Origin of the sequence: Acidovorax sp. Root219, assembly GCF_001428665.1 — a bacterium.
Classification (GTDB): Bacteria; Pseudomonadota; Gammaproteobacteria; order Burkholderiales; family Burkholderiaceae_C; genus Acidovorax.
Genome location: NZ_LMIJ01000005.1, coordinates 85,253 through 131,609 on the forward strand (window position 1 = coordinate 85,253; position 46,357 = coordinate 131,609).

At 65.1% G+C, this 46,357-nt stretch carries 48 protein-coding genes and 4 pseudogenes; 27 read left to right on the forward strand and 25 right to left on the reverse strand.

The annotated features are described in order from the left end of the window. Positions 1-302: 302 nt before the first annotated feature. Together ASE28_RS05900 and ASE28_RS05905 are read right to left on the reverse strand one after the other, a co-directional pair. Entirely contained in the window at positions 303-1,109 is an 807-nt protein-coding gene (locus ASE28_RS05900; RefSeq protein WP_057265531.1) for a class I SAM-dependent methyltransferase, read from the reverse strand. A gap of 313 nt (positions 1,110-1,422) precedes the next feature. Further along, positions 1,423-2,406 carry a LysR substrate-binding domain-containing protein gene (locus ASE28_RS05905; RefSeq protein WP_235516051.1) on the reverse strand — a complete coding sequence of 328 codons (984 nt, stop codon included), beginning with the start codon at positions 2,404-2,406 and terminating at the stop codon, positions 1,423-1,425. A gap of 89 nt (positions 2,407-2,495) precedes the next feature. On the opposite strand from ASE28_RS05905, the gene argH reads away from it, so the two are divergent. From argH to ASE28_RS05925, 4 genes and pseudogenes are all read left to right on the forward strand, one after another. Further along, the gene (gene argH / locus ASE28_RS05910) at positions 2,496-4,034 is read left to right on the forward strand and encodes an argininosuccinate lyase (protein ID WP_057265457.1); all 1,539 of its coding nucleotides are present in this window, start codon (positions 2,496-2,498) and stop codon (positions 4,032-4,034) included. A gap of 2 nt (positions 4,035-4,036) precedes the next feature. Continuing rightward, positions 4,037-5,011 (forward strand): annotated as a pseudogene (locus ASE28_RS05915) (Bug family tripartite tricarboxylate transporter substrate binding protein). Positions 5,012-5,144: 133 nt separating this feature from the next. Further along, entirely contained in the window at positions 5,145-6,218 is a 1,074-nt protein-coding gene (locus ASE28_RS05920; protein WP_057265458.1) for a porin, read from the forward strand. A 68-nt stretch (positions 6,219-6,286) separates the two neighbouring features. Next, positions 6,287-6,835 (forward strand): hypothetical protein, encoded by a 549-nt coding sequence (locus ASE28_RS05925; RefSeq protein WP_057265460.1) that lies wholly within the window; start codon positions 6,287-6,289, stop codon positions 6,833-6,835. A 51-nt stretch (positions 6,836-6,886) separates the two neighbouring features. On the opposite strand, the gene ASE28_RS05930 is transcribed toward ASE28_RS05925, so the two are convergent. Then, positions 6,887-7,342: a hypothetical protein gene (locus ASE28_RS05930; RefSeq protein WP_057265461.1), complete on the reverse strand. Its 456-nt coding sequence runs from the start codon at positions 7,340-7,342 to the stop codon at positions 6,887-6,889. Between the two features lie 368 nt (positions 7,343-7,710). Beyond that, positions 7,711-8,088 carry a hypothetical protein gene (locus ASE28_RS05935; RefSeq protein ID WP_157421888.1) on the reverse strand — a complete coding sequence of 126 codons (378 nt, stop codon included), beginning with the start codon at positions 8,086-8,088 and terminating at the stop codon, positions 7,711-7,713. A gap of 264 nt (positions 8,089-8,352) precedes the next feature. On the opposite strand from ASE28_RS05935, the gene ASE28_RS05940 reads away from it, so the two are divergent. The 4 genes and pseudogenes from ASE28_RS05940 (at position 8,353) to ASE28_RS05955 (ending at position 11,535) form a co-directional block, all read left to right on the forward strand. Next, the gene (locus tag ASE28_RS05940) at positions 8,353-9,474 is read left to right on the forward strand and encodes an endonuclease/exonuclease/phosphatase family protein (RefSeq protein ID WP_057265464.1); all 1,122 of its coding nucleotides are present in this window, start codon (positions 8,353-8,355) and stop codon (positions 9,472-9,474) included. A gap of 221 nt (positions 9,475-9,695) precedes the next feature. Next, positions 9,696-9,755: pseudogene (locus tag ASE28_RS33500) on the forward strand (hypothetical protein); the annotation flags it as partial. A gap of 301 nt (positions 9,756-10,056) precedes the next feature. Then, entirely contained in the window at positions 10,057-10,869 is an 813-nt protein-coding gene (locus ASE28_RS05950) for a lectin (protein ID WP_057265468.1), read from the forward strand. A 162-nt stretch (positions 10,870-11,031) separates the two neighbouring features. After that, entirely contained in the window at positions 11,032-11,535 is a 504-nt protein-coding gene (locus ASE28_RS05955; RefSeq protein ID WP_057265470.1) for an EF-hand domain-containing protein, read from the forward strand. Between the two features lie 102 nt (positions 11,536-11,637). Here ASE28_RS05955 and ASE28_RS05960 read toward each other — a convergent pair whose 3' ends face one another. From ASE28_RS05960 to ASE28_RS05985, 6 genes are all read right to left on the reverse strand, one after another. Then, on the reverse strand, positions 11,638-12,141 hold the full coding sequence (locus tag ASE28_RS05960) for a hypothetical protein (protein ID WP_057265472.1): 504 nt from the start codon (positions 12,139-12,141) through the stop codon (positions 11,638-11,640). Positions 12,142-12,156: 15 nt separating this feature from the next. Next, complete coding sequence (locus ASE28_RS05965; RefSeq protein ID WP_057265473.1) at positions 12,157-12,762, reverse strand: hypothetical protein; 606 nt, start codon at positions 12,760-12,762, stop codon at positions 12,157-12,159. 104 nt (positions 12,763-12,866) lie between these two features. Continuing rightward, positions 12,867-13,430, reverse strand: a complete 564-nt coding sequence (locus ASE28_RS05970; RefSeq protein WP_057199614.1) for a hypothetical protein — start codon at positions 13,428-13,430, stop codon at positions 12,867-12,869. Positions 13,431-13,497: 67 nt separating this feature from the next. Beyond that, positions 13,498-15,318: a S8 family serine peptidase gene (locus tag ASE28_RS05975; protein ID WP_057265475.1), complete on the reverse strand. Its 1,821-nt coding sequence runs from the start codon at positions 15,316-15,318 to the stop codon at positions 13,498-13,500. Between the two features lie 231 nt (positions 15,319-15,549). Continuing rightward, the gene (locus ASE28_RS05980; RefSeq protein WP_157421889.1) at positions 15,550-16,032 is read right to left on the reverse strand and encodes a hypothetical protein; all 483 of its coding nucleotides are present in this window, start codon (positions 16,030-16,032) and stop codon (positions 15,550-15,552) included. Positions 16,033-16,154: 122 nt separating this feature from the next. Next, the gene (locus ASE28_RS05985; protein WP_057199617.1) at positions 16,155-16,775 is read right to left on the reverse strand and encodes a LysE family translocator; all 621 of its coding nucleotides are present in this window, start codon (positions 16,773-16,775) and stop codon (positions 16,155-16,157) included. A gap of 112 nt (positions 16,776-16,887) precedes the next feature. On the opposite strand from ASE28_RS05985, the gene ASE28_RS05990 reads away from it, so the two are divergent. The 4 genes from ASE28_RS05990 to ASE28_RS06005 all read left to right on the forward strand — a co-directional run bounded on the left by ASE28_RS05990 (position 16,888) and on the right by ASE28_RS06005 (position 19,626). Beyond that, on the forward strand, positions 16,888-17,373 hold the full coding sequence (locus tag ASE28_RS05990; RefSeq protein ID WP_057265480.1) for an Lrp/AsnC family transcriptional regulator: 486 nt from the start codon (positions 16,888-16,890) through the stop codon (positions 17,371-17,373). Between the two features lie 74 nt (positions 17,374-17,447). Next, positions 17,448-18,149, forward strand: coding sequence for a glutathione S-transferase family protein (locus ASE28_RS05995; protein WP_057265482.1), 702 nt, complete (start codon positions 17,448-17,450; stop codon positions 18,147-18,149). A 14-nt stretch (positions 18,150-18,163) separates the two neighbouring features. Then, positions 18,164-18,472: a hypothetical protein gene (locus tag ASE28_RS06000; protein WP_057265484.1), complete on the forward strand. Its 309-nt coding sequence runs from the start codon at positions 18,164-18,166 to the stop codon at positions 18,470-18,472. Further along, positions 18,469-19,626 carry a serine hydrolase gene (locus ASE28_RS06005; protein ID WP_057265486.1) on the forward strand — a complete coding sequence of 386 codons (1,158 nt, stop codon included), beginning with the start codon at positions 18,469-18,471 and terminating at the stop codon, positions 19,624-19,626. Before ASE28_RS06000 ends, ASE28_RS06005 begins: the two co-directional genes overlap by 4 nt. 24 nt (positions 19,627-19,650) lie before the next feature. Here ASE28_RS06005 and ASE28_RS06010 read toward each other — a convergent pair whose 3' ends face one another. The 6 genes and pseudogenes from ASE28_RS06010 to yidD form a co-directional block, all read right to left on the reverse strand. Further along, a complete protein-coding gene (locus ASE28_RS06010; RefSeq protein ID WP_057265488.1) occupies positions 19,651-19,977 on the reverse strand; it encodes a hypothetical protein in 327 nt (108 codons plus the stop codon). A gap of 13 nt (positions 19,978-19,990) precedes the next feature. Beyond that, on the reverse strand, positions 19,991-20,575 hold the full coding sequence (locus tag ASE28_RS06015; protein ID WP_057265490.1) for a hypothetical protein: 585 nt from the start codon (positions 20,573-20,575) through the stop codon (positions 19,991-19,993). Positions 20,576-20,611: 36 nt separating this feature from the next. Then, on the reverse strand, positions 20,612-21,214 hold the full coding sequence (locus ASE28_RS06020; protein ID WP_200963908.1) for a hypothetical protein: 603 nt from the start codon (positions 21,212-21,214) through the stop codon (positions 20,612-20,614). A gap of 66 nt (positions 21,215-21,280) precedes the next feature. After that, the gene (locus tag ASE28_RS06025; protein ID WP_057265492.1) at positions 21,281-21,559 is read right to left on the reverse strand and encodes a hypothetical protein; all 279 of its coding nucleotides are present in this window, start codon (positions 21,557-21,559) and stop codon (positions 21,281-21,283) included. Between the two features lie 165 nt (positions 21,560-21,724). Then, positions 21,725-22,384: pseudogene (locus tag ASE28_RS06030) on the reverse strand (gamma-glutamylcyclotransferase); the annotation flags it as partial. Between the two features lie 103 nt (positions 22,385-22,487). Beyond that, positions 22,488-22,793: a membrane protein insertion efficiency factor YidD gene (gene yidD / locus ASE28_RS06035; RefSeq protein ID WP_369818124.1), complete on the reverse strand. Its 306-nt coding sequence runs from the start codon at positions 22,791-22,793 to the stop codon at positions 22,488-22,490. A 247-nt stretch (positions 22,794-23,040) separates the two neighbouring features. Here yidD and ASE28_RS06040 point away from each other — a divergent pair, with 247 nt between their 5' ends. Beyond that, positions 23,041-24,456 carry a TAXI family TRAP transporter solute-binding subunit gene (locus ASE28_RS06040; protein ID WP_057265496.1) on the forward strand — a complete coding sequence of 472 codons (1,416 nt, stop codon included), beginning with the start codon at positions 23,041-23,043 and terminating at the stop codon, positions 24,454-24,456. Between the two features lie 468 nt (positions 24,457-24,924). On the opposite strand, the gene ASE28_RS31895 is transcribed toward ASE28_RS06040, so the two are convergent. From ASE28_RS31895 to ASE28_RS33510, 5 genes and pseudogenes are all read right to left on the reverse strand, one after another. Next, positions 24,925-25,161 carry a hypothetical protein gene (locus tag ASE28_RS31895; RefSeq protein WP_157421890.1) on the reverse strand — a complete coding sequence of 79 codons (237 nt, stop codon included), beginning with the start codon at positions 25,159-25,161 and terminating at the stop codon, positions 24,925-24,927. Positions 25,162-26,045: 884 nt separating this feature from the next. Beyond that, the gene (locus tag ASE28_RS06045; RefSeq protein ID WP_057265497.1) at positions 26,046-26,447 is read right to left on the reverse strand and encodes a hypothetical protein; all 402 of its coding nucleotides are present in this window, start codon (positions 26,445-26,447) and stop codon (positions 26,046-26,048) included. A 362-nt stretch (positions 26,448-26,809) separates the two neighbouring features. After that, positions 26,810-27,259 (reverse strand): hypothetical protein, encoded by a 450-nt coding sequence (locus ASE28_RS31900; RefSeq protein ID WP_157421891.1) that lies wholly within the window; start codon positions 27,257-27,259, stop codon positions 26,810-26,812. 11 nt (positions 27,260-27,270) lie between these two features. Next, complete coding sequence (locus ASE28_RS33505; protein ID WP_369818125.1) at positions 27,271-27,744, reverse strand: RHS repeat-associated core domain-containing protein; 474 nt, start codon at positions 27,742-27,744, stop codon at positions 27,271-27,273. An 81-nt stretch (positions 27,745-27,825) separates the two neighbouring features. Next, a pseudogene (locus ASE28_RS33510) lies at positions 27,826-31,210 on the reverse strand (DUF6531 domain-containing protein); the annotation flags it as partial. 59 nt (positions 31,211-31,269) lie between these two features. On the opposite strand from ASE28_RS33510, the gene ASE28_RS32835 reads away from it, so the two are divergent. Beyond that, entirely contained in the window at positions 31,270-31,428 is a 159-nt protein-coding gene (locus ASE28_RS32835) for a hypothetical protein (protein ID WP_235516053.1), read from the forward strand. Positions 31,429-32,153: 725 nt separating this feature from the next. On the opposite strand, the gene ASE28_RS06060 is transcribed toward ASE28_RS32835, so the two are convergent. Beyond that, on the reverse strand, positions 32,154-32,903 hold the full coding sequence (locus tag ASE28_RS06060; RefSeq protein ID WP_057265503.1) for a hypothetical protein: 750 nt from the start codon (positions 32,901-32,903) through the stop codon (positions 32,154-32,156). 70 nt (positions 32,904-32,973) lie between these two features. Here ASE28_RS06060 and ASE28_RS06065 point away from each other — a divergent pair, with 70 nt between their 5' ends. Continuing rightward, on the forward strand, positions 32,974-33,465 hold the full coding sequence (locus tag ASE28_RS06065) for a hypothetical protein (protein WP_057265505.1): 492 nt from the start codon (positions 32,974-32,976) through the stop codon (positions 33,463-33,465). Positions 33,466-33,492: 27 nt separating this feature from the next. Here the strand turns inward: ASE28_RS06065 and ASE28_RS33515 are convergent, their stop codons facing one another. Genes ASE28_RS33515 through ASE28_RS06075 form a run of 3 tightly spaced genes read right to left on the reverse strand, consistent with a single transcriptional unit; the run spans position 33,493 to position 34,917 of the window. Beyond that, entirely contained in the window at positions 33,493-33,732 is a 240-nt protein-coding gene (locus ASE28_RS33515; RefSeq protein ID WP_369818122.1) for a hypothetical protein, read from the reverse strand. Then, entirely contained in the window at positions 33,729-33,974 is a 246-nt protein-coding gene (locus ASE28_RS33520) for a hypothetical protein (RefSeq protein ID WP_369818123.1), read from the reverse strand. Before ASE28_RS33520 ends, ASE28_RS33515 begins: the two co-directional genes overlap by 4 nt. Before the next feature lie 46 nt (positions 33,975-34,020). Beyond that, positions 34,021-34,917, reverse strand: coding sequence for a LysR substrate-binding domain-containing protein (locus tag ASE28_RS06075; protein ID WP_057265507.1), 897 nt, complete (start codon positions 34,915-34,917; stop codon positions 34,021-34,023). A 110-nt stretch (positions 34,918-35,027) separates the two neighbouring features. Here ASE28_RS06075 and ASE28_RS06080 point away from each other — a divergent pair, with 110 nt between their 5' ends. The 12 genes from ASE28_RS06080 (at position 35,028) to ASE28_RS06135 (ending at position 46,233) form a co-directional block, all read left to right on the forward strand. Then, positions 35,028-35,612 carry a DUF4865 family protein gene (locus ASE28_RS06080; RefSeq protein WP_057265509.1) on the forward strand — a complete coding sequence of 195 codons (585 nt, stop codon included), beginning with the start codon at positions 35,028-35,030 and terminating at the stop codon, positions 35,610-35,612. A gap of 443 nt (positions 35,613-36,055) precedes the next feature. Beyond that, positions 36,056-36,739: an RraA family protein gene (locus ASE28_RS06085; protein WP_057265511.1), complete on the forward strand. Its 684-nt coding sequence runs from the start codon at positions 36,056-36,058 to the stop codon at positions 36,737-36,739. Beyond that, on the forward strand, positions 36,736-37,974 hold the full coding sequence (locus ASE28_RS06090; protein WP_235516054.1) for an aminotransferase class I/II-fold pyridoxal phosphate-dependent enzyme: 1,239 nt from the start codon (positions 36,736-36,738) through the stop codon (positions 37,972-37,974). Before ASE28_RS06085 ends, ASE28_RS06090 begins: the two co-directional genes overlap by 4 nt. A gap of 36 nt (positions 37,975-38,010) precedes the next feature. Then, complete coding sequence (locus ASE28_RS06095) at positions 38,011-38,835, forward strand: ABC transporter substrate-binding protein (RefSeq protein WP_057203292.1); 825 nt, start codon at positions 38,011-38,013, stop codon at positions 38,833-38,835. A gap of 66 nt (positions 38,836-38,901) precedes the next feature. Beyond that, positions 38,902-39,594: an amino acid ABC transporter permease gene (locus tag ASE28_RS06100; protein WP_057265513.1), complete on the forward strand. Its 693-nt coding sequence runs from the start codon at positions 38,902-38,904 to the stop codon at positions 39,592-39,594. After that, positions 39,587-40,276, forward strand: a complete 690-nt coding sequence (locus ASE28_RS06105; RefSeq protein ID WP_057265515.1) for an amino acid ABC transporter permease — start codon at positions 39,587-39,589, stop codon at positions 40,274-40,276. The genes ASE28_RS06100 and ASE28_RS06105 overlap by 8 nt, the downstream gene beginning before the upstream one ends. Positions 40,277-40,297: 21 nt before the next feature. Continuing rightward, positions 40,298-41,032, forward strand: coding sequence for an amino acid ABC transporter ATP-binding protein (locus tag ASE28_RS06110; protein ID WP_057265517.1), 735 nt, complete (start codon positions 40,298-40,300; stop codon positions 41,030-41,032). A 41-nt stretch (positions 41,033-41,073) separates the two neighbouring features. Further along, positions 41,074-42,093, forward strand: a complete 1,020-nt coding sequence (locus ASE28_RS06115) for a LysR family transcriptional regulator (RefSeq protein ID WP_082607947.1) — start codon at positions 41,074-41,076, stop codon at positions 42,091-42,093. A gap of 172 nt (positions 42,094-42,265) precedes the next feature. Beyond that, positions 42,266-43,279: a glycosyltransferase family 2 protein gene (locus ASE28_RS06120; RefSeq protein ID WP_157421892.1), complete on the forward strand. Its 1,014-nt coding sequence runs from the start codon at positions 42,266-42,268 to the stop codon at positions 43,277-43,279. After that, positions 43,269-44,006 carry a bifunctional 2-polyprenyl-6-hydroxyphenol methylase/3-demethylubiquinol 3-O-methyltransferase UbiG gene (locus ASE28_RS06125; protein ID WP_057265519.1) on the forward strand — a complete coding sequence of 246 codons (738 nt, stop codon included), beginning with the start codon at positions 43,269-43,271 and terminating at the stop codon, positions 44,004-44,006. Before ASE28_RS06120 ends, ASE28_RS06125 begins: the two co-directional genes overlap by 11 nt. A 5-nt stretch (positions 44,007-44,011) precedes the next feature. Then, on the forward strand, positions 44,012-44,374 hold the full coding sequence (locus ASE28_RS06130; protein ID WP_057265522.1) for a GtrA family protein: 363 nt from the start codon (positions 44,012-44,014) through the stop codon (positions 44,372-44,374). Then, positions 44,371-46,233 carry a glycosyltransferase family 39 protein gene (locus ASE28_RS06135; protein ID WP_057265524.1) on the forward strand — a complete coding sequence of 621 codons (1,863 nt, stop codon included), beginning with the start codon at positions 44,371-44,373 and terminating at the stop codon, positions 46,231-46,233. Before ASE28_RS06130 ends, ASE28_RS06135 begins: the two co-directional genes overlap by 4 nt. Positions 46,234-46,357: the final 124 nt, after the last annotated feature.

Sequence of the window (46,357 nt, forward strand, 5' to 3'; positions counted from 1 at the left end):
TGCCGAGAAGCGCAGGAGCTGGGGTGGGCGTGTGTGCCGAAGGACACACACGCTTCGTGATCTGGCTTGCCGCAGCTGTTTGAGCGGAGTTCGTAGAACGCAGCGAGTTCAGCGACGCCCACCCCAGATCCGAGCATCGCAGGTTGCCCCATCGCCCACCGGGCGATGGGGGGACGCAGACTGGGGGTCATCTTCTCTTTGGTGACTTTCTCAGACTCAAGAGAAAGTTACTGCGCCGCAGGGCGCACACCCCGGCCTCCGCCCTTGAGCACGAGCATGCCGCCAGCAAAGGCAGCAAAAACTCAACGGGCCACTACCAACCGAAGCGACCCTTCATAAACCGCCTGCCTGCGCAAGGCCCCATACCGCGGATCCCAGACACCACTGACCAGATCAGCACGCAACGCCGCCACACTCGCCGCAGCCGACTCGGCCGACACGAAACCCCATGCCGAACAAGCCGTCCGCGCAGCCGGCACCAACAGCATCTCCGGCCGCCCGTAATACGCCTCGTTGAACCCATCCCTGCAATCCCAGGGAATCGGCACCGGCAACACCTCCACCCGCCCACCGAGCGCCGTCGCAATCCGGTCCATGGCTGGATAGCGCCGCGCCTCGGTGGCCAGCACCTCGGGTGCATAGTCGACCAGCCAGAAGTCCTGCACCGCGCCCGGGTCGCAGGTGAGGATCACCACCGGCCCGCGCGTCACCCGCCGCATCTCGCGCAGGCCAGCCTCCACGTCGCTCCACTGGTGGATGGAGAAGGTGGCCATGCTCGCGTCGAATGCGCCATCGGCAAACGGCAGTTGCTCGGCCACACCATCGACGGCGCGCGGCAGGTGCGCTGGCCGCTGGTCGCGCATGGACTGCGAGGGCTCGAGCGCCGTCACCCTGCGACCTGTGGGTTCGTACGATCCGGCACCCGCGCCCACATTGAGCACGGTGGTGGCCGCGTCGCCCAGGGCCTGCTCGATCAACGCTGCAATGCGCGGATCGGGCTGGCGGTACGACGAATAAGTGCTGCCCACGGCGCCGTAGTCGACATCGCCTGCACTGCCGTCAGCGGCCCGGGTGGTGCAGGTTTTAGTGGTGCTGGTCGTTTTCGGCATGGTGCCCTCCCCCTGGTTGGTTAAGGGCCCTATGGTCCCTGCCGACCCCCATGCGGACAAACGAGATTTGCGATGTGCATGCGTGAGAAAAACGCACATGGTCCACTGAAACCGAGAAATCGGCTGTGCGTGAGGGTCTGGCAGGGCCCCAATCCAGGCGGCGGGCGCAGCCGGGTTGCACACCCGGCGAGCACGACAACGACGAGTGCGGCCCTGCCAGACCCTCACCCTGAGGGCCGGGGTGGCAGCGGGCGCACCGCAGTGTTGCAGGCTTTGCCAAGGCGGCAAGCATCTGAGAAGGCCAGTACCGGCATCAGCCTCGGCGGCTGGTCGTTGCCGTGGCCTGGAAAGACGAGCGCATGCACGACGCGAAATGGCCGGCGTGCGTGTCGCGCGCAGCGAGCTGGGGGCGCAGCATGTAGCTGCGAAACGGGATGTCCGGCCGGAAGGCGACCGCCACCACGCCGGGCAGGCGCATGGTGCGCACGACGATGGGGTTGACCAGCCCCACGCCCAGGCCCTCGCTGGCCATGCGGCAGATGGTGGCCGCGTGCGAGGTCTCCAGCACCATGGTGCGGCCGTCGTCCACAAAGGCCGCGTCCACGGCGCGGCGCGAGGCGCTGCCGCTGGGCAGTGAGATGAAGCGCTCTGCGTTCAAATCCTGCGGCTGCACGAAGCGCTTGCGCGCCAGCCGGTGGCCCGAGGGCATGACGCAGACCGCGCTCTCGGTGTGGATGACCGAGGCCTTCACGCCCGGCTTGTCGGGTACGTAGCTGACAAAGCCCACATCGCAGTTCTGCGTGGCGATCCAGTTGGCGATGATCGACGACTCGCTGGTGGCGACGACGATGCGCACGCGCGGGTAGCGCTCGCTGAACAGGCGGATGGCCAGCGGCAGCACGCTCATCGATATCGATGCCGCCGCCGCCACGCGCAAGGTGCCGGCGCCCAGGTCGCGGATCGCCCGCGCGGATTCGGACACGCTGTCGAGGCCGATGAAGGCGCGCTCCACGTCCTTGAACAGCGCCTCCGCCGCCTTGGTCGGGACGACCCGCCCGGGCGTTCTGTCGAACAGCTCGAAGCCTACCTCGGCCTCCAGCTTGCCGACGATGCGGCTGACGTTGGGCTGCGAGGTGTGCAGCTGCTGCGCCGCCACGGTCATGGAGCCCGTGAGCATGACGGCACGGAAGGTTTCGAGCTGCTTGAAGTTCATGGCAATGGTGGAGGTGGGTGCGCCGCGCAGCATACGCTGCGCACGGCGCCCGGGCAATGCGCTCTCGGCGCATTGCGGGGGCATATCAATTCGGTATGCGCAGGGGAAAAACTGTCATTTGCCAGCATCGGCGCGGCTTTTGATACTTCGTCCACCCCAACCAGGACGGATGTATGGAATCAAAAATCAGCCGCCGGCTCAAGGAGCCGCTTGCCCCCGAAATCTGCGAGCACATCTATGGCCCGCGCCTTGCACGCGACTTCGAGCGCGTGTTCCCCAGCCTCGGCGAGGTGAACCAGGCGCATCTGCTGATGCTGCACAAGACCGGCATCATTGCACCCGAAGTGGCCAGTGCGCTGGCCCGGGGGTTGCTGCAGATGGAGGATGAGGGCCCTGCGGCGGTGGAGCTCGACCCCGCCAAGGAAGACCCCTACTTCAACTACGAGGCCCGGCTCATGGAAATCACCGGCCGCGACGTGGGCGGGCGGCTGCACACCGCGCGCAGCCGCAACGACCTGGCGGTGACTATGGACCGCATGCGGGCCCGTGCCGTGGTGCTGGACGTGATCGAGGCGCTGGGCCGCGTGCGCCGCAGCGCGCTGCGCCGGGCCGTTGAATGCGCGGACGCCGTGATGCCTGGCTACACCCACCTGCAGCCGGCGCAGCCCATCACCTTCGGCTTTTACCTCAGCGGCGTGGCGCAGGCGCTGGGGCGCGATATGGAGCGCCTGCAAGGCGCGCTGGAACGCATCGACGCCTCGCCCCTGGGGGCCGGCGCACTGGCGGGCACGCGCTTTCCCATCGACCGCGAGATGACGGCGGCGGCGCTGGGCTTTGGCGCGGTGCTGCCCAACACGCTCGACGCCGTGGCATCGCGGGACTTTGCGTGGGAGGCCATGTCCGCCATGGCCATCGTCGCGCTGACCTGGGGCCGCGTGGCACAGGACCTGCACATCTGGTCCACGCCCGAGTTCGGCCTGGTGGCCTTTCCCGACCGGGTGGCCAGCACGTCGAGCATCATGCCGCAGAAGAAGAACCCGGTGGTGCTGGAGTACCTGCGCGGCAAGAGCAGCCACATCATCGGCCTGCTCACGGCCTCTCTGGTGGCGGTGAAGGGCACGAACTTCAGCCACGCTGGCGACAGCAGCCGCGAGAGCATGCGTAGCTTCTGGGAATGCACCGAGGAGACGCTGCGCTCGCTCGCGCTGTTCGGGCTGGTCATCGACAGCGTGGAGCCGCGCACCCGCACCATGCTCGAACGGGTGCGCTCGGACTTTTCGGTGGCGACCGACCTGGCCGATGGCCTGGTGGCGGAAGGCGGTCTGTCGTTCCGCGACGCCCACCACGTGGTAGGCGGCCTGGTGCGCATCGCACTGGATGCGGGCCAGCGTGCCGACGAACTCACGCCCGCCATGCTGGACCGTGCCGCCGTCGATGTGATCGGGGTTACGCTGGGCTGGAGCGAAGAGAAGCTGCGCAAGTACCTGGACCCCATCGAGAGCGTCCATGCACGGCGCAACGGCGGCCCCGCAGCAGCGGAGGTGGCCCAGGCCACGGCGGCGCAGTCGCGCCACCTCGATGCCATCGTGGCCGAGGCTGGCGCGGTGCGCGAGCGCCTGGCCGCGGTGCGCCGCCGGCTGGCGCATGACGTGGCGGTGCTCGCGGGCGTTTCGGCGCACACTGTTGCCAACCCTCAAGGGGCCACACCATGATGATGAAGAACCTTGCCAAGGCGCTGATCGCCTGCGCCGCACTGGCCGGTGCCTGCCATGCCGGCGGAGCCGCAGCCGCCACCTACCCGGAGCGTCCGGTGCGGCTCGTCGTGCCCTTCGCCTCGGGTGGCACCGTGGACATCGTGGCGCGCATCTTGGCCGAGCGGCTGTCGCGCACGCTGGGCCAGCAGGTCATCGTGGAGAACAAGCCGGGCGCGGGCGGAACCCTGGGCGCGGACTTCGTGGCCAAGGCGCCGCCCGATGGCCACACCCTGCTGCTGGCGGCTTCGTCGCACCAGTCGTTCCACCCCCTGCTCTACAAGCGCCTGCCTTATGACCCCAACAAGGCCTTCACGCAGGTGGCCCTGTTTGCCACGGTGCCCAATGTGCTGGTGGTGTCCAACAAGATGCCGGCGCGCAGCGTCAAGGAACTGATCGCGCAGGCCCAGTCGGGCAAGCGGTTCTTCATGGGCTCGTCGGGCACGGGGGGCGTGAACCACCTGCTCGGCGAGATGTTCGAACTGCGCACCCATGTCGAATTCGAGCACGTGCCCTACAAGGGCGCCGGCCCGGCCAACAACGACCTGCTGGGCGGGCAGATCGACCTGATGTTTGTGAACCTGCCCACGGTGCTGCCACACATCCAGGGCGGCAAGCTCCGGGCGCTGGCCATCGCCGGGGCGGAGCGCTCGCCCTCGCTGCCCGGGGTGCCCACCATGGCCGAAGCGGGCGTGCCCGATTTCGTGGTCGACTCCTGATCGGGGGTGCTGGCACCGGCCGCCACACCGCGGGCCATCGTGGACAAGCTATCGGCCGAGATCAACCGCATCGCCCGGGACAAGGCGACGGCCGACCTACTGGCCGCGCAGGGTGCCGTGCCCCGGCCCGGCACCAGTGACGAATATGCGGCCCTGGTCCGCTTAGAGACGCAGCGCTGGGCCGAGGTGATCCGCAAGGCCAACGTCACCATGGACTGACCCCACGGTCCTCGCCCCCTCCCGTTCCCCACAATCCGCACGGCGCGCAGCGCCACCCACGCCGGGCTTTCGCAAGGAGGGCCGGCGGTCGCAGCCCTGCGGCAGCTCTTTTTGCCACCACCCAGAGACCACCATGAAGAAGAAACACGCACTCACCCCGCTGGCACTGCTGGCCACCTGCAGCCTGGCGGCAGCCCAGTCCTCCGTCACCCTGTTCGGCATTGCCGATGCGGCCCTGCAGTACGGCGCGGGCAGCACCGCCAACCGCACGCAACTGGGCTCGGGCGGCAACTCCTCATCGCGCATCGGCGTGCGCGGCACGGAGGACCTGGGTGGCGGGCTGTCGGCCGGCTTCTGGCTGGAGGCCGGGCTGACGCTGGACAGCGGCACCTTCGGCACCACCAACACCAGCAACCAGGCGGCGGGCACCAGCGGCGGCGCGGGCCTGGTGTTCGGGCGCCGCTCCACCGTAAGCCTGGCGGGCACCTGGGGCGAAGTCCGCCTGGGGCGCGACTATGCCGTGCAGTACTACAACCGTTTCGAATTCGACCCGTTCGGCAACAACGGCGTGGGTTCGTCGCAGACCAATGTGGGCTCGCTGGGCGGGCCGGTGTCCTCACGGGTGTCCAACGCCATCATGTACTTCCTGCCATCGGGCCTGGGCGGCTTTTACGGACAGGCCCAGCACTACCGGGGCGAGAATCCGGGCAATGCCGGCGCCACCGCGGACGATGGCACCGGCAGCGGCGTGCGCCTGGGCTACCGCGCAGGGCCGCTGAACCTGTCGGCCGCACATGCGCGCACCGGATATGCGCGCACCGCGACCACCGGGGACATCACCTCCAGCAACCTGGGCGCACGCTACGACGCCGGCCCCTTCACGGCCATGGGGGGCATCTACCGCGACCGGGTGGAGACGCTGGGTGGGCTGGTGGGCCGCGGCGCGCAGGTGGGCGGCGTGTACCGCGTGGGCACCGGGGAGGTGAAGGCGCAGTGGTCCCAGTACCAGACCACGGCCAGCGGCACGCCGCAGACGAAGAAGCTGTCGGTCGGCTACGTACACAACCTCTCCAAGCGGACGGCGCTGTACGCGACCTATGCCCGTGTGCGCAACAGCGGCGGGGCCACCACCGCGCTCAATAGTGCCACCACGGCGGCCAACCAGGCATCGTCGGGCGTGGACCTGGGGGTGCGGCACACGTTCTGAGTAGTACATCCTGTTCGCCTCGCGCGGACAGCTGCACAATGCGACACCACCGCATTCCGCACCAGACCATGGCACGCTCCACGATTCCACCCAAGGCAAGGCGGCTGCTCGCAATCGCTGCGCTGGCCCTTCCCGCAAGCAGCGCCTTCGCCGCCGATATGCCCGCAGACATCCTGGAGCTGCAAACCCGCTGCGTGGCCGGCACGGCCGGCATCGACCTGGTGTTCGGGCTGCGCAATCGCAGTGAACGCACGGTCTGGGTGTCGGCCGATACGGCGCCGTGGACGCCCTCCTCTCGCAGCCTGCGCATCACGGCGGAACGCCAGGGCGCGAATGCACAGCCGCTGCAAGGGCCAACGGCGGCCGGGCCATCGGCAGCTTCCAGCGCGGTCAGGGTGATGCCCTCCGGCACTGCCGAAGGAGCGATCTCGCTGTCGCGCGCCTTCCCCGAACTGGCGCAGGCGGCACAGCAAGCCCCGGTGCGCATCCGGTGGACATGGCAAGGCTTGATGGGGGAATCGGCAATGGCCGGGGCATGGGGGCCTACCGCCAGGTTCGAGGGGGACGTGACGGTACAGGGAGCAGCCTGCTCTCTAGTGAGTGCTCGGCGGGTTTGACGGGTTGGGCAGTGGCCGACCTTGGCAGGAGGTTGCCTCTGCTTCGGTGGCTCAGGCGGATGGCAAAATCATCTCTCTGGCAATGCCCAACACAAGCCCTTGATTGAGGCGACCCATGCGGTAGGCCTCGATGATTGCCTGCTCGGTCCCCAGAGCGCGCAGCCCTGCGCCGATATCGCCAGCCAGTAGTTCGAGCAGTAGCGGATAAGCCCCAGGCTGCCTCGGGTCTTCGAGCGCACCAGCATCCAGGATGAGCACCTGATGCTCTGGAAACAGCCGTTCCAGCCGGAAGTACATGTGCGCTTTCTCGACGCGATCAGCCGGTTCGGATGCAAGTCGATGCAGGCAAAAGCCTGCATTGATGAACCACTGGTCGCCGAACCCCTTATGCGCATCCACCAGCGTTGTCGCTCCGTCGCCTGGCACCTGGAGCGCATAGCCCTGCTTTGCGAATCCCGCGCGCTCGAAAGCTCTGTAGATCCCGCGTTTGAATTCAGCGCCCGTCATCACACGCCCTTGAAATCAGATCAGAACTGCAGTGCAGGTCATACCTGCTACAGGCTGGCGAACACCTATGGTCAAGTTGATTCATCGTTAATATTGGTGCGCGACCACACTGAGAAAACGTCTGCCCGCTCGGCCTCCCAGCCCGGAGCAAGATCCAACTGATCTACAAGGCCACGATCCCGATTCAGCACGTGTCCCAAGCCCACCACGCGGTAGGAATCAGCACTGTTTTCGTGATCATTGCCCCCACACAGAAAGCACCAATCTCTATCCGGCCTGCTCACCAGCAAAACGGGGCGACTGCCTTCAAAAACGTGGGTACAAACGTAGGACTTTTGGTACGAGGGCGGCATGCTGGCTGAACTCGGCTACAGATCTTCTATTTCGGACAGAACTCTATCCGCCGCATCTATGTACTGGTCGCTGGAAAAGTCAGCGTCTGTCTCGGCGAATGGAGTCTCTTTCGCGATGGAAATTATTTGCTCGCACTTTTCCTTCGCAGCTCCATGCCTTCCCATCTTGGCAAGGAACTTCGCATGGTCCAGCTTTGCCAGCAATGAACCCGTGTCGATGAACTCAGAGAATTCATGCAGCGCAATCGCGGCTGCCTCATCGCCCTGCGCGAAGAGGATTTCTCCCAGCCGCTGGGCGCACCCCGCCAACATGGGCCGTGAGTCCATTTGCCTCGCATGGGACGTCATGGTCAGAAGATGCTTTTTTGCATCCTCATAGCGCTTGTCGCCCATGGACAGAACGTAGTCCAACTCACCCGGGTATCCAGCCATCCTGATCTCTCCAATAGTTCTTCAAACCAACAGATGGCCGTGCTTCCCGCTCCTGGGCCAATTCTTCCGCATTCTGCCCGGACCAGGTGGAAATGGAGCGTCTGGCCCGACAACGCCCGCCCGCACTGATTGGAAGCCATGGCAATTTGAAGATTGCATGGTCAGACATCCGTCCGCATACTGAGCGCCAATCCTGTCGCTCTGCAACCCACGGAGAAACTTCCCATGTCCAACATGTACGCCGGCCTGCGCCGCGATATCGAAGACGAGGACGCGCGCAAACGCTGTGCCGACCGGCTGCTCGCACTGCGGCAGCGGCTGGCGCCCCTCAAGGGGCGCAGGAACGACAGCAACCTGCTGCTGGCGACCTGGAACATCCGGGATTTCGACTCCAACAAATTCGGCTTCGGCCCCAGGCTTGCCGAGACCTTCTACTACCTGGCAGAAGTCATCTCATGCTTTGACCTGGTGGCCCTGCAGGAGGTGAACCGCGACCTGGGCCCGCTGGAGAAGCTGGTTCGCATTCTGGGGCGCGAATGGGATTACATCGTGACCGACACCACCGAGGGCACGGGTGGCAATGGCGAGCGCATGGCGTTTCTCTACAACCGCGAAAAAGTGTGGTTTCGCAAGATCGCCGGAGAAATCGTACTGCCAGACGGGCAGTTGGTCGTGTCCCCCAAGACGGTCAAGGTCGACGGGGAAACCGTCAACACCGAAGCCAAGCAGCAGTTCGCCCGCAGCCCCTTTCTGGTGGCATTTCAGTCCGGCTGGTTCCGTTTCAGCCTGTGCACGGTGCATATCTACTATGGCAAGGAATCGGGCGCGCAGTTGCAGCGGCGCATCGACGAGATCCAGAGCCTGGCAAAGTTCTTTGCACAGCGGCAGGACCAGGCCAGCAAGCAGGAGAAGGACAGTCGGGGCGCCGTGGAAAACTATGTGCTGCTGGGCGACTTCAATGTGGTGAGCCCCGAGCACGAGACCATGGCCGCACTCAAGAGCCACGGGTTTGCAGTACCGGCGGCCATTGATGGCGACAAGGTCCGCAAGAAGGGCATGCATTTCTACGACCAGATTGCGGTGCGGGTCAAGGACGAGCGCTTTCAGGTGCGCAGCGGCGGTATCGTGGACATCTTCGAGGACGTGTTCCGCGATGAGGACCTGCCGGTCTACCAGGCCCACATGCCTGCCAAGGACCCGGAGAAGGGAGCCACCGCCGCCAAGACACCCGAGAAGCTGTACCAGAAATGGCGCACCTGGCAGATGTCGGACCATAGCCCCCTGTGGATCGAGGTGCAGACGGACTTTGCGGACACCTACCTCAAGGCCCTGGCGGACAAGGGCTGAGCCACGCAACGAGGTGATGCGCAGCAATGGCGGGCGGACTCACCCCGGCCCGCGCGCCGCAAGCACCAGCCCGCCCACCAGCAAGAAAACCAGCCACGACAGATGCCTGCCCCGCGTGAAGACCTGCGGGAACACGGCAGACACCAGCGATGCGGTGCCGATGACCAACAGCAGCTCGTTCCGGCCTACAGTGCCATGGCCCAGCGCAAACACCAGGTACGCCAGGGCCCACCAGGCCAACGTGGTCAGGTGCCAGGCAAAGCGCAGCGTGCCGGCCGTGAAGGCCGTGCTGCCCAGCACCTTGGGCAGGCTGTCCTCGCGCCGCAGCAGGCGCACGAGGATGTAGCGCTCGCCCAGGATGGAATGGGCCAGGCCGGTCAGCCAGATCAGGGCGGCAGCGAAAGCAAGCATGGGTGAACGACCTCGGGTGTGCGTTGAACAATGATAGTTACCAAGTGGTGGCCCGGCCTGCGCCGGCGCGACACGGCAAGCATCCATAATGCCGACGAAGAGATGCCGGCCTGCCCAGGGGCGAGCCAGCGCGATTGCAGTAACCCAATGCAACAAGGAGGAAAGAAACCTATGAACACACAACCCGTGATCCGTCTGCGGCACGCCTGGCTGCTTTGCGTGCCGCTGATGCTGGCCACTCAGGCCGCGCAGGCGCAGGAGCAGTTCGTGGACCTGCGCTCCAACGGCGGCTACACCTCGGCACGCCTGGCAGACGATGTGACCCAGGTGGACCTGGCCGAGCAGACCCAGGGCGCCTGTCGCTTCAACCGCACCTGGGGCTACGACCTGACCAACCGCGAGCTGTGGACCAATGGCGGCTGCGGCGGGCGCTTCAAGGTCACGCGCAGCTATGCCCAGGGCAATGGCAACAACAACTCCAACAATGCAGGCGCAGCCGTCGCGGCCGTGGCCGCCATTGCCGGCATTGCGCTGCTGGCCAACCACAACAAGCATGACAACGACCGCCGGCCGGACTACCCCGACTACGGCAACGGTGGCGGCGGCGGCCGGGGCGGCGAGATCCGCGTCAACGGGAACCTGTGCCTGGACGTGAGCAAGGGCAATTTCCGCCCTGGCAACGCGCTGCAGGTGTTTGCCTGCAACGGCACGGATTCGCAGCGCTTTCGCGTAGGCCGTGGTGGCGAGATCCGCGTGCGCGACTTCTGCCTGGACGTGGAGCGCGGCGACCCGCGCGATGGGGCCCGCGTGGTGCTGTGGTCGTGCTCGGGCGCCCCCAGCCAAAGCTGGACGACGCGCGGCGGACAGATCGTGAGCCAGCTGTCCGGCAAGTGCCTGGACGTGGTGGACGGCCAGATTCGCCAGGGGCAGCCGGCCATGGTGTGGCAATGCAATCGCAGCCCCAGCCAACGCTGGTGGTGGTAGGCGCGTCTTAAAAAACTCTTCTGGCGTTGTTGCTGTGTCTTGTCGTACTACTCGTACTGCCTGCGACACAGCGCCTAGCCAGAACCGCTTCGCTGAGTTTTTTCAGCCACTCCAAAACGGCACATTCACGATCCCAGCAGAAACAGCCAAGAGGACTACCTCATGACAATATTGAACCGAGCCATCCCCCTGCTCTGCGCGGTCTCCTGCAGCTTGCTGCTGGCGACGGCAGCCACCGCACAGACCGCTGAGGCACCCGCTGCCGCCAAGCCCGCCACAGCAGCACCCCACGCCCACAAGAAGGGCGCCGGCCGCTCCCCTGGCGAGCGCCTGCAGGCCATCTGCACGGCGGCCGACCTGGACCACGATGGCAACGTGTCGCTCGACGAGTTCCACCAGGACATCGTGCAGAGCTGGCACAGCCTGGGGCCCGATGCCAGCGGCCACGTCGTACTGCTCGAACTGGCCCAGGTGCCGCGCATGGGCAAGGGCCGCATCAAGCGCCTGGCCGCCGCCGACAAGGATGGCGACGGCAAGCTGTCGTTCAAGGAAGTGGTGGAGGCACGCATGGCCTATTTCGAGGCGGCCGATGCGGACAACAACGACCTGCTGTCGGTGCAGGAGTGCGTGGCGTTTGAGAAGAAGCGGCGCGCCAGCAAACCGTAAGCAGCGCACAACCCTTGCGATGACCAACGGGGCCTTATGGCCCCGTTGTCTTGTGGCAAACCCCGCGCTGCCCTGCCGCAAGTGAACGCAACGCGCTTTGCTTCACCCCCGCTCCGTCATCTCCACCAGCACCCGCAGTAGCCCAACCCCGGACAACAATGCGCAGGCCGCAAAGGCCATGTAAGCCCATGGCACAGGGCGCCGCAATCCCCATGCCCAAAGCATCCCGACAGCGAACGATGCCGCAACCAGGACTGCAGCACCCGCCCAGAGCGAGCCCATCCACATGCCGAGCAAGCCGCCCCAGACCATGCCGATCAGGCACAGGCCCAGCGCCGCAACAGGCGTGGAGATGAGCATCCCTTGAGGCTGCGCTTCGCCAATGGCCGCAGAAGCGGCAGGTGCAGCGCCTGCAGAGGCATCGCCCTCCCACAACATGCCGACGCCGCATGCAAAAAGCACCAACCAAAGACCCATCCCCCCAGTGAACCAGGGAAGCAACTGGGCAAGCACCACTGCAGCCAGCAGCCCAGCCGCCAGCGAAACCACCAGACGCCAGTGGCACAGGGCAGCAAAGGCAGCGAAACAATTGACCAGGATGTCCATGGGTCGGTTCTTCCTTCAAGGGGTGAGCGTGGGCTGTACGGCACCCCTTACCAGCGTCACCGCCTCCCCCTGGCTCCGCCAGAACCCCGCATCCCGCACCGGCGCGCCCCAGGCCTCCATGTAGCGCAGCACGCCCTCGCGTTGCAGCCGGTCGCGCACACGGCGGGCGGTGTAGGCATGCACCGACTCGAAGGGCAAGGGGTCGCCGTGCTGATAAAAATCCCAGCGCGGCGAGTCCTTCATCGCGCGCACGGCGCGCTGCATGCGGTTGCCGGTGTAGGTGACAAATTCGTTGATGGGCTCTGCGTCCGACGCAGCGCTGCTGCGCACTGCCGCACCGTCGTGCCCGAATCGCTTGCATGCGTACTCCAACACAAAATAGTCGCCCGAACTGACGTGAGGCATGACTGCCGTGAGCCCCGGGCTGCACGCAGGCGACCACAGCAGCAGCGGCAAGGCGCCAGGGGCTGCGGTGTAAGGCTGGTCTGGAAAAGCCAGCGCCACCCTTTCAGCGCGCGCAGCCACCAGGGGCGGCAGGCTGGCGAACTGGCCGATCAGCGCTTGCAGCGGGGCCCGGACCACGGACAGGTTGAAAAACGGGCGCTCAAGGACGTGGGACATGGGTAGTGCGTGAGTGCGTGCGCGTGCGGCGCGGTCAGCAGGGCCGCGCGCACCATGGCACAGCCACGCCCCTTGCGAGAGGCGTGGCTGGCCTGGCGGGCGGTTCAACGTGCTGCGGTTTGCTTCCACCAATTGGGCATGGCCGCCAGCACTTCGCCGCCCGCCTTGAGGCTGTTGGCCAGCTCCAGCGCAGCGCTGCCGGGGGCCGTGGCGATCAGGTACCAGTTGCTGGTGGTGCCCAGCCGCTGGGTGACCGCCAGGCCCTTGGCCTGGGCCCACGCGCGCACCTGGGCGTCGCTCCAGTCGGTGTTGAACTTGACGACCACGCCGCCGGGCAGTGCCATCAGCCGGCCCGCGGGGGAGTTGCCCTCGCGGTACACGGGTGAGGTGTGCGTGCCGGCGCCCTTGGCCACGCTCTGGTTGGCGGGCTGCAGCTGCACCAGGGGTGCGGGGCTGGCGCCCTCGCCCACGCTGCGCGCCTGGGTATTGCTGCCCGCTTCGGGGATCGGGGTGATGACGGCGACCAGGCTGGTGTCGAGCGTGATGCTGCGCTGGGTGTCGCCGTCAAAGTAATGCGCCGTGGTGGCGGCCAGGGCGCCGCTGGCGATGGCACCGGCAGCGACGGCTACTGCGGCAAGGCGCAGAAGGGAGAGAGTGGGGAGCTTCATGGTGTGAGGCCTCAGCAGGTATTCAGTGAAATGGCGTGGTGTGCGGTGGAGCAGGCGGCGCGGCTACTCAGTAGCCATAGGCCTTGATGCTCCAGGCCGAGACGCTGCCGGTCTCGCCCGTGCGGCCGTCGCGCACGGACAGGGTCCAGTTGCCGTCGGCGGCCTCACCCATCAGGCGCGCGATGCCGAAGGTGAAGCCCCCTTCCAGCGCGGCGCCGCAGGTGACGGCGTTGGCCGCTGTGTCCTTGCACTCGCGCACCACCGATACCGTGCTGCGCGTGCCGGCGGGGCTGGTGAGCGTGATCTCCAGGTCGCCCACGTTGGTGTGGTTGGAGGTGATGGCCAGGTCCACGAATTCGAGCTTGCCGATGCCGCTGCCCTGCAGGGTGAGGCTGCTGGTGGTGGCGGGGCCGTCGTCGGCAATGGCCAGGGGGCTGCCCAGCGTGGCGGCCTGGGTGGCGGTTTTCTGCGCGGGCAGCAGGGCCCAGCCCGGGGCTGCGCGCACGGCGGCCAGCGCGTCGATGGCGCCGTAGCCGTACTCATGGTTCACGTGCAGGCCGCCGCCGTTGGTCACCCAGCCGGCGTTGGCAGGGTCGGTCTTGCGCGCGGTGCGGGCCAGGATGGCGCGCACGTCGCGCCAGCTGAGCGCGGGGTTGGTCTCCAGCAGCAGCGCGGCCACACCGGCCGCCTGCGGCGTGGCGGCCGAGGTGCCGTTCATGCAGCGCGTGTAGTTGGGGCTGCCGGTGATGTCCTGCGGCTTGTTGCCGTCGTTGTAGCCGCCCGCGCCCGATACGTCGGTGGTGGTGGTCGTCTGCGTGGAGCAGAACTCGCCGCCATAGGCCGTGACCAGCAGGTTGGAGCCGGGCTCGGAGTAGGAGGAGCGCTGGCCCTGGTCGTTGAGCGCGCCGATGGCCAGCACGCCCTGGAAGTTGGCCTGGCCGTCGTAGTCCGAGCGGTCCTCGGGCGCACCGTTGCCCGCGGCCCAGGTGTAGACGGCGCCCTTGCCGCCGCGCCCGGTGCTGATGCCGGTGCGGATGGCGTCGCGCCACAGCTCGTCGGCCGGGGCCAGCAGGCCGTTGCTGTCGGCCGCGCCGTAGCTGTTGGTGTAGATGTGGTTGCTGGCCAGGTCCTTGGTCACCGCGTCGGCACCGAAGGCACCGGTGGTGGCCGACAGCAGGTTGTAGCCCACCAGGCGCGCGTTGAAGGCCACGCCCGTCACGCCCAGGTTGTTGTCGCCGATGGCCGCCGCCAGGCCGCCGCAGCTGGTGCCGTGCGAGCTGGTGGACGACGATGGGTCGCCATAGGCATTGGTGCGGTAGTCCCAGCTCTTGCCGGCCACCACGCGCAGGTCTTCGTGAAAGATGTCCAGGCCATCGTCGATCACCGCGATCTGCACACCCGTGCCGGTGGCCAACTGCCAGGCCTTGCCGATGTTGAGGTCTTCGCCCGCCAGGGCGGCCGGGCCGCCCGCGCCGCTCTGGCCCGTGTTCTTGAGGTGCCATTGGCGGCTGAACAGCGGGTCGTTGGGCACCAGGGCCGGCAGCGCGCCGCCCCCGCCCACGCTGACCAGCCCGCCCACCGTCACCACCACATCATAGAAGGACTGGCTGCCCACCGTCAGCGTGGCGATGGTGACCTGCCCGTTGGCCGGGTTGAAGCTGTCGTAGGTGCGGTTGGGCCCCGTGGCGCTGAAGCCCAGCACGTTGCCCACGGTGATGACGACGTTGTCGTACTTGGTGTCCCCCACCACCAGGCTGCCGATGCGCACCTCGGTGGGGCGGTCGGGCGACCAGGTAGTGGCCGCATCGGCCAGCCCGCAGGCGGCCAGCAGGGCGGTGGCGAGCGCCAGGCGCGCAGGCCTGCGGATGGTGGATCGTGGAAGACGCATGGAAGACACCCCTGTTGGTTTTGGATTTGACGGCGACGGCACCCAAGCCTGGCACCGCCACACGATTATCGAAACCGCCCGGGGTTTGCGCCAGCGAAATATGGCGGCGCGGCCTGATACCGCGCGGCAGCACGCCCTTGGCTGCACCGTTCTCTGGCCGCAGTGCACGCAGCAGTCTTCCGGGGCACCTGCTTCGGCTGCGCTTCGGCGGCTCCCGTCAACCATCACCCATCACCCATCAATGACGTTGGCGCTGAGCCCCTGCACCCGCCGCAGGATGAAATAGACCCCGTAGGCCGCCATGCACAGGCAGCACGAGATGATCGCGTGCAGCCAGAACATTGCCTGGAAGCCACCCCATCCCATGAAGTCCCGGGTCAGGCCCATTTCTCCTGCCATCCAATGGACGGAGGCCTGGGCCAGCGGAAACAGCACCAGCCCGCCCCGCATCCACGCCAGCGGGTTCAGCGTGCGAAAGCCAAACCAGATGCACAGGAATGCCATCCACTGCAGCAGCCACCCCATGGTCGCCAGCCCTTCGGGCTTGGGATACGGCGTTGCATACCACTGCACCGAACAGGCCACGCTCGCCGTCGCCAGGGCCGCGAGCAGCAGGCAACGGGCGATCAGGCCCACGATGAATCCCACGGACATGTGCATGCGCATTCTCCCGGTCAAGATGGTGGCGCCCAGCGTAATGGCGGTGGCCTGCACCGTGAGGAAGGCACTGCAGAAGAAGCCTGTACGGCTACTCCACGGAGCACCTGGCGATACCTGCGGCGCTCCCCCCGCAGGCATGCGTCAGCGCAAAAAGGCAAGCCGCTGCCAGGAGGCATTCAGCGAATGCCAGCTGCCAGCCGCCCTCCCAGCCCAACCAGGGCCACACCCGCAATCCGTATGGCCAGGCGCCGGGCGCCGGGAAACGCCTTCAGACGCACCGCCACCAGGTTGCCCACCAGCACCAGGGCGGCCTGGTAGGCGAGGCTCAGCACGGTGACGTGCAGCATCATCAGCGCCAGCGTGGTGCCGGAGGCACCGGGCTTGAGGAACAGCGGAAAGAACGCGACGAAGAACAGGATGACCTTGGGGTTGGTCAGGCTCACCATGAAGGCACGGCGAAAATACACCCCTGCCGTCTGCGCGCGTGCGGGCTCTGCGCCCGCGCCGCCGGGCTGGCTGCGCAGCAGTTGCACGCCCAGCCAGCACAGGTAGGCGGCACCAAACCACTGCAGCCCCTGAAACGCCAGGGGCTGCGCCTGCAGCAGCGCGGCCAGGCCGGCCGCAGCCGCCAGCATGAACAGGCAATCCCCCGCGAGGGTGCCCAACACAGCAGCCATGCCCGCGCTGCGGCCGTCGCGTGCCGTGGCGTCGAGGATGGCGATGGTGCCAGCGCCTGGAACGGCCTGGAACACCAGGATGGCGGCGATGAAGCTGGCGTAATTCTGTATGTCGAACATGGTGCAAATAGGCATGGGTTGGAGATACACGATCATCTGCCGCCAGACCCCCGGTGGTACAGTGGATTGCTACGGCCCATCGGGCCCGGACCCCGCTTTTTTCTGGTGAAACATGGCTGTGACAAGAACCCAGGCACACGAGCTGGATGATGCTGCCTGGCGCCTGCTGGGCGCACTGCAGCGCGACGCGCGGGCACCGCTGAAGGTACTGGCCGAGGCGGCCGGCCTGTCCGTGGCCGCCACGGCGGAGCGGCTCAAGCGGTTGCTGGATGCGGGCATTGCTCAGGGCTTCACGACCCAGTTGGATGCCGCCAAGGCGGGCTACCCGGTGCAGGCCACCATCGGCATCACCGTGGCCCAGCCCGCCAAAAAGCCCCTGCTGGACCGATTGCGCGCGGCCCCCGAGGTGCTGGAGTGCCACCACGTGGCGGGCGCTGATTCGTACGTGATGACCGTGGTGGCCACCAGTCTGGCCGACCTGGAGCGCTTCATCGGCACCATCAACAAGTACGGCGAAACCCGCACCTCCATCGTGTTTTCCACCCCCATCGCGCGGCGCGGCCTGGTGCCGCCGGGCACGGCCAGGCGCGCGCCGTAGAGGCAAGAAAACCGCCCGCTCCCGCGTGGTACCGTGCGCCTTCGATCCACCTTCACCCCCAGGAAGAGACCCGGATGAACCAGCCCGCCCCACATGAACCCCAGGCCCCCGCAGCAGCGCCGCTCGTGCTCTACGGCCACCCCTTCTCGTCGTACACGCAGAAGGTGCTGATCGCGCTGTACGAAAACGCCACGCCTTTCGGGTTTCGCGTGCTGGGGCCCGATGCGCCGGAGCATGCGGCCGCATGGCTGGCGAAGTGGCCGCTGCGCCAGTTTCCGCTGCTGGTGGATGGGGCGCGCGACGTGGTGGAGACCAGCATCATCATCGAGTACCTGCAGATCGCCCACCCCGGCCCGGTGCGCCTGATACCGAGCGACCCGGTGGAGGCGCTGGACGTGCGCTTCATGGACCGGTTTTTCGACCTGCACGTGATGAACGCCATGCAGCTGGCCGTGAACGGCGCGCTCACGGGCGACCCGGTCAAGCGCCAGGACGGCATGGCCCTGGCCGTGGAAAAGCTCGACCGCGCCTACGCCTGGCTCGACACCCGCCTGGCCGGCCGCACCTGGGCCACGGGCGAGCACTTCACGCTGGCCGACTGCGCGGCGGCGCCCTCGCTGTTCTATGCGGACTGGACGCACCCGATTCCCGAGACCTGCCCCGTGCTGCGTGCCTACCGTGCGCGGCTGCTGGCACGGCCCTCGTTCGCACACGCGGTGGACGAGGCGCGGTACTTTCGGCCGTACTTTCCGCTGGGCGCGCCGGACCGGGATTAAGGTTCAGCGACCCCATGCAAGTCATCGACCACGAACCCGCCAGCTGGTTCCTCGTGCAGCATGGGCCCTCGCTGCTGCTCGACGTGAACTGCAGCCACAGCTTTGTGTCGTACAGCTTTCTCCTGCAGCTGAACGAGGCCGAGGCCGCGCTCTACGCCGAGCAGGGCCGGGACTACCTGCACGAACTGGCGCACGCCATCCACCATTCGGCGCCCGGTGTCGCAGCGAGCCGGTCGCCCTACAAGGCACGCAATGTGGACCGGGAGTTCGGCATACAGGTGTTGGCCGCAATCCAGGCGCACCGGGCGGCGCAGGGCGCATGAAGCCAACCCGGACATCACGCATCACAACCCTCATGGGCGCGGGCATGCTGCTGGTGCTTGCCAGCGGCTGCGCCATCCCGCCACCCGCAGTCACTGCAGCACCCGCCTCGCATGCGGCCTCCGTCGCCGCCCCCACCTTTCCCGCCGCCACGTGGCAGGCCTGGCCCGCACCCGGGGTTGGCAGCACCTGCCAGCGCGAGCTGCAGGCCGCGCGCGACTACGTGCACACGCTGGACACCACGGCCCTGATGGCTGTGCGGGATGGCCGCGTGCTGTTCAGCGAAGGCCCGGTGGAGCGGGTCAGCATCGTGTTCTCGGTGCGTAAAAGTATTCTCTCGATGATGTACGGCAAGTACGTGGCCAGCGGCGCCATTGACCTCGACCGCACGCTGGCCGATGTGGGCATGGACGACGCTGTGGGCGGCCTGCTGCCCATCGAACGCCAGGCCCGGCTGCGCGACCTGCTGGCCGCGCGCTCGGGTGTGTACCACGCGGCGGCCAATGGCGGCGACGATGCGGCTGCGGCCCCCGCGCGCGGATCGCAGGCGCCGGGCAGCTACTTTCTGTACAACAACTGGGACTTCAACGCCGCCGGCACCGCCTTCGAGCGCCTGACCGGGCGCAGCATCTACCAGGCCTTCGCCGACGACCTGGCCACGCCCCTGCAGCTTCAAGACTTTGCGCCTGTGCGCCATGCCCGCAGCGGCGATGCCCGCAAATCCGAGCACCTGGCCTACCCCTTCTACCTATCGACGCGGGACATGGCCCGGCTGGGCCTGCTGGCGCTGAACCAGGGCCAATGGCACGGCCAACCGCTGCTGCCGCCCGGCTGGGTGGCGCAGATGACGGCGCAGACCACGCCTGCCGCGCATATGCACCCGGCACGCACCGCCCGGCGCGGGTTTGGGTATGGCACCCTGTGGTGGCTGCTGGAGAAGGAGCCCGCAGGCTCACCGCTGCACGGCGCCTACATGGCCTGGGGCGTGCACGGCCAGTACATCCTGGTGGCGCCTGCACGGTCGATGGTGATCGCGCACAAGCGCGAGGTGCCGGTGGCCGGCAACTGGAATGTCAGCTGGGTGGGGCCCACAGAGTTTTTGCGCGCGGCGCGCATGCTGGTTACTGCGCGGTGTGGTGCCGAAGAAGCGGGCTGAACCAGCCCAGCCAGCCCATCGCCTTCAACGCCCCCGCCCCAGCCACAGCGCCACGGGCAATGCCAGCAACTGGGCCATGAAGCCCACCGGCGCCCAGTAGGTCTGCCAGCCCAGGATACGAATGTCGCGCAGGCCCAGGGACCGGGCCGTCCCCGCTGGGGCATACACCAGGATCAGCGCTGCAAAGGCGATGCCGAACACCACCAGCAGGCTGGCAGCCCGCCAGGGGCGCAGGCCCATGCGCTGGCCAAAGCGCGCATGCACGGCATACAGCACCAGCAGGCCCAGCAACAGCGCAGGCGCCACCAGCCACAGGCCGAGCACCATGAGTTCGGTGGGGTAGATGGTCATTGAACCAAGGATCTCACAAACGCCCCGCCTCGGCCCACAGCCGGTCAGCCCCCACCCGCCCATACCAGGCATCGAATTCGCGCCGGTGGCCCTCCCACGGCTCCGCCAGCGGTGCGCGCGGGTCTTCGCTCAAGGCATAGGCCATGCCTTCCACCCACCACGTGGGCTTGAGCAGGCGAGGCAGCAGGCCCAGGCGCTGGCCCTGCAGGTGGTGGATGAGCTCATGGCGCACATAGTGCGGCGCCCAGGCGCGCGGGCCGATGACGGTGCCCCAGGTGCCTGCCGTAACGGCAGAGCGGACGCCCAGGCCGAAGGTGTCGGCACAGGCCCGCGTGGAGCAGAACACGAAGCGTGGCGAGCCCTCCACCGGCGCGATGTGGCTGGCGACAAAGGCCATGCCTTCAGCCAGCAGTTGGCGGGCTTCTGCTTCGCGCGCCGGGTCTTCCACGCACACCGTGGCGCCCTGTCTGCAGCCGATGCCGGCCAGGCCCGGTGCCAGCACGCGCACGGGTTTCACCAGCGACCAGGCGGCCACGGGCACGACGACCAGCAGCAACAGCGCCAGGCGCGCGGCAGATCGGCGCAGTGCCTTTGTCATGCAAGGTGCGCCCACGGGCGGTGGGCAGCCTGGCGACTAGAACGCATCCTTGTACATGTTGGTGGCCAGCTCCAGCGCCAGCGCTTTGCCGCCCACGGCGCTGAGCACGTTGGCCATGTCCTGCGATGGGTCGGCGTAGAACCAGTCGATGGTAAAGCGCAGGGTGCGGCCCAGTTGCTGGTCGCCCGCCACCATGGGGGGCAGGCCGATGCTGCGGATCTGCATGTTCTCGCCGCCACGCGACTGGTCGCGCACCCACCACGACAGAAACTCCGCAGCGCGCAGCCCGGCCTCGTTGCGCTGGATGCGAAACTCCAGCGACAGCAGCAGCTCGTTCTCCAGCGCGCCATTGGACCGGCGCAGCGCGGCGATGGGCAGGTCGGCATAGGGGCCCGGCAGGGACAGGTCGGACACCGCCACCTCGGGCAGGTAGGTGTTGTCCAGCTGCGCCTGGGTCACGCCGGGTATGGCGGTCAGGGCCGCGATCAGGCGCACCACCTCGGGGGGCGCATCCTGGTCCGGCTCGGCGGGCTCCGCAGAGTCGCCAAGCCCTGCGGGCTGCGTGGTGTCTGCGGATTCGATGAGGTCCGCAGGTTGCGTGATTTCCAGTGGATCGTTGGGGTCGATGGGCTCGGTCATCGCAAAGTCTTCTGGGTGTGAGAAAAGTGCAGGGTGTAGTGATTGTCAGCGCGACGGGCGGCGGCATCAGCCTTCAGTGGCGGCCCACTCCTGCGCCTCGACGCCAAACGCATCGGCCGCAAAGGCCTGGGCCTCGCCGAGCGAGGCGAACCAGTGGTCGGCGGCCCGCCGGCCGTCGAGCGACGTGCACACCAGCAGGCAGCCGCTGCCGCCGTCATCGGTGATCTCCAGGCGAAAATCCACGTCCGCCGAGCCCGGCGTGCCATCGTCCGCCAGGGACCAACTGCCATCGGGGTCGACAGCGATCAGGAGGGTGCGGCTGGGGATCAGGGCGTGGATGGGCATGGGTGAACGAGAGAAAGCGGGTGGTGATTGGGACACAGGGCCAGCCCGCATTGTCTCTTGGCCGGCGGCCAGCAGATACGAAAAAGAGCCTGGCAGCACCCCTCATACGGATTTGCATTCAATCGTATAACTAGGCGGGAAGCCGCAGACAGTGCTGTAGCACGNTCCTTCGGCCTGTGCATCCCTGATGCCCCGCACGATGGCCTCCACATACGGATCGTGCAGCCCGCGCTCGCGCAGCGCCTGGTCCAGCGACAGCACGTAGTCGATATTGGGCCCGAACACACCCTTGGCCACCGCCACCAGGCGGGCCACGGTCTCGGCACAAGCGTCCTGCTCGTGCTGCGGGTGGTCGGGGTTGGCCACAAAGGTGATGGCGGTGACGCTGCGGCCATCCTCCAGCTGCACGGCCTGCCACTGGGGGTGGTAGCCGCCGCCGGTCATCTCGCGCGTCCACAGCATGCGCACCTCGTCGCGCGCATCGGCCTCGGGCAAGCGCAGGGCCACGCCCTGCACGGCACCGCCGGGCATGAGCGAGAGCACACGGCCCGGCCGCTCGGGGCTGCCGCGCCCGGAGATGGAGCGCAGGCAGAAACTGCGGTGCCAGCCCGCTAGCGTGGCCGTGTGCTGCTCTTCGAAGGGCATCAGCGGGTTCCAGATCAGCGAACCGTAACCGAACACCCAGGTGGGCCCTTCGGGCCGGCTGTCCCAGGCGTGGGCAAAGGATTCTTCCACCCGCTCGTCGGACCACCCCGGGTGGGCAACCAGATTCATGCGGCGGCGCAAGCTGCCGTTGCGGAGGTTCTCGCGGGTCAGGATGGTCATCTCTAGTCAACAACGCCAAAGGTGGTGGGTCCAGTTTGCCATGGCGAGCGCAACTGCATGCCAGGCGCCTCTGCCAACCTGTAACCGGCTGCGCCCCCTGGGCCTACATGAACGGCCAGCACGAGGCCAGCGAGGTGCCGCCACAGCACTTGGCGTTGCGCAAGGTGAACAAGGGGCATGGCTCATTGAGTTGCGCACTATCAGGCGCCTTCTGCTCGCTGGCCATCAAGGCCCGGTAGGACCCCGCACAGGCCTGCAGCCGGCGGCGCAACAACCGCAAACCTGCCAGCAGGCCACATCGCTCGATGGCCCGCCGCGCAAACTGCGAGCACGAGGCATGACCGGTGCGCACGCGGTGGGCACAGCAAAAGCCCTTGTGCGGGGAAATATAGCGCTGGTAGGCGCCAATGGCCGCAACGGCTGCGGATGTGGCGGGGGTAGGACGGCTGAACATCAGGCGATTGCGCATGAAGGCATGCGGTGCATGTTACTGCGCGAGCGGTACAAACCAACAGATACCTTTCGCCACCGCCCTGCGCCCCTTGCCAACGGTGCATGCACAGATAATCGAAAGGTTAGCTGCCAGCACGCATGCAAACCGCCCGCGCCCCGGCCAAGGCAGCCGCCTTCCTCTATAAGTACCCCACCAGCCCCCCATGCCCCAGGCCTTCCGCAACACCTTCCTCACCCTGCGCGACCTGATCCTGTCTGCCGGGCCGCTGGCCTTTCTGGCCGTGGGCCTGCTGGTGGCCGCCTACTGGTGGCTGGACCCCAACCCGCCCAAGACGGTGACGCTGGCCACCGGCCCTGCGCAAAGCGCGTACGAAGAGTTCGGCAAGCGCTACCAGAAGGCGCTGGCGGCCGATGGCATCGAGGTGGTGCTCAAGCCCAGCGCGGGCTCGTCGCACAATTTGCAGCTGCTGCGCGATGGCGAGGCCGACCTGGCGTTTGTGCAGGGCGGCACGGCCGAGCTGCTGCCCGATGACCCGGACAACCTGGCATCGCTGGGCAGCCTGTTCGTGGAGCCGATCTGGCTGTTCTACCGCGCCGACTCGGCCCTGCGCGTGACGGCCGCCGGCCGGCTCGATAGCCTGCGCCAGCTGCGCGGCCTGCGCGTGAACGTGGGGTCCGAAGGCAGTGGCGTGCCGCGCCTGATGGAGCAACTGCTGGAGGCCAACCGCGTGGAGCCCAAGCAGGTGCGCCTGTCGCAGCTGGAGCAGACGCCTGCCACCGTGGCCTTTCTGGACGGCAAGCTCGATGCCCTGGTGTTCGCCTCGGCACCCGAATCGCTGATGGTGCAGATGCTGCTGCAGACCCCCGGCGTACACCTGATGGACTTTGCCCAGCACGAGGCGTATGCCCGGCGCTTTCCGTACCTGACCCCCGTGACCCTGCCGCGCGGCGTGGTCGACCTGGCCAGCAACATCCCGCCGCTGGACGCGCGCCTGGTGGCCACCACCACCTCGCTGCTGGCACGCGATGGCACGCACCCTGCCCTGCTCACACTGTTCGCGCAGAACGCGCAAAAGCTGCACAGCGGCGCCAGCTGGTTCAACCGCGCCCGCGAGTTCCCCAGCACCCGGCACAGCGAGCTGCCCATCGCCAAGGAAGGCGAGCGCGCCATCAACGAGCCCGTGCCCATGATGCAGCGCTATTTACCCTTCTGGATCGCCAATGTCATCGACCGCATGTGGCTGGTGATGGGTTTGCTGATCGCCGTGCTGCTGCCCCTGTCGCGCATCGTGCCGCCGCTGTACCAGTTCCGCGTGCGCTCACGCGTGTTCCGCTGGTACGGCCGCCTGCGTGAGATCGAGGACACCCTGGAGACCAACCCCGCCGGTCACCCCGAGATGCTCAAGGCCCTGGACGGGCTGGAGGCGCAGGTGGAGAAGATCAGCGTGCCGCTGTCGTATGCGGACGAGCTGTATGCGCTGCGCAACCATATTCAGATGGTGCGCAGGAAGTTGTTGAGGGTGCAGGCGGGGGGTGGGGTGGAGGAAGTGCCTGCGGCGCAATCTGCGGGAACAAGCAACACCAATGTGCTGGCGACGGAGCCCACGCAGCCCCTCTGAAAAAGATGCCCGCACCGGGCTTTTGCCAAGCAAGTTAATTTAGCGGCCAGAAGGAGGTGAACGCGGCTTTCGGGGCAGCACGACTGACAGAAGGACCAAGCCTGCGCCAACAGCAGCAACGAGGTATTTACCGCCCCATGCCTCGAACTGGCTGATCAGCCAATATGCCATGGATTGCAGTGCTGATTTCGCGCTGCCACCGTGCACGGGAAACCCCTCCGGTACGCCCATGGCCATAGCGATCAACGCTGACCGATAAAGACAAAGAGGCCTCTCATCGTCGAAGCCATCTTGTTCCTTCTCGCCAGTTGTCTCGCAGATCGTTCAAGTTGCTGTAAGGGTCGACATTTGGATCAAACAGAGGCCGGCATGAGGTACCGCGCCCAGCAGTTGCTTCGGCAATGACGCAGTCACTGTCTACCGCAGGCGCAGGAGCATTGTTGATGCCATTGACAACCATTCCGTGCTCTATCGGCCGTGCTTATTAAAGAAATGCATCGCAATCCGGAAGCAAAGGTACCCCATGGATGCCCCAATCGCCAGGCCCAGCTTCAGATCCGAAAGGCCACGATCTGGTTCGGGCATCATCAGAACCATGATGAGTACCCCAGCCATTGCGCCAGCCGCCATGAATAGAGCTGTCGCAATTTTTTCTTGAATGGTATTCATTTTATTATTAATCACCCTGTGAAAATTCACGGTCATGGTGAAACACGGCCTCTTCAAGCGAGTCAAACCATGTGCAACGCACAAGTGGCGATGTCTCAATGAAAAGCTCTGCAAATTGCCTTGCGAACTCATTGCCCGAATTTAAATTCAACGGCAAACGAAAAAAATCCGCGCTCTGGACAGCGAATTTACCAGTTGTCAAATCATTGAGACAAGAATACCGAACAGCTGATGTGCCATCGATAGGCTTCCAAATCATGACCTCTTTGAAAAGTTGAATCATAAATTTTCACCCCCACAACCCTACCTGACCCTAACCTACCTCTTGCTTCAAAGACGCTGCCTCTACAAAAGATCTCTAACCATATCTCGACTCTGAAGGTATTTCAGCACCGGAAAGGCGACCAAGCCAGTCAAAGCAAATGACACACCAGATAGAAGTGGAACGATAAAAGTCATTATTATATCCAGCCAAACATAAGACTCTGAATGATCGAAACCGCCCCAGATGGTTTGTATAGCATATAGTACTGGCATCAGTGCCAGCGTTCCGATGAATCCAATATAGAACTGAAGCTTGAGCAATGAAGAGAGCGATTTCAAGAGACCTCAAAAAATGGAATTTTTCATGTTTTGGGCAGACTCCTCCCGTCTTGCGCAAGTGGATCGGAGGTTGATTGCGCCAGTGTCCTCCAGCAAGGCCGCTGATGCAAGGGATGTATTGAGCTGCACTGCAACCCTATTGGGCAATTGACAGTGACGCCGGCCCAACGGCGCTGCACTCGATCCGTCAGGTTGGGGCGCTCGTCCTCGCGCGTTGGTGATGATGGGCTGGTACGGCCGCCTGCGCGAGATCGAGGACACCCTGGAGAGCAACCCTGCCGGCCACCCCGAGATGCTCAAGGACATGAGTGCGGCAGCTAAACCCACTTTCCTTTCGCCTTCGACAACTTCGGAAAGCCCAACTCTTTGGCTCGTTGAATAGTTGCTTCAATCTCGGCGGGAAGAGCCTGTAGATCAACGATCACTTCGTCTATCTCGCTCGCCTCATGGACACAATACACGCGACCCTCATCATTGTCCGGATTCAGATCTGACGTCCCGTCAGCGGGTTGCATTTCTTGTCCCCACCGGACGCCCAATCCAAACCGCACTACAGAGACCGCGTCCTGGAAGTAATACTTGACCGATTCGTCAGAAGGTGGGTCGGATATGCTCATGCCTGCGTACACCAACGGCTCGATGCCCGGCATCGTTTGAGCCACGTCCGCGTATGTAATTCGATAGTAAGTTGCGCCTATCTCAAGCGATTTGGCATCCATAGTTTCTTCCAATGTCGTCGTGTTAACAGTCTATTGCGCCGCTCCGGCAAGCTAATCACCCTCACGCCTTGCCAGCGCCGCATTTCACTAGCGCGAGCGCATGGCGATAGTTAAATTTATCGACTGTTCAAAAACAGAATTTGCGACGCGGTGTCTCAGGCTTCCCCAGCAGGATCGCTGCGGCCCCTATAGCATATCGCGTGGCAGCTGTACCTTTTCGGCGTCCCTGCAGGACTGAAGCGAATGGTGCGGCTTCCAAGCTTTGTAAGGCTCAAGATCAATTTTCCAGCAAATCCATAGAAACCACCTACTTCAATTAGCGACGATAGCCGGAGGTGTGTAAAAAGGCTGTGAAGCTGTCATCAAAATAGCTGACCTGCTCGCATTCTACGCCTTGCTTTAATTCGTTCTATCAAGCCAGTAAAGACAGCAACCACACCCAGAATTATTAAGTCGAAACGCGCAGCATAAGCAAAATGCAGGTGGTAATCTTCAAAAGCACCAGCAATTGATGCATTGGGAGTGAAAATAGCATAAAATCCCAGAGCAAAAAAAATCAAGCCCGCAATAGAAAAAATGTGAAAATTAATCAGACCAGCACGGAGAATCCAACGATCCCGTCTGAGAATTTCAAAAATTGAAATGAAAATAATAGCCAATGAGAAAATACTCGCCAAGCAGGAAATTATCAAAGCCCCAACCACCGATCCCATCCGAATATAATCATTGAAAAAAAACACAAAAGACAAACCAGCGGCAAAAAAACCAAAATTAATAAATGTTGTGATAGATGCAAAAAAAATCACAATCATCACAACTCGAATCATGGCTTAAACACCGGCAAAGTCGGAGCCTTTGGCCCTGTAGGGCCCTTGTTCACACCAAAAAAACCGTCAAGAAGCGAGTAGCCATCGCATGCAGCCTTGCATCGAGATACATTATCCTGCAACAAAGATGTTCGCTCGGGATCTCCGCAAGCCACTATAGATTCGCATTGCATGAGGCAGGCCTTGACATTTTCATTAAATTTTTTATATTTTTGATAAATACCATACCCACCATAGACAATTCCACCAATAACTATTGCACCACTAAAAGTAATTGCTTCTCCGGTCGGATCAGTGTAAAGCAAAGGATTCCCATCCACATACCCAAACCGATTGAATCCCCCATCCAACCCAATCGGATCCGCCTGCGTATACCGCCCCCGCTCCGCACTGTAGCTGCGGAAGTAGTTGTAGTGCAGGTTGCTCTCTTTGTCGTAGTACTGCCCTGGATAGCGCAGGTTGAACGTCACCTCGGGGATGGTGGTGCTGCCCGTGGTGGGGTTGGTGGTTTCGTTGGTGAAGCGCTTCGATCCCAGGGTGGGCTGTTCGTNCCTGTGTCAACTTGCGCGGGGTGTTCAGGTGGTCGCTGTGTACGGCGTATGCCACGCCGTTGACGATGGCGGCAATGGGCATGGGGCCGTTGGCGGTGGGCAGGTAGATGTACTGGGTGGTGCCGGTGCTGTTGCTGCCGCCCATGCCGTATTCGCCCAGCAGGGTGCCGTCCTGGCCGTAGACATATGCGAAGCCGAGTTTCTGCGCGTCGCTGCTGCCGGGGCTCCACAGGCGGGTGAAGAATTCGTAGGCGGTCTGGATCAGGCCTTTGTCCTGTTCCTTTTCTTTCTCCGCCTCTTCCTGGTCTTCGGGGTCGGCCAGCAGGTTGTTGAGGTTCTTGCCGCTGGTGGTTCCACCTGATCCGCTACCGCTGGCGAACAGCGGTTCGGTCTTGAACACGCGCTGGCCCAGGGCGTTGTGGGCGTACTGGGTGCTGGGGGCGTCCACGCCCGTGCCGGTGGTGACTTTTTCCAGGCGTTCCTGGCTGTCGTATTGGAAGGTGCGCAGGCCATCGGTCAGCAGGTCGCCGGCGGCGTTGTAGCCGTAGGTGACGCTGGTGTTGGCGGTGCTGGCACCCGTTTGCGTTTGGCTAAAGCCGGTCTGGCGGTTGGCGGTGAGGGTGTAGGTGCGGTTAGTGGTGGTGCCTGCGCGCTGTTGGCTGCTGGTGGTGCGGTTGCCGTTGGCGTCGTAGGCGTAGGTGACGGTGTGGGCAGGGGTGCCAGCCGCGACGGTTTTGGTGAAGCCGGTGATGCGGCCTGCGCGGTTGTAGGTCACCGTCCAGGTGGCGGGGGCCTGGGTCACGGTGCTGGCTTGCGCGTCGGTGCTGGCGGGCTGCATCAACAATTGCGTGAGGCTGGTGATGCGGCCTGCGGCGTCGTAGGTGTAGCTGCTGAACTCGGTGGCGGTGAGTTGGCCTGCGGTGTTGTAAGTGCGGGTGGCCGGGATGGCTGCCGATGCGCCGGGCAGGTTCCAGCTCCAGCCGGTGGGCTGGCCCAGGGGGCTCCAGGTGATTCCGCTGACGATGGGCTGGCCGGCCCAGGTCAGGCCAGTGAGTTGGCCGGTGGCGTCGTAAACGTTCTGCAGGGCCTGGCCGCCGGGGTAGGTGGTGCTTGTCAGCAGGCCGGTGGTGGCGCTGTAGCTGTAGGCCAGGGTGCGGGTGTCGTTGTTGATGAGCTTTTGGGTCTGGCTGGTTACACGGCCGTGCAGGTCGCGCTGGTAGGTGGTCAGGCCGCTGGGGTCTTCGATCTCGCTGAGGTAGCCCTTGGCTGTAGGGGTCTGGTCGTAGCGCAGGGTGGTGGTGCCACCGGTGTGCGTGATCGACGTGGGGCGGCCCAGCAGGTCGCGGGTGATGGTGGTGGCCTGGCCCAGAGCGTTGGTCACCGTGCTGGGCAGGCCCAGGGCGTCGTATTGGGCGGTTTCGCTGCCGCTGTCGGGGCTGGCCTCGCTGGTTGCGTTGCCCAGGGCGTCGCGGGTGTAGTTAGTCACGACCTCATTGAAGTCGGAGACCTTGGTGACGGCATCGAGAGCGTCGTAGGTCAGCGAGACGGTATACCGCCAGAATTCAGGACTTTCAATTTGCGCTATCCGGCGCAAGCCATCCCTCGTGTAGCTGGTGCGGTCCCCTAGATCATTGCTAACGGTCGAGACATCTCCGTTGTAGTTGAAGCTGTAACGCGTGGCGGTCTGCGCTCCGGCGACCTCGGCCGTGACACGGTTCATGGAGTTAATGGTCCTGGCCAATTGCCAAGCTAGTTGGCCCTGGCCGTTGCGCACCTGCTCGCTGGTGCGATTGCCCATGTTGTCGAGCACATAGGTGCCCGAGTTGCCCCGGTTGTCGCTCCAGCCGGTCAGGCGCTGGGCTGCGTCGTAGGTGTAGGTAACACTATGGCCCTGGGGCAAAGTTGCTGTCGCCACCTGACCGCCAGGACTGTATGTGAGTGCAGTCAGCAGCCCCCCACTGCTGCTGCTGAGCAAGCGGCCGCGGCTGTCGTAGGTATAAGTGGTCACCAAGCCGTTGGGAGCGGTGTGGCTGAGCACCCTACCACCCAAATCGTGGGTGTAAGCATCTATATGGCCGATGGCATTGGTGCGCTGGGTAAGGTTGCCCAACGTGTCATATGCGTAGCTGGTGATCCCATCATTGGGTGCGGTTTCGGTAGCAACAAGTCCGGCGGCGTTGTAGGTCCACGCCGTGGTACGGGCAGTGCCACCGGCGCCTGACTCAGCAACAGTCTGGGTGAGCCTGTTGCCCAAACTGTCGTAGGTATAACTGGTAGTCCGCGCCGAATTGGATATGGACATAGGCAGAGGCAACTCCGCATGCCAAGTGGTACTGGTGGTACGCGCTTCCGGCCTGCCATAAGCCTCCGTCACACTTAAAGGTAGGCGACGGGCAGTGTCCCATTGATAGGTAGTGTAGATTCCGAGGAAATCGCTTTCCCAGTCGATCAACCCGTTATTATTTTGGCTTCGTGTTTGTGCGTCCAGATGCCCCAGTGCTGAATGCGCGCTCCCGTCGGTAACCGCAAAATAGCCATTTTTGCGGCTGTAACGGTAATTTCTTGATTGCCCCAAAGGATCAACAACGGAAGCCGCTGATCCCAAGGTTGGGTAAGAGACTGTATATTTGTTGACGCCGCCTGCGTACTCGGTGCTTATCGCGAGTCCGGTCTGGTCATATGAGAAAGTGGCGAACCGCTGTCCTTGAACGCTGATGCCGGTAAGAAAGTTCGAATTGAAAGCACTTTCATAGTAATAGCCTCTGCTCTCTCCGCCTGCGTAGCTAACGGTCTGGAGCCTGCCACTTGCGTCATATGCGTAACTGATAGAAGCCCCATCCGAAGGGGAAACACTGATCAGCTTGCCTGTGCCGTCATAGTTGAAGTCCAGGGTCCGGCCAAAGTGGTTGCGAACCTGCGTTAATAGCTTGTTGGTATTGTAGGTGTACTGGGTTTTCCAACCATTCTTCTTTACAACCGAATCCAGCACATCATTCTTAAAAACAAGCACACTGCCATCAGCAGCTCTGCGCAGCTCATAGTCGTCCCCCACCTTGGAGAACGTATCATTACTGCCAAGCACTCGCCAGGGGCTCGGGTTTTCACCGAGGGTATCTCTTACGAGGTTAAAATGCTCACCATCCGGTAAATGCAGTTGAAGCACATTTTCATCAATCTGCTTCAAATAAGAATGATGATTGTGGCGCCATGCACCACCAAGTCCAGAATTTTCATTCTCAGCGCCTTTGACCCAACTGCTCTGGAACAGCCGAATCATCTGAAGGCCATACACTGCTCCGCTGGAGTGGTCTACTTCAACTTGAGCCTTATCGCCTGTTGCTGGGTAAATCGGGTTACCAACGGCACCGCCATCTGCCTTCGACAGATTATTATTGGAAAAATTGTAATTGGGGCCACTTCCGCCCCCACCACCGCTGGCTGGACATGAACCACCACCTGGACTGCCGCCACCAGGATTATCGTTTTTTGGAGGCGGAGAAGGTGGAGGAAGAGGAGGCGATACATCAATATGTCTCTCACATCGCCACTCCATTTTTACCCAATCTTGGACGAATAACCATTCGCGGCCTTCAGGATAAATAACGCCATTTTGATCACAATAGCCATATGCCTGTATGGTCCTGTCCTCACCCACACCGGTCCCTTGCGCGGTGGTGCGCCTTACATCCCATTTATATGTTGTAGGAATTCCACTGAAAACAGGATATTCTGGCTCAAACCTTAGATTGAACCCCTCATACACTACACCATTCACACTCCATGAGGCATATCTAGCCAAAACGTCGGCAAACGCTGACGACAAAGTTTCATGGCGGGAGTAGCCAGGGTTAAGACCAGCAGAAGTAAGGAAGTAAACTTTTGGTTTTTTTGTAATCGTTACATCTTGCGCAAAAGCGGCGCCAGATGCAAAAAGCACAGCAAATGCTGCAGCCCGTGCGGCAATATTAATATTCTTCATCAATCCCTCCCGATACCAGTTTTAAGCTAGATTTTTCTATTGAAAATTCCAAGATCCGCTTTCGCGTAACACTCTATCCAACCCAGGTGAAATATTTTTTAAAACCACCAATTTATTGCAACAAGATGTTCCGATCGCGGAAAACGTAGCCTAAAAACGTCACCCATTTGGGCGGTATAGAAATGATGATTTTTTCATCTCCACATGCACTCGCACTTGAGTCAGCAGCAAGGATCTGGCTACGCATGACCGCGCCACCGTCACCAGCTCGAAATTGGCCGTTATCGAGAGAACTGCTTGCCGTAGCCGGTTAACTTGAATCGAGGAGAACGGGGCGCACAGGCCGCGGTCAATAAACTGGCTCCCGCACCAACACAATATCCACCCGCCGATTGCGCGGCGACTGCGGCTCGGCCTCGACCAGCAGGCTGTTGTTGTCGGAGCCATAACCCACGCTGTCCACCCGCCCATCCTTCTCGGCCCGGGCTGCGGCGGCGCGGGCCACGCGGCTGGCGCGGCGGGCGGACAGGGCCTCGTCGGCGTAGATCGACAGGCAATCGGCGTCCACCGTGGGGGGCGGGCCGCCGGGGGTATACACGTCGCTGTAGCCGATGACCTTGAGCGACAGGCGCTCGTCGGCATTGAGTGCGGACTCCAGTACTGGCGCCACAAGCGTGGCCAACTCCTGCTGCACGGGGGCTGGCAGGCAGTGGCTGTTGCGGGCGAACGAGGCGCCCTGGACGCGCACGATGCCGTGGGCGGGCAGCACCTCCACACTCGGTAAAGCGCCCTGCTTGGCCAGCTGTTGCAGGGCGGCCAGTGCCTTGTGGGCTTCTGGGCCGATTGGCTCCTTGGCCTGTGCGCCCGCCGTTGCCAGTACCAAGACGACAAGCGCTGCGAAGGCGGTGCGAGAAAAGCTGAGAAGGGTCGTCAGAACGGTCATCTGGAAAATCGAAAGAGCAGCGGATTGCAACCGATCCAACATGGCAAGCGGATCGATGCCACAGGGCCGGCCCATCATAGCCATGGCAAGGCGCGGCCAGCCCACCGTGGGTGCGGTCACGCCGGCCTCGGTCGGGCCGGGTGGCACGTTGTTCACGGTGAGGCTCCTGTCACGCCCCGCCTACCTCATGCAGAATGCCACGATCTGCCCTATGGAGAGAGCCGCCATGGAACAAGCCATCGAACTCGCAGGCTTCTTCGCCGCACACGGCATCTGGTGCGTGGCCGAGGGCGAGCCCCTGACCCCCATGCTGGCCCAGGAGTCGGCGGCCTATGGGCGCAACATGCTGCGCTTTGCGGCCGACCAGCTCGAAGAAGGCGTTGCGCAGGCGCGGGAGTACCTGGACCAGAACCCGGGCCAGGCGGAGCGCGCAGCCTTGGTCTATGACGGTTTCATCACCCTGCCCTCAGGCCGCACGGATGCGCTGATCGTGCTGGTGCGCTCGTATGCCAGGCCGCCCACCACCCTCACCATGGCGGTGCCCTACCGCAACGCGCAATCACCCAGTGGCTTTGCCGTGCACCGGCCCAAGTTCATGGGTTGGCAGGGGCCGGGCACTGCGGACTACAAGCTGCTGGGCGATGCCTTCTTTCGCGGGGTCGAATCGCATGAGGCGGCGGCGCCGGTGTGGGCGCAGCACAATGATGATTCGATTTGAGGCGGCATGGTGCCTCGCTTCGAGGCGCTACACCTGGTGGGGCGAGCGCCGCTGGATGATGAACTCCCGCGCCTGCGCAGGCCTGGTGATTTCGGTCCACTGCAGGTGGCCATGCGCCGGGTCTTCGCGCAGCCCCGCAAACTTCACCCGGTTGCGAGCAAAGGTGGAGTACGACCACCACAGCACCGAGTGGCGCGAGAAGAACGCCATGCGCAGCGATTCGGGGTTGCCGTGGGCCAGTTGGGTGCGCAGCAGGCCCCGGCTCACGGTTGCGTGGCGCGCCCCCACAGCACCTCGCGCAAGGCGGTGTAGTTGCCGTCGGCCACCCAGCACTCGCCCTCGGTCGCGCTGCGCACGCGGGCCTCGAATTGTTCGTGGGGCACGGCTGTCCACTCGGGACCCCAGTACAGGGCATCGAGCTCAATGTGCGGGCTGCCTGTAGCGTGCGCCAGTGCGGCGGCAAAGGTGGACTTGCCGGCACCGCTGGTGCCGACGATGACGTAACGCATGCTGTGTGGGTTCGCTGGATTCAATGGCCCGATGGTGACATGGGGGTCAATCGGCAGCGACAGGTACCAGGCGCCCGGCCACCACCTCCTGCACCACTGCCTGCAGGTGCTCCACCGCAGGGTTGTTGGCAACGCCCACGCTGTCGCGGTGCAGTGACACGGCCACGGACGGCAATGCGGGTAGCCCCAGCGCCTTGCCCACGGCGGCCAGGCCGGCAGGAATCTGTGCCGTGGCCCGGGGCGACACCCCCAGGCCAGCCTGCGCGGCGGCCCAGATGGCCGAGACGCTGGCGCTGGTGAGCACCACGTGCCAGGGCCGGCCGGTGCGCTCCAGCGCGGCGATGGCGGCCTGGCGAAAGCTGCAGGGCTGCTCCAGCAGCAGCAGGGGCACGGATTCGCCGGGCTGCAGGGGCAGGCCGGGCTGCGCGATCCACTGGGTGGGCAGGCGCGCAATGGTCTGCCCGCCCGTGTGTCCACCGGCCTGTGCGCCGGAGGCCTCGCCAAACGCCAGCACCAGGTCCACCTCGCCGGCCTGCAGCTGGGCCAGCAGCGCGCTGCTGCGGTCCACGCGGATGTCGATGCGCACTGCGGGGTGGGTGCGCGCAAAGCGGGCCAGCGTGGCGGGCAGCCAGCCGTCGGCAAAGTCCTGCGGCATGCCGAAGCGCACGCTGCCTTGCATGCGCGCGCCCTGCAGCGAGAGCACGGCCTCGTCGTTGAGCGCGATGAGCCGCCGCGCATGGCCCACCAGCAACTCGCCCGCCTCGGTCAGCGCCTGCTGGCGGCCCTGTTTGCGAAACAGGGGCGTGCCCACGCGCTCTTCCAGCGCCTTGATCTGCAGGCTCACGGCGCCGGGCGTGCGGTGCAAGCGCTGGGCAGCCTTGCCAAAGCCGCCCAGCTCGACGGCGGTGACCAGGGTTTGCAGGGAAGGCAGGTCAAGCAGCATAGTTTAGCCATTTTAACTATTTATGCGAAAGCAATTCGATTGTTTAAAGCAATGGCGGTTTCTACAGTGCATGCACCTCAACCCTGCCCCACCCCTGAAGGACACCTGACATGCTTGCGATGCAATATGGATTTGACCTGCCCGATGACTTCGACATGGCCGCCCTGCGCCGCCGCATACCGGAGATCGGCAGCCGCTTCGACGCCCTGCCCGGCCTGCACCTGAAGGCCTTTTTGCTGGCCGACCGCACGGCCACTGCGCCCAACCGCTACACGCCCTTCTACCTGTGGGACGACCCGGCGGGCGCGGCCGGCTTCGTCACCTCGCCCGACTTCGCGGCCGTGCAGGCGAAGTACGGACGCCCGGTGGTGCATGGCTGGACGCCCATCGCCCACCTGCAAGGGCCGGCCGCCGGCCAGGTGCCGGGCTTTGCCTCGCAGAATTTTGCAGACCTGCCGGCCACCACGGACCTGGTGCAGCGCGCGGCTGACGAACGCGCCGCAGCCACGGCGTTGGCAGGTACGCCGGGCGTGCACAGCGTGTTCACGGGGCTCGACGCGCAGGGCTGGCAGATGAACCGCACGGTGCTGTGGCATGGGCAGCCACCGCAAGGCACCGAGGGGCGGGTGTTCGAGCTGCTGTACCTGTCGGCGCCCGCCGGGGTGCGCAGCAGTGGCACCTTGGCAAAGGCTTGATGCAAGGTAACTTCGTCAGGCCTTGCCCAGCCATGCGCGCGCAAAGAAAACGCCTGGGCGTTCAGGAATCAGGCAAGCCGCACTGCCGCTTGGCACTGCGGCAGACTTTTTTGGCCCGGGCGCATGCACCGGCTGCGTGCCTGCTTGCACCAGCAGGCAGCAGCGCCATGCCCGCGCGGCCCCTTGGCGTCTGGCCGTGAGGGCTGCATTGGCCCAGCCCCTGCGGCCAGCACTTCCGGCCCGGGGCGGGGATTTACTGCGCAATCGGGCCTGATCTGGACACGGCCAAGGGGGCAACTTCCAGGTCAACCTGGCGATGCACTGGTGTGGTGCAAGGGCGCATCACGAATTTTTTTCGTGATGTAGGCCGAATTTATATCGTTTGGCCGATGGGTAGGTGCGCGACTTTAATCAAGTTCCGTTCAATTTCCTGTCACAAATTCATGTCTTCCGTCGGTTTTCGTATCAACAAGCGGCCCGCCGCCCGCATCAGCGCCGAGGCGCTTGCGCAGTTCGCCACCGTGGGCTCCGCGCAGATCAGTGACTGCATGGGCCGCCTGTACGGCGTGGTGGGCCTGGCGCCGCGCCATGCCGCCAGCGCCCTGCGCATGGTGGGCCTGGCGGTGACCGTGAAGGCCCGGCCGGGCGACAACCTGATGATCCACAAAGCGATTGCGCTGGCGCAGCCGGGCGACGTGATCGTGGTGGATGGCGCAGGCGAGGCCACCAATGCGCTGGTGGGCGAGCTGATGGCCATGGACGCCGAGGGGCGCGGCGTGGCCGGCTTCGTGATCGACGGCGCGATCCGTGATGCGGATGTGTTCGCTCAGGGTGCGTTCCCTTGCTTTGCACGCTCCGTGTCGCACCGGGGGCCCTACAAGGACGGCCCGGGTGAGATCAATGTGCCCGTGAGCATTGGCGGCCAGGTGGTGTGCGCCGGTGACGTGGTGGTGGGCGATGCCGATGGCGTGATCGCCATCCCGGCGGCCATTGCCGAGGACGTGCTGGCCCTGGCCTTGAAGAAGGAGGCGGACGAGGCCGGCATCAAGGAGCGCATCCGCGCGGGCACCTACACCAAGCCTTGGGTGGACAAGACCATTGCCGACAAAACCGCGGGAGGCGCATGAGCATGACCAACGCCGCCGCCCTTGCCACCAGCCCCAGCATCGTTTCCGAGCGCATCCAGCGCATCAAGCTGTCGCCCAGCGTGGCGGTGCGCACCATCATTGCCCAGCTGCGCGAGCAGGGCCGCCGCATCATCGACCTGACCATTGGCGAGCCTGATTTCTCCACGCCCGAGCACATCTGCGCGGCCGCCACGGCGGCCATGGCGCGGGGCGAGACCAAGTACCCCGCATCGCAGGGCACGCCTGCCCTGCGCAAGGCGGTGGCGGCGCGCATGCAGGCCGACTGGGGGGTGAGCTACCCAGTGGGGCAGATCATCGTGAGCACGGGCGCCAAGCAGGTGATCTACAACGCGCTGGCGGCCACGCTCAACGAGGGCGATGAAGTCATCATCCCCGCGCCTTTCTGGGTGTCGTACCCCGACATGGTGGTGGTCAACGGCGGCACGCCGGTGATTGCCAATGCCACGCCCGAGCAGGGCTACAAGCTCACGCCCGAGGCGCTGGAGCGCGCCATCACGCCGCGCACCAAGTGGCTGATGATGAACTCGCCCAGCAACCCCACGGGCGCGCTGTACACCCGCGAGGACCTGGAAGGCCTGTGCGCCGTGCTGCTGCGCAACCCCCACGTGTGGCTGATGACGGATGATATCTACGCCCGCCTGAACTTCACCGGCAGCCCTACCGTGCACCCCATCCAGGTGGCGCCCGCGCTGGCCGCGCGCACGCTGCTGGTCAACGGTGTCTCCAAGGCCTATGCCATGACGGGCTGGCGCATCGGCTTCGGGGCCGGCCCCGAGCCGCTGATCCAGGCCATGGCGGTGCTGCAGTCGCAAAGCACCTCGGGCGCATCGTCCATCAGCCAGGCTGCGGCGCTGGAGGCACTGACCGGCCCGCAGGACTGTGTGCAGCAGTTTGCCGCCACCTTCCGCGAGCGGCGCGACGTGGCGGTGAGGCTGATGGCGGGCATCGACGGCCTGAAGGTGGTGGTGCCCGAGGGCGCGTTCTACGTATTCCCTGACTGCAATGGCCTGATGGGCAAGACCACGCCCACGGGCGAGGTGCTGCGCACCGATACCGACCTGACCAACTACCTGCTGCGCGAAGCCGGCGTGGCACTCATCGATGGCACGGCGTATGGTGCCCCCGGCACCTTCCGCCTGTCGTTCGCGGCGTCCATGGACGCCATAGCGCAAGGCTGCGAAGGCATCCGTGCCGCCTGCGCAAAACTGATTTAACCCGCCCCGCCCTTTGACAACCTCTAGGATTCAGCCATGAAGCAAATCAAATTCCTGATCGGTGCATGCCTTGCCCTGCCGGCCCTGACCGCCAGCCTCGCCGCCCATGCGGACCAGTTGGCCGACATCAAGCAAAAAGGCGAACTCGTCTGCGGCACGCTGGGCACCTCGCAGCCCTTCAGCTTTCAGGACGGTGCCACGCGCGAGCTGGTGGGCTATGACGTGGACGTGTGCAAGCTGGTCGCGGCCAAGCTGGGCGTGAAGGTGCAGTTCAAGCTGCTGTCGGTGGCGGCGCGCGTGCCCGAGCTGAACGAGTCGCGCGTGGACATTTTGGCCGCCAACCTGGGCTACTCGCCCGAGCGCGCCGAGCAGATCGCCTTCTCGCACGCCTACTTTCAGAGCCCGCAAAAGCTGCTGACGCGCGCCGAGTCCAAGTTCACCAAGATCGAAGACCTGACGGGCAAGCGCATCAGCGCCACCAAGGGTTCGAGCTCGGAGCGCGAGATCAAGGCGCGCCTGCCGGGCTCGCAGGTGCTGGGCTTTGCGGACAGCTCGGCCGCCTACCTGGCGCTGCAGCAAAAGAAGGTGGACGGGCAGTTCGCTTCTGAGCTGGTGCTGGCCCGCCTGGTGCTGCAAAGCCCACCCACCTCGCCCGTGGTGATCATGGACAAGGCTGTGTTCGACGAACCCTGGGGCCTGGGCATGCGCAAGAGCGAGACGGGCTTCATCGCCGCCGTGAACAAGGTGCTGGAAGAGGCCGAGAAGTCCGGTGAAGCGGCTGCCATCTTCGACAAGTGGATGGGCGCCGCCAGCCCCTACAAGCTCAAGCGCAGCTTCACCGTTGCGCCCATTCCGCGTTGATCCGTTCTTGTTGCTGATCGGCAAGCCGCCGCCCGCCGGCGGCTTGCCCGAGAGAAAAATGGCCCCATGAAATTCCTAGACTCCACCCAGCTGCTGCAACTGGCTTCCGGCATGGTCACCACGCTGCAGCTGTTCGCGGTGGCCTGGGTGCTGGCCTTCACCATTGCGCTCACGCTCACGGTGGTGCGCACGGCCAACATCCGGGCCACCACCTTCATCGTGGACGCGTATGTGGAATACCACCGCAACGTGCCCCTGCTGGTGCAGGTGCTGTTCTGGTACTTCGGCATGCCCGAGCTGCTGCCCGACGGGGTGCGCGCCTGGCTCTATCAGCACAACGCGGAAATGTCGCTCGCAGCCATCGCCCTGGGCCTGGGCTCGGCCGCCTACATCGCCGAGGACATCCGCAGCGGGCTGCGTGCCATTCCCGGCACGCAGTTCGAAGCGGCGCGCGCACTGGGCTGCAGCTACCTTCAGTGCATGCGCCTGGTGATCGTGCCGCAGGCGCTGCGCATCGCCATACCGCCGCTGGTGGGCCGCGCCCTCCTGCTCTTCAAGAACACCAGCGTGGCCATGGCCATCGGCGTGGTGGAGCTGACTTATCAGACCCGTGAAATCGAAAACGAAACCTACCGCACCTTCGCCACGTTCGGGGCGGCGACGATCATGTATTTGATCGGCTCCTTCCTGCTGATGTACGTCGGCTCGCGCATCCAGGCGCACTACAGCCTTGCGCGCAAGGAGGGCCGCCGTGCTTGACATCATTCGCGAATACTGGCCCCTGCTGCTGGTAGGCCAGTACCCCCACGGCCCGCTGGGCGGCCTGGCGATGACGCTCATCGTGGCCGGCCTGGGCCTGCTGCTGTCGCTGCCGCTGGCGCTGATGATCGCCATCGCCCGCGTCAGCCCCTACCGCTGGGTGGCGCGCTGCGCCGCCGCGCTGGTGCATGTGGTGCGCGGCATGCCGCTGCTCATGCTGATCTTCTGGGCCTACTTCGTGGTGCCCAAGGTCACGGGCCATGCGGTGAGCGGCTTCACCACGCTGGTGTGCGCCCTGGTGATCTATGAAAGCGCCTACCTTTCGGAGGTGATCCGCTCAGGGATAGAGGCCATCCCCAAGGGGCAGATCGAGGCCTCGCGCTCGCTGGGCGTGGGCTACTGGCGCACCATGTTCAAGGTGGTGCTGCCGCAGGCGCTGTTCAACGTGCTGCCCAGCATGACGAGCCAGTTCGTCTCCACCGTCAAGGAGACCTCGCTGGGCTACGTGATCAGTGTCAACGAGCTGACCTTTGCCGCCAACCAGGTGAACAACCTGGTGCTGACCAAGCCGCTGCAGGTGTTCGGCGTGCTGGCCATCATCTACTTCATCGTCTGCTTCACCCTGAGCCGCGGCGTGAGCCTGCTGGACGCCCGGGTGCGCCGCACCCGCGCCATGCGCTAAACCCCTTTCTGATCGATCGCCATGATCCAACTCGAACAAGTCAACAAGTGGTTCGGTGAGAACCACGTCCTCAAGAACGTGGACCTGCGCATCGCCGCCGGCGAGGTCGTCGTGGTCTGCGGGCCCTCGGGCTCGGGCAAGTCCACGCTGATCCGCACCATCAACCGGCTCGAACCCATCGAGAAAGGCAGCATCACCGTGAACGGCCAGGACGTGTACGCCAAGGGCCTGAACATCAACACGCTGCGCGCGGGCATCGGCTTCGTGTTCCAGAGCTTCAACCTGTTTCCCCACATGAGCGTGCTGGACAACGTGATGTTTGCGCCCCTGAACATTCGAAAGACCCCGCGCGATACGGCCATGGCCGATGCCAAGGTGCTGCTCGAGCGCGTGGGCCTGTCGCACAAGCTCGATGCCTATCCGGGCAACCTCTCGGGCGGGCAGCAGCAGCGGGTGGCCATTGCCCGTGCGCTGGCCCTGAAGCCGCCGGTGATGCTGTTCGACGAGCCCACCAGCGCGCTCGACCCAGAAATGGTGGGCGAGGTGCTGCAGGTGATGAAGTCGCTGGCCCGGGACGGCATGACCATGGTCTGCGTGACGCACGAGATGGGCTTTGCCCGCGAGGTGAGCGACCGCGTGGTGTTCATGGACGCGGGCGAGATACTGGAGAGCGATACGCCGGCCAATTTCTTCAGCGCGCCCAAGCATCCGCGCGCGCAGCGCTTTCTGTCCGACATCCTCCCGAGCCACGGCTGACCAGCCCCTTGGTACTGTCCGGCAGGGGTATGCTTTCCGGGATGTACACCCTCAAGCAGATGGAGGCGTTCTACTGGAGCGCGCAACTCGGTAGCTTCAGCGCTTCGTCCCGCAAGCTGCACACCACGCAGTCGGCCATTGCCAAGCGCGTGGCCGAGCTGGAGGCCTTCAGCGGCATGCCGCTGCTGGACCGCAAGACCAAGCAATTGGTGCTGACGCCACGCGGCCGCCAGATGATGGAGCTGGCGCAGGAGACGCTGGAGCTGAGCAGCCGCGTGGTGCAGCAGCTCGCTTCGGCCCAGAGCTTCGAGGGCGTGGTGCGCCTGGGCGTGACCGAGCTGGTGGGCCTGACCTGGCTGGCGCCGCTGATCGACCAGGTCAGCCGCAGCTACCCGCAACTCACGCTGATGCCCGAGATCGACGGCGGCGTGACGCTGTACCGCAAGCTGGCCGAGGATACGCTGGACATGGCCATCATGCCCGGCCCGTTCTGGAGCTATGAATACGACTGCGTGCCCCTGGGCTCCATCCGCAACGAGTGGATGGCCAGCCCGGCGCTGGGCTTCGACCCCTCGGTGACGCTGGCGCCGCGCGACCTGGTGGCCCACCCGGTGATCACCCAGCCCACCAACTCGGCCCTGTCGCACCTGTACGACGCCTGGTTCACCGAGCAGGGCCTGGCCGTGAACCGCGTGCTCACCTGCAACAACATGGTAGTGGTGGCGCGCCTGACCATGCTGGGCCTGGGCATCAGCTACCTGCCCCCGGCCCTGTTCTCACCCATGGTGGAGCGCGGCGAGCTGGTGCAGCTGCGCGTGAGCCCCGATCTGCCGCGCGTGCACTACTACGCGGTGTTCAGGAAGAACGTGGTGAGCCCCACCGTGGCCAAGGTGATCGAGATCGCCCAGGCGGTGTGCGATTTCGACGCGCAGGAGCAGCAGGGCAGCCAGTGGGTGGCCACCATGCCGTCGGCCACGCCGAAAGCACCTGCGCCTGGCAAGGCCAATGCGGCGCTGGCCCGGGCATTGGCGCGGGCCAAGGTCGGTAGAAAGGACGGGTGATCCCCGTCACGAACGCCTCGCGGCAGCCTACAGGCAAGGCCCGCTGCATGGTGTATCTTCAGCGGTCCGCGCCTTGCGCCTACCGCGACCTGCGGAGGCCTTCCCAGGGCGAGCCAATCTTGAAGCACCATTGATCGACAACGCCCTTTCGCCCTCTCTGCCAGCCAGCCAAATGGACAGCAGCAACGCCAGCGCCCCCGCACTGCTCTCGGTGGTGTGCCCGATGTACAACGAAGAGGCCGCGCTGGACCTGTTTTTTGCGCAGCTGCTGCCGGTGCTGGCGCAGACCGGGCTGGCCTTCGAGATCGTCTGCGTGAACGATGGCAGCCGCGATGGCACGCTGGCGCGGCTGCAGGCGCTGTGCCCCGCGGTGCCGGGCCTCAGGGTGATCGACCTGTCGCGCAACTTCGGCAAGGAGGCGGCGCTGACCTGCGGCATCGACCATGCGCTGGGCGCGGCCGTGGTGCCGATCGATGCGGACCTGCAGGACCCGCCCGAACTCATTCTGGAGATGGTGCGGTTGTGGCAGCAGGGTTTTGACGTGGTGCTTGCCCAGCGCACCGACCGCAGCGCGGACCATTTGCTCAAGCGCAAGACCTCGGAGTGGTTCTACCGGCTGCACAACCGCATTTCCGACTCGCAGATACCGCCGAATGTGGGCGATTTCCGGCTGATGGACCGCCAGGTGGTGGATGCGCTCAAGCGCCTGCCCGAGCGGCGCCGTTTCATGAAGGGGCTGTTTGCCTGGGTGGGTTTTCGCCAGGCGACGATTCCCTACACCCGGCCAGCCCGCGCGGCTGGGGACACCAAATTCTCTGGCTGGGGCCTGTGGAACCTGGCGGTGGAGGGGGTGACCTCGTTCTCGACCGTGCCGCTGCGCATCTGGACCTACCTGGGCCTGGCCGTCGCGCTGCTGGCGTTCGGCTATGGCCTGGTCATCGTGGGCCAGGTGCTGCTGTTCGGGCGCGACGCGCCGGGCTATGCGTCGCTGATCACGGTGGTGCTGTTTCTGGGCGGGCTGCAGCTCATCGGGCTAGGCGTGCTGGGGGAGTACCTGGGCCGGGTGTACATGGAGTCCAAGGGGCGGCCGATCTACCTGGTGCGCGAGCCTGCCGAACCGCCGCAACATACGCCACCCGCGCAACCGGCCGCGCAACACGAACCAACCAATCACCATGCGCCCTGAACTGCTTGCCCAGATGGCCGCAGTGCAGCAGACCCACTGGTGGTTTGCTGCACGGCGCGACATTCTTTCTTCCGTCATCGACGGCCTGGACCTGCCGGGCGCCCAACCCCGCGTGCTGGAGATAGGCTGCGGCCCAGGCGGCAACCTGGCCATGCTGGCGCGACACGGCAGCCTGAGCGCCATGGAATACGCGCCCGAGGCGCGTGCCGCAGCGGCCAGCCTGGGGCTGTGCCCCGTGGAGGCCGGCGGCTTGCCCGAGCCCGTGCCGTTTGCCGATGGCAGCTTCGACCTGGTCTGCCTGCTCGACGTGCTGGAGCATGTGGAGCACGACGACGCCGCGCTGGCGCGCGTAGCGCGGCTGCTCAAGCCTGGGGGGCGGCTGCTGCTCACCGTGCCTGCGTACCAGTGGCTGTGGTCGGACCACGACGTGGACCACCACCACCACCGGCGCTACACCGCCGGTCGGCTGCGCGCCAAGGCCACAGGGGCCGGGCTGGTGGTGCACCGCGCGGGCTACTTCAATACCGTGCTGTTCCCGCTGATCGCGCTGGCCCGCCTGGTGGGCAAGCTGACGGGGCGCACCGGCGGCGATGCCGACACTGCCCTGCCCGCACCCTGGCTCAACGCCACCTTGCGCACCCTGTTCGGGGCTGAGCGCCCGCTGGTGGCGCGCATGGGGTTGCCGTTCGGCACGTCGGTGATCGCGGTAATGGGACGTTCCTCTTGACCAGCATGCGTCGCTCTGCCCTCGGCTTTGCCTTGGTGGGGGTGCTGTCCACGCTCACGCATGTGTGCGTGGCCACCCTGCTGATCGAGTGGCTGGGCGCGCGAGCGCCGCTGGCCAATGGTGTGGCCTTCGTGGTGGCCACGCTGCTGTCCTATGTGGCCAACACCCGCTGGAGCTTTGGCGCGCGCCTGGGCATGGCTACAGCCGGGCGCTTTGCGCTGGTGGCCGGGACGGCAGGCCTGATGAGCATGGGTATTGCCTGGCTGGTGGAGCGCGCTGGCGGGCACTATGCGCTGGGCATTGCGCTGGTGGTGGTTTTCGTGCCCGCTTTCAGCTTCGTCGGCCATCGGAGCTTCACGTACCGATGAGTACCTCGCTGACCCCGCCCCGACCAGCGTGGCGCACGGGCCTCCTTGCCGCGGCCCTGCTCTGCGCGCTGGTGCTGGTGCTGCATGGCAGCGCCCTGCAAGCCGGCTGGCGCTGGGATGATGGCACGCACCTCTTCAATGTGACGCAGTACACCCCCTGGTCGGTGTTCCTGGACCCCGAGGTGACGCGCGCGGTGTCGGGCAACCAACTGGCACCGTGGAACCTGTTCATCTACCAGCTCAACACGTCCCTCTTCGGCCTGCGGCCGCAGCTCTTTTACCTGCATCACCTGCTGTCGCTGGCGGCCGCCGCGCTCGCGCTGTACCTGCTGCTGCGCCAGTGGCTCAGCCCCTGGAGGGCGCTGCTGCCCGCCACCCTGCTGCTCCTGGGTGCCCCGGCCTTCCACATGGCGCAGCAGTTGATGGTGGGGCACTACATCGACGGCCTGACGTTCGCCTGCCTGGCGCTGTGGGCCTACGTCCGCGCGGTACGCCTGGGCCAATGGCGCTGGGCGCTGCTGGCAGCAGTGTTCTACCTGCTGTCCACGCTGTGCAAGGAGGTCTATGTCCCCTGGATCGCGCTGACACTGTTCGTGCCGCTGCCCGCGGGATCGCCCCCCGGATGGCTGGCGCGCTGGCGCTATGCCCTGCCCAGTGTGGCGGTGGCGTTGGGTTATGCGGTGGTGCGCATTCAGGTGTTCGAGGGCGCGGGCGGTTACCACAGCAGTGCGTTGACGGGCTGGCACGACCTGCCCGGTGTGCTCACCACCGTGGCCCGCATGCTCACCGAGGGGCTGCTGGGTGCCGGAGCACCGGGCCTCGTCGCTGCAACCCTGTGCCTGGTCTGCGCGGTGGCCAGCCTGGCGGCACAGCCGGCACAGGCGCGCCTGCGGGCTGCGCTGGGCATGGCAGCGGCGGCCACGGTGGTGGTGTTTCCGCTGCTGTTCGTGGCGCGCCCCGGTTTTGAATGGATGCTGCACGCGCGCATCCTCTGGGTTCCCTGGGTGTCCCTGTGCGTGCTGTGGTGCCTGCCCTGGCCCAGGCACCTGGCACGCTGGCACGTGGCGGCATTGCTTGTATTCAGCGCGGCGGCTGCGCACCAGGCCTGGGTGCAGCGCCAGCATGACCGCCCGATCGAGGCGATGTTCGATGCGCACTACGGCTTCGTCCTTCAGCCTCCGGCAGGCCAGGCGCTGCTGCCCGCCGAGTTCAACTCGCCCGGCTATCTGACTGCAGTGACCATGGGCGCCCATGTGGCGCGCCAGCGGCTCGCGCCCGCCACGGCGCACCCGGCGCCGGCGTTGGTGCGCCAGGAGCCCGCAGACGCTGCCGAGCGGACCCGCATCCTCGTCTGGCAGGAGGGCTGCCGCTGCCTCACGCCCTTGGGCGACCTGCCACCCGCGCAGCAGCAGGCGGCGCTGCAATCGCAGCTGGGCAACCAGGCATTCGCCATTCCGCTGCGACGGCCGCTGCCCTACATCGCCAATGCGCAGGGCGGCGCAATCGACACCATCACCGTGGTCGGCCAGCAGGTGCGCCTGACGGGCTGGACCCCCACCATCGGGCCAGGCCGCAAGCTGTTCATCACCGGCTTCGACGAGGTGCCCCTGGTGGAGATAGCCAGCGTGCAGCGCCCCGACGTGGCCAGCCAAATGCAGCGCCCGGACATGCTGGGGGCAGGCTTCGAGGCCACACTGAGCTTCAGCAGTGCACAGGCGGCGCAAACCGCCAGCACCGAGCTGTGCGCCGTAGCCCCTGGCCATTTGCCTGGGCAGCAGCACCAGTTCCTGCTGCTGCCGATAGCCGGCAGCAAGCAGTGCCAGGGTGTGCTCATGCCGGCGGCAACCCGGCACAGGTGACGGTATGGTGGGTCCGACGAAACCAGCATGGCGGGCAGAACTGGCAGCACTGGGTGTGCTCTGCCTGCTGACCTTCGCGCTGCACGGCAGCGCCCTGCAGGGCTACTGGCGCTGGGACGATGGC

Bases quoted from the DNA above. Each gene is read 5' to 3' on its own strand.
- ASE28_RS05900 (WP_057265531.1), bottom strand. From the start codon at position 1,109: ATGCCGAAAACGACCAGCACCACTAAAACCTGCACCACCCGGGCCGCT.
- ASE28_RS05905 (WP_235516051.1), bottom strand. From the start codon at position 2,406: ATGCCCCCGCAATGCGCCGAGAGCGCATTGCCCGGGCGCCGTGCGCAG.
- argH (WP_057265457.1), top strand. From the start codon at position 2,496: ATGGAATCAAAAATCAGCCGCCGGCTCAAGGAGCCGCTTGCCCCCGAA.
- ASE28_RS05920 (WP_057265458.1), top strand. From the start codon at position 5,145: ATGAAGAAGAAACACGCACTCACCCCGCTGGCACTGCTGGCCACCTGC.
- ASE28_RS05925 (WP_057265460.1), top strand. From the start codon at position 6,287: ATGGCACGCTCCACGATTCCACCCAAGGCAAGGCGGCTGCTCGCAATC.
- ASE28_RS05930 (WP_057265461.1), bottom strand. From the start codon at position 7,342: ATGACGGGCGCTGAATTCAAACGCGGGATCTACAGAGCTTTCGAGCGC.
- ASE28_RS05935 (WP_157421888.1), bottom strand. From the start codon at position 8,088: ATGGGCGACAAGCGCTATGAGGATGCAAAAAAGCATCTTCTGACCATG.
- ASE28_RS05940 (WP_057265464.1), top strand. From the start codon at position 8,353: ATGTCCAACATGTACGCCGGCCTGCGCCGCGATATCGAAGACGAGGAC.
- ASE28_RS05950 (WP_057265468.1), top strand. From the start codon at position 10,057: ATGAACACACAACCCGTGATCCGTCTGCGGCACGCCTGGCTGCTTTGC.
- ASE28_RS05955 (WP_057265470.1), top strand. From the start codon at position 11,032: ATGACAATATTGAACCGAGCCATCCCCCTGCTCTGCGCGGTCTCCTGC.
- ASE28_RS05960 (WP_057265472.1), bottom strand. From the start codon at position 12,141: ATGGACATCCTGGTCAATTGTTTCGCTGCCTTTGCTGCCCTGTGCCAC.
- ASE28_RS05965 (WP_057265473.1), bottom strand. From the start codon at position 12,762: ATGTCCCACGTCCTTGAGCGCCCGTTTTTCAACCTGTCCGTGGTCCGG.
- ASE28_RS05970 (WP_057199614.1), bottom strand. From the start codon at position 13,430: ATGAAGCTCCCCACTCTCTCCCTTCTGCGCCTTGCCGCAGTAGCCGTC.
- ASE28_RS05975 (WP_057265475.1), bottom strand. From the start codon at position 15,318: ATGCGTCTTCCACGATCCACCATCCGCAGGCCTGCGCGCCTGGCGCTC.
- ASE28_RS05985 (WP_057199617.1), bottom strand. From the start codon at position 16,775: ATGTTCGACATACAGAATTACGCCAGCTTCATCGCCGCCATCCTGGTG.
- ASE28_RS05990 (WP_057265480.1), top strand. From the start codon at position 16,888: ATGGCTGTGACAAGAACCCAGGCACACGAGCTGGATGATGCTGCCTGG.
- ASE28_RS05995 (WP_057265482.1), top strand. From the start codon at position 17,448: ATGAACCAGCCCGCCCCACATGAACCCCAGGCCCCCGCAGCAGCGCCG.
- ASE28_RS06000 (WP_057265484.1), top strand. From the start codon at position 18,164: ATGCAAGTCATCGACCACGAACCCGCCAGCTGGTTCCTCGTGCAGCAT.
- ASE28_RS06005 (WP_057265486.1), top strand. From the start codon at position 18,469: ATGAAGCCAACCCGGACATCACGCATCACAACCCTCATGGGCGCGGGC.
- ASE28_RS06010 (WP_057265488.1), bottom strand. From the start codon at position 19,977: ATGACCATCTACCCCACCGAACTCATGGTGCTCGGCCTGTGGCTGGTG.
- ASE28_RS06015 (WP_057265490.1), bottom strand. From the start codon at position 20,575: ATGACAAAGGCACTGCGCCGATCTGCCGCGCGCCTGGCGCTGTTGCTG.
- ASE28_RS06020 (WP_200963908.1), bottom strand. From the start codon at position 21,214: ATGACCGAGCCCATCGACCCCAACGATCCACTGGAAATCACGCAACCT.
- ASE28_RS06025 (WP_057265492.1), bottom strand. From the start codon at position 21,559: ATGCCCATCCACGCCCTGATCCCCAGCCGCACCCTCCTGATCGCTGTC.
- ASE28_RS06040 (WP_057265496.1), top strand. From the start codon at position 23,041: ATGCCCCAGGCCTTCCGCAACACCTTCCTCACCCTGCGCGACCTGATC.
- ASE28_RS31895 (WP_157421890.1), bottom strand. From the start codon at position 25,161: ATGACCGTGAATTTTCACAGGGTGATTAATAATAAAATGAATACCATT.
- ASE28_RS06045 (WP_057265497.1), bottom strand. From the start codon at position 26,447: ATGGATGCCAAATCGCTTGAGATAGGCGCAACTTACTATCGAATTACA.
- ASE28_RS31900 (WP_157421891.1), bottom strand. From the start codon at position 27,259: ATGATTGTGATTTTTTTTGCATCTATCACAACATTTATTAATTTTGGT.
- ASE28_RS32835 (WP_235516053.1), top strand. From the start codon at position 31,270: ATGAACCACCACCTGGACTGCCGCCACCAGGATTATCGTTTTTTGGAG.
- ASE28_RS06065 (WP_057265505.1), top strand. From the start codon at position 32,974: ATGGAACAAGCCATCGAACTCGCAGGCTTCTTCGCCGCACACGGCATC.
- ASE28_RS33520 (WP_369818123.1), bottom strand. From the start codon at position 33,974: ATGCGTTACGTCATCGTCGGCACCAGCGGTGCCGGCAAGTCCACCTTT.
- ASE28_RS06075 (WP_057265507.1), bottom strand. From the start codon at position 34,917: ATGCTGCTTGACCTGCCTTCCCTGCAAACCCTGGTCACCGCCGTCGAG.
- ASE28_RS06080 (WP_057265509.1), top strand. From the start codon at position 35,028: ATGCTTGCGATGCAATATGGATTTGACCTGCCCGATGACTTCGACATG.
- ASE28_RS06085 (WP_057265511.1), top strand. From the start codon at position 36,056: ATGTCTTCCGTCGGTTTTCGTATCAACAAGCGGCCCGCCGCCCGCATC.
- ASE28_RS06090 (WP_235516054.1), top strand. From the start codon at position 36,736: ATGAGCATGACCAACGCCGCCGCCCTTGCCACCAGCCCCAGCATCGTT.
- ASE28_RS06095 (WP_057203292.1), top strand. From the start codon at position 38,011: ATGAAGCAAATCAAATTCCTGATCGGTGCATGCCTTGCCCTGCCGGCC.
- ASE28_RS06100 (WP_057265513.1), top strand. From the start codon at position 38,902: ATGAAATTCCTAGACTCCACCCAGCTGCTGCAACTGGCTTCCGGCATG.
- ASE28_RS06110 (WP_057265517.1), top strand. From the start codon at position 40,298: ATGATCCAACTCGAACAAGTCAACAAGTGGTTCGGTGAGAACCACGTC.
- ASE28_RS06115 (WP_082607947.1), top strand. From the start codon at position 41,074: ATGTACACCCTCAAGCAGATGGAGGCGTTCTACTGGAGCGCGCAACTC.
- ASE28_RS06120 (WP_157421892.1), top strand. From the start codon at position 42,266: ATGGACAGCAGCAACGCCAGCGCCCCCGCACTGCTCTCGGTGGTGTGC.
- ASE28_RS06125 (WP_057265519.1), top strand. From the start codon at position 43,269: ATGCGCCCTGAACTGCTTGCCCAGATGGCCGCAGTGCAGCAGACCCAC.
- ASE28_RS06130 (WP_057265522.1), top strand. From the start codon at position 44,012: ATGCGTCGCTCTGCCCTCGGCTTTGCCTTGGTGGGGGTGCTGTCCACG.
- ASE28_RS06135 (WP_057265524.1), top strand. From the start codon at position 44,371: ATGAGTACCTCGCTGACCCCGCCCCGACCAGCGTGGCGCACGGGCCTC.